At 60.0% G+C, this 57232-nt stretch carries 50 protein-coding genes and 1 pseudogene (1 of these 51 cut by a window edge); 26 read left to right on the top strand and 25 right to left on the bottom strand.

From position 1 onward, the window contains the following. From ACQKPC_RS22370 to ACQKPC_RS22360, 3 genes and pseudogenes are all read left to right on the top strand, one after another. Positions 1-153, top strand: partial view of a glutathione S-transferase family protein gene (locus ACQKPC_RS22370; protein ID WP_427626338.1) — the final stretch only. The gene continues 474 nt to the left of window position 1, outside the view; 153 of the gene's 627 nt are visible here — the last part of the coding sequence; the start codon falls outside the window, past its left edge; it ends in the stop codon at positions 151-153. A 63-nt stretch (positions 154-216) separates the two neighbouring features. Continuing rightward, positions 217-1164 (top strand): annotated as a pseudogene (locus tag ACQKPC_RS22365) (pyridoxamine 5'-phosphate oxidase family protein); the annotation flags it as partial. Between the two features lie 421 nt (positions 1165-1585). Then, on the top strand, positions 1586-1963 hold the full coding sequence (locus ACQKPC_RS22360) for a DUF6124 family protein (protein ID WP_427626336.1): 378 nt from the start codon (positions 1586-1588) through the stop codon (positions 1961-1963). Between the two features lie 149 nt (positions 1964-2112). Here the strand turns inward: ACQKPC_RS22360 and ACQKPC_RS22355 are convergent, their stop codons facing one another. Genes ACQKPC_RS22355 through ACQKPC_RS22320 form a run of 8 tightly spaced genes read right to left on the bottom strand, consistent with a single transcriptional unit; the run spans position 2113 to position 11101 of the window. Then, a complete protein-coding gene (locus ACQKPC_RS22355) occupies positions 2113-3243 on the bottom strand; it encodes a glycosyltransferase family 4 protein (RefSeq protein ID WP_401172891.1) in 1131 nt (376 codons plus the stop codon). Then, positions 3244-4374 carry a glycosyltransferase family 4 protein gene (locus ACQKPC_RS22350; RefSeq protein WP_427626334.1) on the bottom strand — a complete coding sequence of 377 codons (1131 nt, stop codon included), beginning with the start codon at positions 4372-4374 and terminating at the stop codon, positions 3244-3246. It abuts the gene before it with no gap. Next, complete coding sequence (locus ACQKPC_RS22345) at positions 4358-5725, bottom strand: glycosyltransferase family 4 protein (protein ID WP_427626332.1); 1368 nt, start codon at positions 5723-5725, stop codon at positions 4358-4360. The genes ACQKPC_RS22350 and ACQKPC_RS22345 overlap by 17 nt, the downstream gene beginning before the upstream one ends. After that, positions 5722-6975, bottom strand: a complete 1254-nt coding sequence (locus ACQKPC_RS22340; RefSeq protein WP_427626330.1) for an ABC transporter ATP-binding protein — start codon at positions 6973-6975, stop codon at positions 5722-5724. Before ACQKPC_RS22340 ends, ACQKPC_RS22345 begins: the two co-directional genes overlap by 4 nt. Beyond that, on the bottom strand, positions 6975-7772 hold the full coding sequence (locus ACQKPC_RS22335) for an ABC transporter permease (RefSeq protein ID WP_427626328.1): 798 nt from the start codon (positions 7770-7772) through the stop codon (positions 6975-6977). Before ACQKPC_RS22335 ends, ACQKPC_RS22340 begins: the two co-directional genes overlap by 1 nt. Next, positions 7773-9215, bottom strand: coding sequence for a mannose-1-phosphate guanylyltransferase/mannose-6-phosphate isomerase (locus ACQKPC_RS22330; protein WP_427626326.1), 1443 nt, complete (start codon positions 9213-9215; stop codon positions 7773-7775). A gap of 3 nt (positions 9216-9218) precedes the next feature. Continuing rightward, positions 9219-10190 (bottom strand): GDP-mannose 4,6-dehydratase, encoded by a 972-nt coding sequence (gmd, locus tag ACQKPC_RS22325; protein ID WP_030132531.1) that lies wholly within the window; start codon positions 10188-10190, stop codon positions 9219-9221. After that, entirely contained in the window at positions 10187-11101 is a 915-nt protein-coding gene (locus ACQKPC_RS22320; RefSeq protein WP_427626324.1) for a GDP-mannose 4,6-dehydratase, read from the bottom strand. Before ACQKPC_RS22320 ends, gmd begins: the two co-directional genes overlap by 4 nt. Positions 11102-11529: 428 nt before the next feature. Here ACQKPC_RS22320 and ACQKPC_RS22315 point away from each other — a divergent pair, with 428 nt between their 5' ends. The 7 genes from ACQKPC_RS22315 to ACQKPC_RS22285 all read left to right on the top strand — a co-directional run bounded on the left by ACQKPC_RS22315 (position 11530) and on the right by ACQKPC_RS22285 (position 20745). Beyond that, positions 11530-13095, top strand: a complete 1566-nt coding sequence (locus ACQKPC_RS22315) for a glycosyltransferase (protein WP_427626322.1) — start codon at positions 11530-11532, stop codon at positions 13093-13095. After that, positions 13089-14393 (top strand): glycosyltransferase, encoded by a 1305-nt coding sequence (locus tag ACQKPC_RS22310; RefSeq protein WP_427626320.1) that lies wholly within the window; start codon positions 13089-13091, stop codon positions 14391-14393. Before ACQKPC_RS22315 ends, ACQKPC_RS22310 begins: the two co-directional genes overlap by 7 nt. After that, on the top strand, positions 14390-15283 hold the full coding sequence (locus tag ACQKPC_RS22305) for a class I SAM-dependent methyltransferase (RefSeq protein ID WP_427626318.1): 894 nt from the start codon (positions 14390-14392) through the stop codon (positions 15281-15283). The genes ACQKPC_RS22310 and ACQKPC_RS22305 overlap by 4 nt, the downstream gene beginning before the upstream one ends. Then, entirely contained in the window at positions 15280-16434 is a 1155-nt protein-coding gene (locus ACQKPC_RS22300; RefSeq protein WP_427626316.1) for an acyltransferase family protein, read from the top strand. Before ACQKPC_RS22305 ends, ACQKPC_RS22300 begins: the two co-directional genes overlap by 4 nt. Next, positions 16428-17267, top strand: a complete 840-nt coding sequence (locus tag ACQKPC_RS22295) for a class I SAM-dependent methyltransferase (protein ID WP_427626314.1) — start codon at positions 16428-16430, stop codon at positions 17265-17267. Before ACQKPC_RS22300 ends, ACQKPC_RS22295 begins: the two co-directional genes overlap by 7 nt. Positions 17268-17429: 162 nt before the next feature. Further along, positions 17430-18626 (top strand): DUF3142 domain-containing protein, encoded by a 1197-nt coding sequence (locus ACQKPC_RS22290; protein WP_427626361.1) that lies wholly within the window; start codon positions 17430-17432, stop codon positions 18624-18626. Continuing rightward, positions 18613-20745: a hypothetical protein gene (locus tag ACQKPC_RS22285; RefSeq protein ID WP_427626312.1), complete on the top strand. Its 2133-nt coding sequence runs from the start codon at positions 18613-18615 to the stop codon at positions 20743-20745. The genes ACQKPC_RS22290 and ACQKPC_RS22285 overlap by 14 nt, the downstream gene beginning before the upstream one ends. A gap of 3 nt (positions 20746-20748) precedes the next feature. Here the strand turns inward: ACQKPC_RS22285 and ACQKPC_RS22280 are convergent, their stop codons facing one another. After that, entirely contained in the window at positions 20749-21378 is a 630-nt protein-coding gene (locus ACQKPC_RS22280; RefSeq protein ID WP_427626310.1) for a LysE family translocator, read from the bottom strand. 145 nt (positions 21379-21523) lie between these two features. On the opposite strand from ACQKPC_RS22280, the gene ACQKPC_RS22275 reads away from it, so the two are divergent. Beyond that, positions 21524-21997 carry an Lrp/AsnC family transcriptional regulator gene (locus ACQKPC_RS22275; RefSeq protein WP_427626308.1) on the top strand — a complete coding sequence of 158 codons (474 nt, stop codon included), beginning with the start codon at positions 21524-21526 and terminating at the stop codon, positions 21995-21997. Between the two features lie 121 nt (positions 21998-22118). Here ACQKPC_RS22275 and lpdA read toward each other — a convergent pair whose 3' ends face one another. After that, a complete protein-coding gene (gene lpdA, locus ACQKPC_RS22270; protein WP_427626306.1) occupies positions 22119-23519 on the bottom strand; it encodes a dihydrolipoyl dehydrogenase in 1401 nt (466 codons plus the stop codon). Between the two features lie 206 nt (positions 23520-23725). On the opposite strand from lpdA, the gene hflK (ACQKPC_RS22265) reads away from it, so the two are divergent. From hflK (ACQKPC_RS22265) to cfaB, 5 genes are all read left to right on the top strand, one after another. After that, positions 23726-25690: a protease modulator HflK gene (hflK, locus tag ACQKPC_RS22265; protein ID WP_427626359.1), complete on the top strand. Its 1965-nt coding sequence runs from the start codon at positions 23726-23728 to the stop codon at positions 25688-25690. Next, positions 25687-26736 carry a protease modulator HflC gene (hflC, locus tag ACQKPC_RS22260; protein WP_038980476.1) on the top strand — a complete coding sequence of 350 codons (1050 nt, stop codon included), beginning with the start codon at positions 25687-25689 and terminating at the stop codon, positions 26734-26736. Before hflK (ACQKPC_RS22265) ends, hflC begins: the two co-directional genes overlap by 4 nt. Then, entirely contained in the window at positions 26733-27791 is a 1059-nt protein-coding gene (hflK, locus tag ACQKPC_RS22255) for a protease modulator HflK (protein WP_427626304.1), read from the top strand. Before hflC ends, hflK (ACQKPC_RS22255) begins: the two co-directional genes overlap by 4 nt. Then, entirely contained in the window at positions 27788-29698 is a 1911-nt protein-coding gene (locus ACQKPC_RS22250) for a heavy metal translocating P-type ATPase (RefSeq protein ID WP_427626302.1), read from the top strand. Before hflK (ACQKPC_RS22255) ends, ACQKPC_RS22250 begins: the two co-directional genes overlap by 4 nt. Before the next feature lie 199 nt (positions 29699-29897). Further along, on the top strand, positions 29898-31082 hold the full coding sequence (cfaB, locus tag ACQKPC_RS22245) for a C17 cyclopropane fatty acid synthase CfaB (protein WP_427626300.1): 1185 nt from the start codon (positions 29898-29900) through the stop codon (positions 31080-31082). Here the strand turns inward: cfaB and cls are convergent. Continuing rightward, a complete protein-coding gene (gene cls, locus ACQKPC_RS22240; RefSeq protein WP_427626298.1) occupies positions 31079-32518 on the bottom strand; it encodes a cardiolipin synthase in 1440 nt (479 codons plus the stop codon). The genes cfaB and cls overlap by 4 nt on opposite strands. 131 nt (positions 32519-32649) lie before the next feature. Here cls and ACQKPC_RS22235 point away from each other — a divergent pair, with 131 nt between their 5' ends. Beyond that, entirely contained in the window at positions 32650-33171 is a 522-nt protein-coding gene (locus ACQKPC_RS22235; protein WP_008007839.1) for a DUF3617 domain-containing protein, read from the top strand. A gap of 78 nt (positions 33172-33249) precedes the next feature. Here ACQKPC_RS22235 and ACQKPC_RS22230 read toward each other — a convergent pair whose 3' ends face one another. The 7 genes from ACQKPC_RS22230 to folE2 are packed head-to-tail and all read right to left on the bottom strand — an operon-like array spanning position 33250 to position 39397. Beyond that, positions 33250-34152: a His/Gly/Thr/Pro-type tRNA ligase C-terminal domain-containing protein gene (locus tag ACQKPC_RS22230; protein WP_427626296.1), complete on the bottom strand. Its 903-nt coding sequence runs from the start codon at positions 34150-34152 to the stop codon at positions 33250-33252. Between the two features lie 33 nt (positions 34153-34185). Beyond that, positions 34186-35523, bottom strand: a complete 1338-nt coding sequence (locus ACQKPC_RS22225) for a dihydroorotase (RefSeq protein WP_427626294.1) — start codon at positions 35521-35523, stop codon at positions 34186-34188. Between the two features lie 2 nt (positions 35524-35525). Next, positions 35526-36086: a DapH/DapD/GlmU-related protein gene (locus ACQKPC_RS22220; protein ID WP_367373587.1), complete on the bottom strand. Its 561-nt coding sequence runs from the start codon at positions 36084-36086 to the stop codon at positions 35526-35528. Continuing rightward, on the bottom strand, positions 36083-36958 hold the full coding sequence (locus ACQKPC_RS22215) for a metal ABC transporter substrate-binding protein (RefSeq protein WP_427626292.1): 876 nt from the start codon (positions 36956-36958) through the stop codon (positions 36083-36085). Before ACQKPC_RS22215 ends, ACQKPC_RS22220 begins: the two co-directional genes overlap by 4 nt. An 11-nt stretch (positions 36959-36969) precedes the next feature. Beyond that, entirely contained in the window at positions 36970-37836 is an 867-nt protein-coding gene (locus tag ACQKPC_RS22210; RefSeq protein WP_427626290.1) for a metal ABC transporter permease, read from the bottom strand. Beyond that, positions 37836-38504 (bottom strand): metal ABC transporter ATP-binding protein, encoded by a 669-nt coding sequence (locus ACQKPC_RS22205; protein ID WP_427626288.1) that lies wholly within the window; start codon positions 38502-38504, stop codon positions 37836-37838. Before ACQKPC_RS22205 ends, ACQKPC_RS22210 begins: the two co-directional genes overlap by 1 nt. Further along, a complete protein-coding gene (gene folE2 / locus ACQKPC_RS22200; protein ID WP_008073590.1) occupies positions 38501-39397 on the bottom strand; it encodes a GTP cyclohydrolase FolE2 in 897 nt (298 codons plus the stop codon). Before folE2 ends, ACQKPC_RS22205 begins: the two co-directional genes overlap by 4 nt. An 86-nt stretch (positions 39398-39483) precedes the next feature. Here folE2 and ACQKPC_RS22195 point away from each other — a divergent pair, with 86 nt between their 5' ends. Beyond that, on the top strand, positions 39484-40692 hold the full coding sequence (locus ACQKPC_RS22195; protein WP_427626286.1) for an N-acetylmuramoyl-L-alanine amidase: 1209 nt from the start codon (positions 39484-39486) through the stop codon (positions 40690-40692). Here ACQKPC_RS22195 and ACQKPC_RS22190 read toward each other — a convergent pair. Continuing rightward, positions 40689-41066, bottom strand: coding sequence for a hypothetical protein (locus tag ACQKPC_RS22190; RefSeq protein WP_063342061.1), 378 nt, complete (start codon positions 41064-41066; stop codon positions 40689-40691). The two genes, ACQKPC_RS22195 and ACQKPC_RS22190, sit on opposite strands and share 4 nt — an antisense overlap. Before the next feature lie 127 nt (positions 41067-41193). Between ACQKPC_RS22190 and dksA the strand changes: the two genes are divergently transcribed. From dksA to ACQKPC_RS22175, 3 genes are read left to right on the top strand one after another with little or no spacing between them, the layout of a single operon-like run. After that, positions 41194-41598, top strand: a complete 405-nt coding sequence (gene dksA, locus ACQKPC_RS22185; RefSeq protein ID WP_427626284.1) for an RNA polymerase-binding protein DksA — start codon at positions 41194-41196, stop codon at positions 41596-41598. A 28-nt stretch (positions 41599-41626) separates the two neighbouring features. Further along, the gene (gene zigA, locus ACQKPC_RS22180; protein ID WP_427626281.1) at positions 41627-42835 is read left to right on the top strand and encodes a zinc metallochaperone GTPase ZigA; all 1209 of its coding nucleotides are present in this window, start codon (positions 41627-41629) and stop codon (positions 42833-42835) included. Continuing rightward, on the top strand, positions 42835-43485 hold the full coding sequence (locus tag ACQKPC_RS22175; protein ID WP_427626280.1) for a DUF1826 domain-containing protein: 651 nt from the start codon (positions 42835-42837) through the stop codon (positions 43483-43485). Before zigA ends, ACQKPC_RS22175 begins: the two co-directional genes overlap by 1 nt. Positions 43486-43489: 4 nt before the next feature. Here ACQKPC_RS22175 and ACQKPC_RS22170 read toward each other — a convergent pair whose 3' ends face one another. Further along, complete coding sequence (locus ACQKPC_RS22170; RefSeq protein ID WP_008073576.1) at positions 43490-43846, bottom strand: hypothetical protein; 357 nt, start codon at positions 43844-43846, stop codon at positions 43490-43492. 27 nt (positions 43847-43873) lie between these two features. Here ACQKPC_RS22170 and ACQKPC_RS22165 point away from each other — a divergent pair, with 27 nt between their 5' ends. Beyond that, complete coding sequence (locus ACQKPC_RS22165; protein ID WP_427626277.1) at positions 43874-44836, top strand: CobW family GTP-binding protein; 963 nt, start codon at positions 43874-43876, stop codon at positions 44834-44836. Positions 44837-44963: 127 nt separating this feature from the next. Here ACQKPC_RS22165 and ACQKPC_RS22160 read toward each other — a convergent pair whose 3' ends face one another. Continuing rightward, positions 44964-45377 (bottom strand): DUF3301 domain-containing protein, encoded by a 414-nt coding sequence (locus tag ACQKPC_RS22160; RefSeq protein ID WP_427626276.1) that lies wholly within the window; start codon positions 45375-45377, stop codon positions 44964-44966. A gap of 120 nt (positions 45378-45497) precedes the next feature. Between ACQKPC_RS22160 and pdxY the strand changes: the two genes are divergently transcribed. Next, on the top strand, positions 45498-46370 hold the full coding sequence (pdxY, locus tag ACQKPC_RS22155; RefSeq protein WP_427626274.1) for a pyridoxal kinase PdxY: 873 nt from the start codon (positions 45498-45500) through the stop codon (positions 46368-46370). 112 nt (positions 46371-46482) lie between these two features. Here pdxY and ACQKPC_RS22150 read toward each other — a convergent pair whose 3' ends face one another. Then, positions 46483-46965 carry an acyl-CoA thioesterase gene (locus tag ACQKPC_RS22150; RefSeq protein ID WP_007896533.1) on the bottom strand — a complete coding sequence of 161 codons (483 nt, stop codon included), beginning with the start codon at positions 46963-46965 and terminating at the stop codon, positions 46483-46485. A 197-nt stretch (positions 46966-47162) separates the two neighbouring features. On the opposite strand from ACQKPC_RS22150, the gene ACQKPC_RS22145 reads away from it, so the two are divergent. Beyond that, on the top strand, positions 47163-48926 hold the full coding sequence (locus ACQKPC_RS22145) for a cation:proton antiporter (RefSeq protein ID WP_427626273.1): 1764 nt from the start codon (positions 47163-47165) through the stop codon (positions 48924-48926). 22 nt (positions 48927-48948) lie between these two features. Here the strand turns inward: ACQKPC_RS22145 and ACQKPC_RS22140 are convergent, their stop codons facing one another. The 3 genes from ACQKPC_RS22140 to uvrD form a co-directional block, all read right to left on the bottom strand. Then, on the bottom strand, positions 48949-49356 hold the full coding sequence (locus ACQKPC_RS22140; RefSeq protein ID WP_008073570.1) for an SMI1/KNR4 family protein: 408 nt from the start codon (positions 49354-49356) through the stop codon (positions 48949-48951). 136 nt (positions 49357-49492) lie between these two features. After that, positions 49493-50368 (bottom strand): Tim44 domain-containing protein, encoded by an 876-nt coding sequence (locus ACQKPC_RS22135; RefSeq protein ID WP_427626272.1) that lies wholly within the window; start codon positions 50366-50368, stop codon positions 49493-49495. A 312-nt stretch (positions 50369-50680) separates the two neighbouring features. Then, a complete protein-coding gene (gene uvrD / locus ACQKPC_RS22130; RefSeq protein ID WP_427626271.1) occupies positions 50681-52864 on the bottom strand; it encodes a DNA helicase II in 2184 nt (727 codons plus the stop codon). A gap of 257 nt (positions 52865-53121) precedes the next feature. Between uvrD and ACQKPC_RS22125 the strand changes: the two genes are divergently transcribed. Continuing rightward, positions 53122-55995: an EAL domain-containing protein gene (locus tag ACQKPC_RS22125; RefSeq protein WP_427626270.1), complete on the top strand. Its 2874-nt coding sequence runs from the start codon at positions 53122-53124 to the stop codon at positions 55993-55995. Positions 55996-56164: 169 nt separating this feature from the next. After that, positions 56165-57031 carry a transcriptional regulator HexR gene (hexR, locus tag ACQKPC_RS22120; RefSeq protein WP_007896526.1) on the top strand — a complete coding sequence of 289 codons (867 nt, stop codon included), beginning with the start codon at positions 56165-56167 and terminating at the stop codon, positions 57029-57031. Positions 57032-57232: the final 201 nt, after the last annotated feature.

The raw sequence follows: 57232 nt of genomic DNA, 5'->3' as shown, positions 1-57232 counted from the left end.
ATCGCCGCGTACAGCTACATCGCCCATGCACCGGAAGGCAATGTGTCGCTGGACGACTACGCCAACATCCGCGCCTGGCTGGCGCGGATTGAAGCCTTGCCAGGGTTTGTCGGCATGCCACGCACCGTCGCCGGTTTGCAAAAAACTGCCTGATGTTCACAGCCCGCCTCAGTCGGGCTGTTCTTGTTGCGCGATGAGCGCAGGGGAGAAGTCGTTATGGAACGTTCACCTTGGCACGCAGGCGAGACACAGTTGCAGGCTCACGTGGGTGTCGCCGAGCGAATGGAGGAGTTAGGTCGTAGGGTGATTCGCAGCGAGATGCCGGATCAGCACCGCACCTTCTATAAGCAACTGCCGTTCATGCTGTACGGCGCGGTGGATGCTGACGGCAACCCTTGGGCCAGCATTCTGGAAGGGGCGCCAGGTTTTGCCCATTCTCCAGAGCCTGCGCTGTTGCAGTTTGGCAGCCTGCCTGCCCACGACGACCCTGCGCAATTGCAAGAGGGAGCGGCGATCGGTCTGCTCGGTATTGAGCTGCACACGCGACGTCGCAACCGTCTCAATGGCCGAGTTGGCGCTGTGACAGCGAGCGGCTTCGAGGTGACGGTGCAGCAATCTTTCGGCAATTGCCCGAAATACATTCAATTGCGCCAATTTCGCTCGGTGCCCTTGGCGGATCCGGCGACCCGTGTCGCGCAGCACCTCAACGGGCTGGATGACGCGGCCAAAGCCATGATCGCCGGCGCTGATACCTTCTTTGTCGCCAGTTATGTGGACGTCGATGGCCAACGCTCGGTGGACGTTTCTCACCGGGGTGGCCAGGCCGGTTTCGTCCAGGTAGAGGGCAATCGCCTGACCATCCCGGACTTCGCCGGCAACCTTTTCTTCAATACGTTGGGCAACCTGCTAATCAATCCTCGAGCCGGTTTGCTGTTCATCGATTTCGATTCGGGTGACTTGCTGCACCTCAGCGGTCGCACGCAAATCATCCTCGAAGGCCCGCAGGTCGAAGCCTTTCAAGGGGCCGAGCGGTTGTGGACATTCGAGGTGGAGCGCGTGGTGCGACGGCCCGCGACGCTGGCCTTGCGCTGGCGCTTTGACGGCGTGTCACCCACCAGTTTGCTGACCGGGACCTGGGCGCAGGCGAATGCGCGCTTGCAAAGCCCAAGCCGGAGCTGTAACCCAGAAAATCCACTGTAGGAGCGAGGCTTGCCCGCGAAGACTTTCTCACATTCAGCATTGAGGTCGACTGACACGCCGCCATCGCGAGCAGGCTCGCTCCCACATTTGATCGTGGTCGTCCTACAGACCGAGTGATTTTTGGGGATGTTTCCGACAAGTTTTGACGGTTGTCGGTCGGAAATGGGGTGGATAGGCTTTGAAGGTCGCTGCAAATTCAGTGATCGGGTTTGGTCGCCCAGGTTTAGAATGGCGCACTTTTATGCTTGCTTCATGGCGAGCTGTGCGTGGGAGGGCTTAGGCCCTGCCGGGTTCCATTCCCTGGTCGACCAACCCGCGTACGGTTCGCCACCCTTCTGCTTGGTCGCAGTGTTGGCGAGCTCCAGTCCTCGAATGAAGTTTCACCATGTTCAAAGCAACACCAAATCCCCCTGAAACCGACGACGTTTCCCCCTACGAATCCCTCGATTCCAAAAAACTCAACGAAGCCGCTAACCGCGCGCTCGATCACTACCTCAACCCCTCAGCCCTCAAATCCCCCGTGGCCCGCAAGCCGAGCACGATGTTTATCGTTGCGCCGGATATCAAAGACGAAGACCTGTTGGCCCACACCTGCGAATCGTTGGCCCAGGCCAGTGTGATGGCGAGTGATTTTGCGGGGTATCTGGAAGGGCCGCATCGGTATACGGCGATGGCGATTCAACAGATCGTCATGCTGGCAGAACTGGCGGTGAACCGGATGCTGGATAACGTTGCCGTACCAAAACCTGCGCCACACAGCTGACCCCCTGTAGAAGCGATCTGTGGCGAGGGGGCTTGCCCCCGTTGGGCTACGAAGTAGCCCCAAAATCTCTGATATACCAAAGATCTTGTGAGTGCTGCGCACTCAAACGGGGGCAAGCCCCCTCACCACAAAAGCCCGGTCCCGCAGGTTTAGGCGTAGGACAGGGATTTTTCTTCCAGTAGTTCTTCGTACAACGTCGTCCACTTGCGACCCATTTCTTCCGCCGTGAACAACTGCCGATAACGCGCCTCTGCCTTCACGCCCATTTCGGCTGCAAGCGTCGGGTTTTCCCAGAGTGTGCGCATGGCTTCACGGAACGCTTGTGGATGACTCGGCGGTACCACCAGCCCGGTTTCGTTGTGGATGTTGATGTAGCTGGTGCCGGTGCCGATTTCGCTGGAGATCATCGGTTTGCCGTACATCGCACCTTCGAGCAGCGAGATGCCGAACGCTTCGGAGCGCAGGTGCGAAGGAAATACGATCGCGTAACTCAGTTGCAGGAGCGCGACTTTGTCTTCGTCGCCAAGACGCCCCAGAAAGTGAATATTGCGCAAACCCAACGCTGTGGCCTGGGCGTGCAGTTTGGCTTCCAGCGGCCCGGCGCCAACAATCACCACCGGGTAATCCACGTCTTTCAAGGCGTCGAGCAGAATGTGCAGGCCTTTGTAATAGCGCATCACGCCCACAAACAGGAAAAACTTATCCCCAAGCTTTTGCCGCCAATGGTCCATGCGTTCGTTATCGGCCTGTGGATAACCGGCCTTGTTCAAGCCATAGGGGATGACGCGGGTCTTGTCCTGAAACTGCTGCAACACTTCACTGGTGTGCAGATAGTTGGGGGAGGCGGCGACGATTCGGTCAGCGCTGGCGAGGAAGCGGTTCATCAAAGGCCGATAAAGTTTGAGCAGGTGCTTCTGACGAATGATGTCCGAGTGGTAGGTCACTACGCTGGGTTTGTTCATGGCGCTGAAGAAATGCACCAGATCCATGAACGGCCACGGGAAGTGGTAATTGACCACATCCGCCTCAGCGGCCATTTCGCGAAATTGCTTGAAGACGCTGTAAGAAAAGCCTGTGGAAGCGAACTGAATGTCGAGTTTGGCCCGATGGACTTCGTGCTGCCCGAGTTGCACCACCGGCGGTGTCGGATCGGCACTGAGGGTCAACACCTGACTTTCAATGCCATGCTGGGCGCCGCTTTCACATAACTGGAAGATGACTTGTTCGATCCCGCCGACCGAGTCAGGCAGGTACGTCTTGAAAAAATGAAGAACTCGCATTCAACCTCCCATAGCCTGGCGGTAGGCGCGGGCGGTGATCTTCGCGCAGCGCTCCCAGGAAAATAGCCTTGCCTGCTGCAATCCGGCTTTTCGGCATGCCTGCCAATGTGTTTGATCGTCGATCAGCCGGCGCATGGCATCGCGCAAGCCGTCTGGATCGTCAGGTTCAATATAGTTGCCCGCAACGCCTGCGACTTCGGGCATGGCCGAACGTCGGGTCAGGATGACCGGCGTGCCGCTGGCCATGGCCTCCAGCACCGGTAGGCCGAAGCCTTCATAGCGCGACGGGAAAATCAGCGCCCGGGCGCCTGCCAACAGCTGCGCGACCTGCTCGTCGGGCAGATAACCGAGCAAACACACATGACCATTGGCCAATGCCTGGCGCAGCTCATCGCTGAATTGTTCGCGTTGCCAGCCGGCCATGCCCACGATCAACAACGGAAAGCGCTGACGCAATACCTCCGGAAGTTGGGCGTGGGCGCGCAGGGCCAGGGTCAGGTTCTTGCGTGGTTCCAGCGTGCCGACGCAGAGAAAATAATCCCGCATCTCGACCCCGTGGGCCTTGAGCATCGCATCGATGGCCTCGGGCTCGCGTGGGTGGAAACGTGCAGCCACGCCCAGCGGGGCAACTACAAAACGCTCGGCCGGCAGTGCGAACCAGGCTTGAGCCTCGTCGGCAATGTACTGCGAGTCGGTGAGAATCAGCTGCGCCTGTTGCACGCCATCGGCCAGTCGCCTCTCGATTTCTCGCAGGCGTGCCGGGGGTTGTGTCTCGGGATAGTGCAGGTGTGTCAGGTCATGCAGGGTGATGACCGTCGGGCCGTCGAACGACAACGGCCACAAACTGGGTTCGTGATAAAGGTCGATCGCCTGGGCGCGGCCTTGATCAAAGCGTTTCTGCGCCAGCCAGCGTCGAGCCTGATACGCCCCCGGTATCTGCCGCAGCAACGGCGTCAGTCGCGAGTAGCCCGGCATGGCGGCATCGGGTAGCGAAGAACTCCAGCCCCAGCCATGGAACAGCGACAACTCGACATCGGGCTCACCGGCCAGGGCAGTCACCAGTTCGGCGACGTAATGGCCTATACCGGTGCGCGGGGCCTGGAGAATTCGGGCGTTAAGGGCAATTCGCATGTTGCCTCTCTTGCACTACGGGTGTTTCCACAAGGTTGCGCAGGGTTCGCTCGGCCAGTTGCGCACTGGCTTCACGCCAGCCAATCCAGCGCCAGTCCGCCACATCGCGGGCGGCCGGGAATTGTTTGCTGCTCTCGAATCGGGCAACCAGATCCGCCAGGTTTTGTGGTTCGGCCAGATCGAAGTACGCCATGAACTCGCCGCCTATTTCGCGGAAGACCGGGATGTCACTGCCCATGGCCGGTAAACCGCGCTGCATGGCTTCTACCAGTGGCAGGCCGAAGCCTTCGACGTAGGACGGAAACACCAACGCACTGGCGTGGGAATAGGCGTGTTCAAGGCTGGTGTCGCTCAGGTCGTTAAACATGAACAGTCGTGTGTTCAACAGTGGGTGATTGCGCACCCGGGCGAGCAGGGCATCGCACTTCCATCCAATGCGCCCGGCGATGCACAGACGGGCAGTGGAGCCTGCGGCCCAGGCGAGTTCGAAGGCGTCCAGCAAGTAGTCGTGGTTCTTGCGCGGCTCGATGGTGCTGACCATCAGGAACACTGGTTCGGGGGTATCGAACAGCCGGGTCAGGCGTGTTTCGACAGCGGCGGTTTCTTCGCGCAGGTCCAGCTCCGAGCCCAGGTGAAAGTAGTCGAACCACAAGGTGTCGGCTTTGGCAGGACCGACGCGACGATGCAATTCATCGCGCACCTGATCGCGCACCGTGGCGGAAATCGCCACGTAGCCGTCGGCGGTTTTGGCGATCCAGTCGAACCACTCGTTGAAAATCTGCACCAGTCGCGTGTCGTAGAACTGCGGGTGGGTCAGGGGAATCAGGTCGTAGATGACCGAGACAATGCCCACGCCTTCGCGTTTGAGTTGTTCGGCCAATGGGAAGAAATCGGCGTGCCAGGACGAATCCAGCAACACGAGTTGATCACCCGGTTGATGCTGCAGCGGCGAGCAACGTTTGGGCAGTTGATATTGATTGATCTGATCAATCAGGCGCAGCGGTACGCTGAAACCCGCCAGCGCCGTGAGGCGGTAAGCCGCGTACAGCGCGCGCCGGGTCCATCGCGAGGTGCAGCGTTTGTCGAGGCGCTGGTGCAGTTGCCAGAAACGATGGGCCAATCGCTCCAGGCGCCCACCGAACTCCATCAGCCCATTGAAAAGCGGTGTGTCCAAAGGGGCCAGACTCAACACCCGGTAGAGCTTGCCCTTGAGCATCACCACCGGGATGCACTCAACGCCATCGACGCGTTCAGGCAACTGATTGATGACGTTGCGCACCACCCGCTGAATGCCCGAATTGACCTTGGGGTGCTGGAACACGTACGTGCACTCCACCAGTAGACGGGTCATGGCGTGTGCTCCGAAACAATCGATTCGGCCGCGCGAGTGATGGTGGTTTTCGCCGCCAGCCACGAGCAGCCGACGAAGTCTTCGTGTCGGTTGTTGATCACATGGAACACCAGGCCGTAGTCGCGCCACTCGAAATTGCGGTCCAGGTGCGAGTCCAGTCGCGACAGGCTCAGGGCCACGGAATAGTTGCCCTTGCCCAGGCCCATGACGAAGGCAAAGCGGTAGGTCAGCCGCTCGCCGGCCCGCAGATCGGTGAGGGCGAGGTCCTGACGATGGGTATTGATGCCGTACATGGCCTGGCCCAGGCGATCCTTGATCATGAAACCCAGCACCAGGCGTTCGATGTCCTGGCGCACTTCGACTTGCACCTCAAGCACGACCGGCTGGCCGACTTCGGCGGCATCGATGGCACGTTCGCGCTCATCGAGCATGCGCACGCTGAGGATCCCGGCTTCACCGGTGCCGGAAACGGTTTGCACCTGGCCGTCCGCGAGCATTTCCTGACGCACCGTCTGGCCTTCGCGCTCGGCGAGCAGGGCGTTGTAGTAGTCCATGACGGCTTCGGGCTTGCCATGCATGGCCATGCGGCCGTTCTCCAAGAGAATCGCCGAGTCGCAGATCGACTGAATCGCCGAGCGGTCGTGGGACACGATCAGCAATGTGGTGCCGGCCCTGCGAAAGCTGCGGATGCGTTCGAAGCTTTTGTGCTGGAAGTAGGCGTCGCCCACCGACAACGCTTCGTCGACGATCAGGATATCCGGGCGCCGCGCGGTGGCCACGCTGAACGCCAGGCGCATCTGCATGCCGCTGGAGTAGGTGCGCACCGGGTGGTCGATGGCTTCGCCGATTTCCGCGAAATGTTCGATCTGTGGCATCAGGGCTTCGATTTCTTCGACCTGCATGCCCAGCAATTGCCCGGCCATGACCGCGTTTTGCCGACCAGTGAACTCCGGGTGAAAGCCCATGCCCAGTTCCAGCAGGGCGGCGACGCGGCCTTCGAGCTGGATCTGTCCACAGGTGGGTTGGGTGGTGCCGGTGATCATCTTCAGCAAGGTACTTTTGCCGGCACCGTTGACCCCGACGATGCCCACCGCTTCACCGGGAGCGATTTCGAATGCCACGTCTTGCAGCACCCAGTGCTGGCGATGGCGGATCGGCGAAAACGGGATCAGCCATTCGGCCAGTCGGCTCCAGCGCGTGGGGTATTGCTTGTAGGCCTTGCCCAGGCCCGTCACGCGTATATGTCCCATCAGAGTTCATCCACCATTTCGCCGACCCGCTGACGAAACAGTCGCAGCCCGATCACGCAGAACAACACACCGATTACAAAGACCGGCAGCAGCGAACTCCAGACCGGCCATTGGCCGTAGAGGAACAGGTTCTGGTAGCTGCCGATCAGGTTGGTCATGGGGTTGAGTTGCAACAGCCGCTGGACCCACTCGGGCAGGATGCTCAGCGGGTACACGATCGGGGTCAGCCAGAACCAGAATTGCAGGCAGATACCGAAGAATTGCCCTACGTCGCGAAAGAACACGTTCAGCACACCGAGGATCATCCCCAGCCCGGCGCAGAACATCACTTGCAGCGCGATCAGTGGGAGCAACGCCAGCAGGGCCATGCCCGGCAAGCGCCCGGTGATCAGCAGAAAGCCCAGGAACAGCCCGATGATGATCGCGAAGTTGATGCCGGCATTGAACAGCACGATCACCGGCAGACAGATTCTCGGGAAGCTGATTTTCTTCAGCAGGTTGGCGTTTTCCAGAAACATGTTCTGGCTGCGCAGGGTGATTTCCGAGAACAGACCCCAGGTCAGCAACCCGGCGCAGAGGTAGATGCTGTAGGCCATGCCGTCATCCACACCCGGCAAGCGTGCGCGCATGATGTGGGAAAAAATCACCGTGTAGACGACGATCATCGACAGCGGGTTGAGCACGGTCCACAGGGCACCGAACAGCGAATTACGATAACGCGCTTGAAACTCTCGCTTGACGCTACCGAGGATGAAACCTCGATAGCTCCACAGCGAGCGATACAGGGAAAGCAGCATTCAAACCGTCCTGCCGTATTGGTCTTCGAAGCGAACGATATCGTCCTCCCCCAGGTATTCACCGCTTTGCACTTCGATGATGACCAGGTCGATCACGCCGGGGTTTTCCAGACGGTGCCTGTGCCCGGCGGCAATGAACGTCGATTCGTTCTTGGCCACCAGGTGCGAACCGGAACCGTTGTTGGTGACCTTGGCCATGCCTTCGACCACGACCCAGTGTTCGTTGCGGTGATGGTGCATTTGCAGTGACAACTTGGCCCCGGGTTTGACCACGATACGTTTGATCTTGAAGCGCGGACCTTCCTCGAGCACGGTGTAGGTGCCCCAAGGTCGGCTGACTGTGCGGTGCAGGCGATAGGCTTCGTGTTTTTTGTCCTTGAGCTGCCGGGCTACCCGGCGCACATCCTGGGCGCGGTCGGCGTGAGCTACCAGCAGCGCGTCGGCGGTGTCGATGATGATCAGGTTATCCACACCCACTGCGGCGACCAACCGGTCTTCGCTCTGGACGAAGTTGTTGTGGCTGTCGATGAAGATCGCCTCGCCGCTGGCGCGATTGTTCTGCGCATCGGCCGGCACCAGTGCTGCCACGGCGCCCCAGGAACCGATGTCGCTCCAGTCGAAACTGGCCGGAACCACGACCACTTTGTCGGAGCGCTCCATCAGGGCGTAGTCGATGGAGATGTCGGTGATGTCGGCGAAGTGCGTTGGCGACAGTTCCTGTTGCAGGCAACCGCCGGTTTCCACCGGCGCACTGGCCGCCATGCAGGCCCGAGCCTGTTCCAGCAATGCGGGGGCGTGAAGGTGCAACTCGGCCAGCAGCGTGGCGATCGAGAAGCAGAACATCCCCGAATTCCACAGGAAGTTGCCGCTCTCCAGATAATGCGTGGCGGTTTGCAGGTCGGGTTTCTCGACGAAGCGTTGCACCTTGGCGGCGCCTTTGTCGTCCAGCGGGGCACCGGTTTCGATGTAGCCGAAGCCGGTTTCCGGGGCTGTCGGCACGACGCCGAACGTTACCAGATGACCAGATTTGGCCAGCGTCACGGCGTGCTCGACCGCGCTTTTCAAGGCGTCTTCGTTGAGAATCAGATGGTCGGCGGGCATCACCACCATGATCGCTTCGTCGCCGTGCAGGGCTTGTAGCGAAAGGGCTGCCGCCGCGATGGCCGGGGCTGTGTTGCGGCCCGTCGGCTCGAGCAGAAAATGCCCGCGATGGCGCTCCAGGCGCGCATCCTGATAGTGATCCTTGCTCTGGAAGTAATAGTCGCGGTTGGTCACCGTGACGATATCGCCCCAGCCATCGAGCAAGCCTGCCGCACGCCGATAGGTCTTGCTCAGCAGCGACTGACCGTCGGGCAGGTTCATGAACGGCTTGGGATGGCCTTCGCGGGACACCGGCCACAAACGAGTCCCGGCACCGCCGGAGAGAATCACAGGAATCAGCATGGCCTACTCCTTGGCAACGCGTTTCATGTCCGCATCCATCATCATGCGAATCAAGGTGTCCAGATCGGTTTTTGGCTTCCAGCCCAGTACGCGCTGGGCCTTGGCCGGGTTGCCAAGCAGCACTTCTACCTCGGCCGGGCGGAAAAACGCCGGGTCGATCTTCACGTAGTCGCGGTAGTTGAGGCCAATGTGATCAAAGGCGATGCGGCACATTTCGCGCACGGTGGTGGTCACGCCGGTGGCGACCACATAATCGTCAGGCTTGTCCTGTTGCAGCATCAGCCACATGGCTTCGACGTAGTCGCCGGCGAAGCCCCAATCGCGTTTCGCGTCGATGTTGCCCAGGCGCAGTTCCTGCTGTTTGCCCTGTTTGATGCGGGCGGCGGCGTCAGTGACTTTACGGGTCACGAACTCGATGCCGCGCAGCGGTGATTCGTGGTTGAACAGGATCCCGCTGCTGGCGTGCAGGTTGAAGCTTTCGCGATAGTTCACCGTGATCCAGTGGCCATAGAGTTTGGCCACGCCGTAAGGGCTGCGCGGATAAAACGGCGTGTTTTCGTCCTGCTGCTCGGCCTGAATCAAGCCAAACATTTCGCTGGTGGACGCTTGATAGAAACGGGTGTGCGGACTGAACTGACGGATCGCTTCGAGCAGGTGAGTCACGCCCAGGCCGTCGACGATGCCGGTGGTCACCGGTTGATCCCAGGAGGCGGCGACAAAGCTTTGCGCCGCCAGGTTGTAAACCTCATCCGGTGCCGATTTGATTACGGCGCGCTGCACCGAGCAGGCATCGGCCATATCGCCATCCAGATAGACGATATCGCCCTCGATCCCCGTCTCGCGCAGTCGCCAACGTGAATCGCTGCTGCGCCGCGCCACCAGGCCATGGACTTTATAACCTTTGTCGAGCAGCAACTTGGCCAGATAGGCGCCGTCCTGACCGGTGATCCCTGTGATCAATGCACTTTTTGTCATTCTTGTCGTACTCGCTTCTCCCAGTCGGACAGGATCGCCCGCAAGGATTGTTGTGTTGTGATTTCAGGCGTCCATCCTGTGGTCTGGGCAAGCTTGGCATGGCTGCCACAAACGCGACGCTGATCCGCGCGGCGAAGACGCGCCGGATCCTGAATCAGTTGCATATCGACCTGGGCGAGATCCCCCAGCTGTTCGATCAAACTGCGAATGCTCTGCTCGCGCCCCGAGCAAATGTTGTAGACCTGCCCCGACGTGCCTTTTTCCAGCAATGCGAAGTAGGCCGACACCACGTCGCCCACATCGAGGAAATCGCGAGTGACGTCGATGTCACCGACTTCCAGTTGCGGTGTTTGCAGGCCTTGCTTGATTCGACTGATCTGCCGCGCCGCGCTGGCGATGACGAAGCTGTCCTTCTGCCCGGTGCCGATGTGGTTGAACGGGCGAGCGACCAGCACCGGCCAGCCTTCGCTCAGGCCCCATTGCAGGCTCAGGAACTCCGCCGACAGTTTGCTCACGGCATAAGGATTGCGCGGGCAGGGTGGCTGGCGTTCGGTGATGGGCAGATCGGTTTCATTGACCTGGCCATAGACGTCACCGGAGCTGACGTACAGGAACGTACCGGCGAAGCCACGGGCTTTGAGGGCTTGAAGCAGGTTAAGGGTGCCCAGCAGATTGATATTCAGCGTACGTGCCGGATCACGAAAGGCTTCGGGAACGAAGGTCTGGCCGGCCAGATGAATGACCGCATCGGGCATCTCCGGCCACAGGCCTTCAAGGCTTTCTGGCTGTACGAGATCGTAACGGGAAGGGGCAGGCAGTAGTTCCCATTCCGAGGCATCAGCCTTCAGACGAGATTGGATGTGTTGTCCTACGAATCCACTCAGACCCGTTACGAACAGACGCTTTTTCAAGCAGCGGTCCCCTCAATTCTGAACTTCTGCCATTTCCCGCAGGCTTTAGGGAAAGTCTGTCAGACCGAAGAAAAACCTTCGTAGGAAGACAGGCGAAGTCGTTGTTGTAGTTGTTTGGTAGCCAATCTGTGCCAATTGCGCAGCAATTTCAACAGGTCTCACCGTGACCGGTCAGTTCTCGTTTTCGCAGGCCTATTTATTCTCGCCGAGCGGTTCACGAACCCTTAACGGATGTGTTTAGAATGCCCCTCGTCACGATCGCCCAGGGTTCGGCAGGGTTATTTTGAAACTCCGCGAAACTGACCACTAAAACAAGAACGTAGACGGACACGAAGACTATAGACGAGGGCAGGTACTTGCCGACTCAATCTGTGGTTTCGCCGTCATAGAGTGAGGTTGCCGGGATGGCGGCTTCATCGTGGGATGCCATGAATTTTATTCTTTACTCGGACGTCAACGACAGTTCCATCAGCCAGAGCCTCGGTCGTCCCGAATACAGTTACTACTTCGTGCTCAAGGCTTATCGCCCGGTGCTCGAAAGCCTTGGGCGGGTGCATGTGGTGTCCTCCACCGCCGAGGTCGATCCTCTCTACAGGCAACTGCGTACCGCCGGCGAAGACAGCCTGTTCCTGTCTTTCACCCCGCCACAGAAAACCCCGAACGACCTTGAGTGCCCGACAATGTGCGTGGTGGCCTGGGAGTTCGATTCGATTCCCGATGAGCAGTGGGACAACGATCCACGGCAGGACTGGACCCGCATGCTGGCGCGCCAGGGCCGGGTGATTACGCTCTCCAGTCATACTGCCCGGGCGATCCGTCGGGCCATGGGCGAAGACTTTCCGGTGTTGGTCTTGCCGACGCCGTTGTGGGAAAACTTCGCGGCCATCCGTAGCCGTCATACCAGTGTGCCGGTCAATGCCGGTTCGACCCTCGACATCAAGGGCTGCATCCTCGATACCCGTACGCTGGGGCTGTCCGCCGACTCGCTGATTCCACCGCCGCTGACCCCTGAGCAACAGGCGGAACTCGAGGCCTTGCGCCCGCCGCCGCTAACCCTGAAGCGCCGCTTCGTCATCGCCAGGCACTACTTGCGTCTGTGGGCGCTGGACCTGGGCAAGGCGCAACCGGTGCCGGTCCATCGCACTCATTTTCTGAGCCAGTGGTACTGGGAGGGGATTCGCGATCTGTTGTCTGACCCGGCTCACTCCCGGCTCGCAAAATACTTCCCGGCCATTGCCGGTCCACAGTCGGTGCCGGTCCATGTACCAGCACCCGTGGACCTTCCGGACGCTACGGAACAGGTTCAGACCCATGTCGACGGCGTGGTCTACGTCACCGTGTTCAATCCCAAGGACGGGCGCAAGAATTGGCATCAACTGATCAGCGCATTCTGCTGGGCTTTCCGTGACACCGCGGATGCCACACTGGTGCTGAAGATTACCCAGAGCGATCTGTCGTCCTATTACACCGAGTTGATGACCTTGCTGGCGCAACTGTCCCCGTTCGCCTGCCGAGTGGTGGTGATGCACGGTTACCTGGACGATCCGCAATATGCCCGGCTCTATGAGGCGGCGAGTTATTACGTCAACGCCTCGCGCTGCGAAGGCTTGTGTCTGCCGCTGATGGAGTTCATGGCCAGCGGCAAACCGGTGATCGCGCCGGATCACACGGCCATGGAGGATTACATCGATGAGCGCGTGGCGTTTGTGGTCAAGTCCAGCGAAGAGCTGACCATCTGGCCTCAGGACACCCGCATCATCTATCGGACCCTGCGTTATCGACCGGACTGGGGGTCGTTGAAAACGGCCTACGAAAACAGCTACCGGATCGCCAAGGAACAGCCGCTGGAGTATCAGCAGATGTCTCACGCCGCGGTCGAGCGCATGCACGATTACTGCGCCTTCGCTCCAGTGCAACAACGCTTGGCGGACTTTTTCGGGCTGGCGCCACACGGTGTGTCGGCAGCGACCGTCACGGATAACGCCTCATGCTGATCATCATTTATTCAGAAACCAACCAGCGGACCATTGCCCAGAACCTGGGCCGTTCGGAATACAGCTACTACTTCGTGCTCAAAGAGTATCGACCGGTGCTGGAGCGACTGGGGCGGGTAGTGGAGGTCAGCGATCCACAGACCGAAGTCGACGCCCTGTACCTCGACTGTCTGTCCCGTGGCGAAGACTGCGTGTTCCTGTCGTTCTCGCCACCGCATCGCACGCCGGTTCATTTTGCCTGTCCGACCCTGGCAGTGTTTGCATGGGAATTCAGCACCATTCCCAATGAGCCGTTCGCCGGTGAACCGCGTAATGACTGGCGCACGGTATTGCGCGCGAGCGGTGCGGCAATCACCCATTCCAGCTACACCGTCAATGCCGTGCGCGAAGCCATGGGCGCCGACTATCCGATCGTCGCGGTACCGGCACCGGTGTGGGATCGCTTTGCCGCACGCGGTGCGCAATTGCAGCGTCAGCCAAAGGCCTGCCAGGTGCGATTGAAGATCAAAGGCTTGCTGGCGGACAGTCGTCAACTTGATCTGCGGGCCTTTGGTCCTGCGCATTTGCGTGCCGGCAAGGGCATCGACTTTCAGGCGCCCGCTGGTGAACAGGAGCTGGTGCTCGATGGTGTGATCTACACCTCGGTGTTCAATCCCTGCGACGGGCGCAAGAATTGGGAAGACATGCTGAGTGCCTTTTGCGTGACCTTCCGCGAGGTAGAAGACGCCACGCTAGTGCTCAAACTGACGCATCACGATGCCGAAGAAGCGCTGACCGATATCCTTCATCACTTGTACAAAAACCAGTCTTACCGCTGCCGTATCGTGTTGATTTACGGCTACCTCGCGGATGCGGACTACGAACGTCTGGTGCAGGCCACGAGTTACGTGGTGAATACATCCTACGGCGAAGGCCAGTGCCTGCCGCTGATGGAGTTCATGTCATGCGGCAAGCCGGCAGTGGCGCCGCGCACCACGGCGATGATCGATTATCTGGACGCCGACAATGCTTTCCTCATCGACTCCACGGATGAGCTGACGGCCTGGCCTCACGACCCGCGAAAGGCGTTTCGCACCCTGCGTTACATCACCAACTGGGCCTCGTTATGCACGGCCTATCGGGCCAGCTATGACGTGGCCAAAGACGACCCGCAACGCTATGCAAGGATGTCCGCCCACGCGGTCACCAGCCTGCAAAACTTCTGCGGCCAGGCAACCGCTGAACAGCGTCTGAAAGAATTCCTTGCCCGGCTATTCGAAACCCGCGCTGCGGCTGCCGTGGAAACCCCCGAGGCATGATCCGCGCATTGATGAGGCGGCTGCGTCCGGTGGCGCAACCCAAAGCTGTGCCTGCACCGGTTGCGCAAGACAGCGTATCGCCGCGCGATGTCGGCTTGCACGACGCCATCCTCGATGGCTGGTTTTTGAACGACAGCGGCGAATTGCTCAAGGGCTTTGCGATCACCGCGGACGACACTTTGCTGGATGTCGGTTGCGGTGAGGGCGTTGCGACGCTGTTTGCGGTACGTCAGGGCGCGTCGGTGATTTTTACTGACAGTGAACATGACAAGGTCCGAGAGCTGGCCCGGCAAGTGGACACGCAGACGGACAAGCCAAGCCTGGGGCTGGTCAGCAATAGCCTGCCGTTGCCGCTGGCCGATGGCTGCGCGAGCAAAGTCGTGTGCATGGAAGTGCTCGAACACATCGACCAGCCCGAGCCGTTCATGGCCGAGTTGGTGCGCATGGGCCGTCCGGGTGCGCAGTATCTGCTGAGCGTGCCGGCACCGGTGGGCGAGCATTTGCAACAGGGCATCGCCCCGGCCAGCTATTTCCAGTCGCCCAATCACGTACAGATTTTTACCCCGGAACGCTTCGCCGCGCTGGTGGAGGACGCCGGCCTGGTGATCGAGCATCGTCAGGCCACCGGGTTTTTCTGGGTGATGGGCATGATTTTCTTCTGGGCCAGCGAGCGCGCGGCCGGGCGCGACTTGGGCGGCGCGGTACGTGATCGGATTCAAGCGCCCTATCCGCCGCTGATGGAGAGCTGGGCGAAAACCTGGCAAGACCTTCTGGCGCAACCCAATGGGCTGGCGATCAAGCAGATGCTCGATCAGTTCATGCCCAAGAGTCAGGTGATCATTGCACGTAAACCGATGGCGACCGATTCAAAGGCCGGGACTGCGCCATGAGCAGTCGACGGATTCTCGACATCGAGTTGTTGCGCGGGATCGCTGTGCTTGGCGTGCTGGTGCATCACCTGCAAACCATGCCATTTCCGGGAGGGCTGCCGGGTTTCGAATCGGGCACGGCCCACGGGCAATTCTGGTGGGGTGTGGACCTGTTTTTTGTCATCTCCGGGTTTGTCATCGCCCGAGGCTTGATTCCGCTGCTGCGTAGTTGCCAGACACCGCAGGCCTTCTGGCTGGAAACCCGCGATTTCTGGATTCGCCGGGCCTTTCGTCTGTTGCCATCCGCCTGGTTGTGGCTGCTGCTGATGTTATTGGGTGCACTGTTTTTCAATCATTCGGGTGCCTTTGGCACGGTGCAGGCCAATCTGCAGGCGACGCTGGCGGGCTTTCTGCAGTTTGCCAATTTGCGCTTCGCTGAAAGCTTCATGCGCTTCGAATACGGTGCCAGCTTCGTTTACTGGAGCCTGTCCCTTGAAGAGCAGTTCTACCTGCTGCTGCCCTTACTGATCCTCGTCTGCCGCAAGCGGTTGGTGTGGGTGTTGCTGGCCTTGGTTGCCGTGCAACTGTTCACTTGGCGTTCAGCGCTGTTGATGAGTATCAGGACCGATGCCCTGGCATTGGGCGTGTTGCTGGCGATGTGGAGCTCGAGGCCGAGCTATCTGACCTGGGAGCCACGATTGTTGCGCCGTCGTTGGTCAGGCCCGTTGACACTGATCGGCTTGGGGGCTGCATTGAGCGTGCTGGCGAGCACACCTTTCAATCTGGCGAGCTATCGGGTCGCCGCGATTGCGTTGTTGTGCGCGCTGCTGGTCTGGATCGCTTCCTACAATTGCGATTACCTGCTGCCCAAGGGCAAGCTCAAGCAAATACTGGTCTGGTTGGGCGCCCGTTCCTATGGCATTTACCTGATTCACATTCCGGCGTTCTTTGCCGTGCGCGAAGGCTGGTTTCGTTTCGCGCCCGTCGGTTGGCAGGACGTGGCGATGCAGCCGGCACTGGCGCTGTTTTGCGCCATGACCCTGATCGTGCTGCTGAGTGAACTCAACTACCGATTCATCGAGCTGCCCATGCGCAACCGGGGTGCCCATCTGGTGCAACGCTTGCGTATATCCCCATCAGTCCTTCCATCCTCTGGAGCCACCTCATGCTGAGCCTTTTGAAGAAACTCACGGCGGGCACGTCCGCTGCCGCGCAGCCGCTGATGCCAGCACCCTCGGTGTCCGAGAAAGTCGACCCGTACATGCTCGGCCTGCATGACGCGATGCTCAGCGGCTGGTTCAACCAGCAAACCGGTGAGCTATTCACCGGTTTCCCGGTCAGCCCCGAGGACACGCTGCTGGATGTGGGCTGCGGTGACGGGGGCAACGTGCATTTCTGCGGCATGCGCGGGGCGAAGATCATCATTGCCGACATCGACGCAGCCAAGGTCGAAGCGACTCGTCAGCGCTTGAGCGACACGCCGGCGCGGGGCATCGAGTGCCACGTCACGGACTGTAATCCGCTGCCGATTGCCGACGCGACCGCGACCCGGGTGGTGTCCACCGAAGTTATCGAGCACGTCGACGATCCGGCGCAGTTCCTCGCCGAACTGGTGCGGGTCGGCAAGCCCGGGGCGCTGTATTTGCTCAGTGTTCCGCACCCCAGTTCCGAAGACCTGCAAAAAGACATCGCGGCGCCGGAGTATTTCCAGAAGCCCAACCACATTCGCATCATCAGCGAAGAGCAGTTCAAGGCGATGGTCAGCGACGCCGGCCTGGAAGTCATCAGCCACAGCCAGTACGGGTTCTATTGGTCGATGTGGATGCTGTTGTTCTGGGAGGCCAAGGTCGATTTCAGCAACGCCGACCATCCGCTGCTCAACCATTGGGCCGACACCTGGCAAGCCGTTCTGTCGTCGCCACGGGGGGCGCAGATTAAACAGGCGCTGGATGCGGTGGTGGCGAAAAGTCAGGTGATCATTGCCCGCAAGCCAATGGCTGAGTAGGCTGCCGGGAATTCGTATTCGATCAATTGTGGCGAGGGAGCTTGCTCCCGTTGGGCTGCGAAGCAGCCCCTTCATTTCATCAGACACACCCTATGGGCTACATTTGCGACTGCTGCGCAGCCGAGCGGGAGCAAGCTCCCTCGCCACAGAGGATGAGGGCTCATTGTGTTTTTCATTCGTCTGTCGGCCTTGCTTGCCGCATTGCTGTTGCTCAACGGTTGCGAGCAACAGGACGCGCCGCCGCTCGATCAGCAACTCTACGTCTGGCAACGGCAATGGACGCCGGCCCATGACTCCGCGCTACGCGACAGCCGTGCCGATTTCTCGACCTTGCGTGTACTGGTCTTGCAGGCGTTTCCGCAGGCCGGCTGGAGCCGGGCGCGAATCGATCCGGCGCTGCTCAAGCGTGATGGTCGACCGCTGATTGCGGTGATTCGTCTGGACGGCCAGCTCAAGGGGCTGGATCAGGACGAGGTCACGGCGCACATCCAGCAGGTGCTCAGCGATTGGCAAGGGCAGGGGCTGATCCTCTCCGGCGTGGAAATCGACCACGATGCGGGCAACGCCCGGCTACCGGCCTACCGCGAATTCCTCACGCATTTACGCGCGGTTCTGCCCGCTTCCTTGCCACTGAGCATCACGGCATTGCCGGCCTGGCTCGACAGCCCCGAATTGCCGGCGCTGCTGGCGACGGTCGACAGCAGCGTATTGCAGGTGCACGCGGTGAGCGATCCACGGCGTGGGCTGTTCGACCCGGATCAGGCCCGGCAATGGGCCAGGGCCTGGAGCCATATCACGTCGAAACCGTTTTATCTGGCGCTACCGGCTTATGGCGTGGCGTTGTTGCCAGGGGCCAGTGGCGCGCCGGTCGTGGAAAGCGAAGTGCCCATCGAGCGGGGCGGCAAACGCCGGGAGTTACTGGCGGATCCGCTGCAACTGAGCAAACTCGGCGCCGAGTTGCGCGCCGATCCACCGGCTCATCTGGCCGGGCTGATCTGGTTTCGCCTGCCGCTGGCCAATGATCGCAGGGCCTGGAGCCTGACGACGCTAATCGCTGTGGCGCGTGGCGATATGCTCGACAGCCGCGTGGGGCTGAAGCTCTCGGCGCAGGACGGCCTCTACGACATCAGCGTCAGCAACCAAGGCAACCTCGACAGAGCCTGGCCCGAACGCCTGACACTGGCGGTGCAGGGCTGCGATGGCGCCGATGCATTGGCCGGTTATGCATTGCAACAGCGCCCGGATCTGCTTACCTTCACCCGCCTGCGCGAGGGTCGAATCCCGGCCGGCGGGCAGCGCGCCATCGGTTGGGCTCGCTGCACAACTATTGATCAAGGAGGTTCGAATGTTCACCCGTAACTGGCCCCGCCATCTGCTTTGCCTGAGCCTCAGCCTGCCGTTGGGTTCAGCGTTGGCCTGCGGGCCGGACTTCCCCATGCGCCTGCTGGACAACCGTGGCCAGTCGCTGGCGGAACTGCCGGAAGGCAACTTCAACTTTGAGATCAGTCGCCTCGGGCATGCCATCGCGGGACTGAAAAATGTCACGGCTGCCACCAACATTCCGGGGGACGGTTACGGCGATGCGCCGGATTACGCGGGTCAGCGCAACACCGCCGAACAGGCCGGTCTGACGCCTGAGCAGCAAGCGCTGGTGCAACAGCTGCGCAATCTGACCGATGCCCGTCAGGTTGAAGAGCAAGGCGCGAGCCTGCCGGCCGAACACATGTTCTATCTGGCGGGCGCGGTGGCGTTCAACGCGGGTGACCATGGTTTGGCCGCTGAATATTTTCAGAAAGTGCTGGCGCTGCCGGCGGATCAACGCGCGTTGCGCAGTACCTGGGCGGCTTACTCGTTGGGGCGGACACTGTTTGCCATGAGTTCAGAGGCGGGCGCAGGTCCCGACCTGTTGGCTCAATCCCGAAAGGCTTTCGAGCAAACTCGTCAGATGAGTATCGACGGCTTCAGCGACCCGCTGGAACTGGGTGTTGCCAGCCTCGGCGAAGAAGCGCGAGTGGCCCGCACCGCTGGCGATTGGGACAGCGCCATCGAACTCTACGCCACGCAGAACCTCCACGGTTCGGCGGTGGGCTACAGCTCGTTGAAGTTGTTGATGGCCGATCTGATGGTAATGCCCGACGATCAACTGGCCGTGTTGCTCAAGGGCAAAGCGGTGCAGCAACTGGTGACGGCGTCGTTGATCAGTCGACTGGGCTGGTCATTCGGTGATCAGCCGCCAAGCGAACAGAAACTGATCAAGCTGCTGCAAAACAGCACCCGCGGCAGCCTGGATAACGCGGATCGCCTGGCGGCGATGAACTATCAGCAGGGCGATTACGCCAGTGCCGAAGCCTTCCTCGAACAGGCCGGTGACGGCGGCCTCGCGTGGTGGCTGCGGGCGAAACTGGCGTTGCGTGATGGCGACAAAGGCGCTGCCGCTGCGGCTTACGCCAAGGCAGCCCAAGCCTTCCCGCAGAACGAGTCTTGGGGTGAACGACGGACCCCGGACTGGGATTACGAAACGGTGCAGCCCAAGTGCCGGGTCGACGGCGAAAGCGCAATCCTGGCCCTGCAACGCGGCGATTATCTGCAAGCCTTTGACCAGCTCTATCGCAGCCAAAGCATTTACTGGTACGACGCGGCCACCGTTGCCGAGCGGGTGCTGACCCTCGATGAACTCAAGCAGTACGTCGACACTCAGGTGCCTGCACCGCCGGCTCTCAGCCAACAGGATCGCGACAATTATGTGCCGTTGCCGGTAGCCGCGAACCTGCGCAACTTGCTCGGGCGGCGCCTGTTGCGTGAAGGGCGTTATGACGAAGCGCCGGCTTACTTCGACAACGTCGATCTGCAGAACAAGGCCAAGGCGTATGGGCTGTATCGTGAGGAAGCGGATGCTGCCTGGTGGCCGACCAAACGTGCCGCCGCGTTGTTTAACGCCGCTTTGACGGCGCGTCAGTGGGGGATGGAGATTCTCGGCTACGAAATGGCACCGGATTACGCCACATTTGGTGGTAATTACAGCCTTGAGAGCCGTGAGCTAAAGGTCGGCCCGTTAGTGGCTGAAGATGAGGTCGTGCGTCAGCAAGCCAGCGCCGCTCAACCCGATGAGCGCTATCACTATCGTTATGTCGCAACGGCTTTGGCCAGTCGTGCTGCCGATAATCTGCCTCATACCAGCCAGGCTTTTGCGGCGGTGTTGTGTGCGGCGGCGGGGTGGAACACCAGCCTTGAAGAAGAAAGTGCCTTCTACCAACGGTATGTGAAAGAAGGTCCGTACGTGGATTGGGCGGAAAACTTCGGTCACCAATGCCCTGATCCCGACTTTGAAAACGCCAGCAAACGTTATGTAACCCAGGCTACCGATGCTACGCGTTCGATGCTGCGGCCTTACAAGAAGCCAGTGCAAGTAGGCGCTATTGTGGCGATCACGGCGGCGGCTTTGCTGCTGATCAGTCGCCGTCGTCGTAGAGCGCAATAACCCTCAAGCCTGCTGCACAAAGGTCAGCCGCACCGCGAAGCCGATCAGCAGGCTGCCGAACAACCACTGTTGCACCCGCTGGGCCGATGGACTGCGTTGCAGCCAGCGGCCCAGTGCGGCGCCGACCAGTGCGTAGGCACTGTCGAACAACAACCCGACACCGACCAGCATCACGCCCAGCGTTGCAAATTGCGCGAGCACTGGCCCGGCGTGAGGTTCGATGAACTGCGGCAACAGCACCGAGCAGAACAGCAGCGCCTTGGGGTTGAGCAGATTGGTCAGCAAACCGCGCTGGATCGCCTCGCGCCAATGCGATTTTTCAGTCGTGGAACCTGCTCTGTTCAAGCTCGGCAGCATCGTGGTGCGCAGGCACTGAATGCCGATCCACAGCAGGTACGCGGCCCCGACCAGGCGCACCACGTCGAAGGTCCAGGGTGCCGTCTTGAACAGCGCTGCCAAACCCAACGCAGCCAAGGCCACATGACAACCACGCGCTATGCCCAGCCCCAACGCCGTGGCCAGCGCCGCGCCTTTGCCCAGACGCGCGCCGGTCTGCAACAGCAGAATCATGTCCGGGCCGGGCAACAAGTACACCACCGCCAGAGCCATGAAAAACAGCCAGAGTCCTGCCATGTTGCCCCCCATTCGTTGTCGATTTGGTGAGGTCAGTCTATGGCCGAAGAGCAGGGCAGGTGGTTGCGTAGTCAGCTTCTAAAGCTTCGATATTTGGCATAACCTGCCATTTTGTGATGAGCGAACTATCGGGATCTGCCAAACCATGAAACTGGACGCCTACGACCGCAAGATTCTCGCGGCGCTGCAACGGGACGGTCGCCTGAGCAACGTGCAATTGGCCGACGAGATTGGCCTGTCCGCCTCGCCCTGTTTGCGTCGAGTACGAATGCTGGAAGAGGCGGGAGTGATTCGCGGCTATCAGGCCAATCTGGATCGAGATGAAGTGGGCCTTGGGCTGACGGTGTTTGTCGGGGTCAAAGTTGAACGACACAACGATGAACAGGCCGAAGCCTTTCGCCTGGCCGTGACGGCATTGCCTGAGGTGATTTCGGCGTTTCTGGTGTCAGGGGAATCGGATTTTCTGCTGCAAGTAGTGGTGCCGGATTTGCGCGCCTATGACCGTTTTCTCACCGGGCGACTGCTGAAATTGCCGGGTGTGAGCGACATCCGCAGCAACTTTGCGATTCACACGGTGAAGACCCCGGGGGCGTTGCCGTTGGGGCATTTGCCGATTTAGATCGCGTCGACTGCATCGCGAGCAGGCTCGCTCCCACATTGGTTTTGTGAACGCCACAGATCAAATGTGGGAGCGAGCCTGCTCGCGATAGCGGTAGTTCAGTCTCCATCAACCTCCAGGCTTACATCTGCGTCGCCATCCCCTCCACATCCATTGCCGCCTGACGCAATGCCTCGGAGCGAGTCGGGTGTGGATGACAGGTCAGGGCGATGTCTTCGGCCGAGGCGCTGAACTCCATGGCTACGCAATATTCGCCAATCATCTCACTGACGCTGGGGCCCACAAGGTGCACGCCGAGGACTTCGTCGGTGCGCTCATCGGCCAATACTTTGGCGAAGCCTTCGGTTTCGTGATTGATCTTCGCCCGGCTGTTGGCGGTGAAGGGAAATTTGCCGACCTTATAGGCGCGACCTTCGGCTTTCAGCTGTTCTTCGGTCTTGCCGACGCTGGCCAGCTCCGGTTTGGTGTAGATCACGCTGGGGATCAGGTCGTAATTGACCTCGCCAGCCTTGCCGACGATTTGCTCGATGCAGGCCATGGCTTCGTCTTCGGCCTTGTGGGCGAGCATCGGCCCAGACGTGACATCACCGATCACCCAGACGCCAGCGGCCTCGGTGCGATGGCCCTTATTGGCGAGCATGCCGCGTTTGTCCGTGGCGAGACCGACGTTTTCCAGCCCCAGGCCTTGGGTGTAAGGACGACGACCAATAGCCACCAGCACATAGTCGGCTTCAAGCAACTCGGCGGTGCCACCCGCGGCCGGCTCGACGCTGAGCTGAACACCGCTCGCCGATGTCGTGGCGCTGGTGACTTTCGAACTCAACTTGAAGCTGATGCCTTGCTTGCTCAATGAGCGCTGAAGGGTCTTGCCCGCTTCGCCATCCACACCGGGGCAGATCCGATCGAGAAATTCGACCACCGTCACCTGAGCACCCAGGCGGCGCCATACCGAGCCCAGCTCCAGGCCGATCACCCCGGCACCGATCACCACCAAGTGCTTCGGCACTTCGCCCAGCGACAGCGCGCCCGTGGAGTCGAGGATGCGTTTGTTATCGATGTCCACGCCCGGCAGGGGAGTGGGCTCGGAACCGGTGGCGATGACGATGTCCTTGGCGCTTAGCTGGGTCTTGGCACCCTGGCTGTCGGTCACCGTGACTTTGCCCGGCCCGTCGATGTGGCCCCAGCCCTTGATCCAGTCGACTTTGTTTTTGCGAAACAGAAACTCGATGCCTTTGGTCAGCCCGGTAACGCTTTCATCTTTCTGTTTCATCATTTGAGCAAGGTTGAGGACAGGTTTGACCTCAATCCCCAGGTTGGCAAATTCCGCCCCCATGGCCGCGTCGTAGAGTTCGGAGGCATGCAGCAGCGCCTTGGATGGCATGCAGCCGACATTCAGGCACGTCCCGCCAAGAGTGGCGCGGCCTTCCACGCAGGCTGCTTTCAGACCCAGCTGGCCGGCGCGGATCGCTGCGTTATAACCGCCGGGGCCTGCGCCCAGAATCACGACGTCATAGGTGCTCATGGTGGTACTCCTGGTTTGAAGGACGGGATCGATAAAGGAGTCTTCAGTAAAAATTACGAGCGCAATATGTGCGTTTCGAGCCATTTCGGTCAAGGCTTCAGCTTGGCGACAGGTCCGGCGCTTTTAGATAGAGCGATTTACGACGAATATTTCACCACTTTCGTTATATCGTAACGAATTGTGATGTGAGCGATGGCTGGGGTGGTATGCAAGTCGATCTCGATGGCGATGGGGCACAAATAGCAGCGCTGCCGCGCTTTCAGCAGGCGGTCGTTCAAGGGCGTCGATTGCGGCAATTCGCAATTGGTTTGGGAGCCTTGGCGGCGATTGGGCTGGTACTGGCGTTTTTTGTCGGGCTATTTGCACCGCAGTCGCTCTGGCCGGTGTTGTTGGTCAATCAGAGCGCCGGTTTGCTGGTGCTGGTCGCCGGCCTGCAATCGGCCTGGTGGGTAACGCAGTGGCGCGCACGGGCGATGAATCCAGCATTGTCGGTGCCGGTGGTTGTCGCTGAAGAAGTCGTTGCCGCTGAAGGCTGGTACGAGCGGTTGCTGGACCGAATCAGCCAACGTTGGTTGCGCTTGCTAGGGCAGATCGGTGCGCCGACGCTATGGTTGGCTGGTTGGGCGTTATTGACGTTGTATAGCATCGAGCAAGTCTGGAATCTGACCTTGCCGCCCGCTGCGTTGGGGTTGTCGGCCAGTGTCGGCGCCACGCTATCGTTGCTGCTGGCTTTCGGTTTGCTGGTGCTGGAGCGGCAACTGGCGCAGGAAAACGTTGCCCAGTGGCCCGAAGCAGGGCCGTTGGCGCAGCTGACACGAGTTGCGATTATTTGCCTGGTGCTCAGCGCACTGTGTTTGTTGTTCGGCAGCGAAACATCAGTCTGGCCGGCGCGTCTGGCGGTGCTGATCGGCTTGCTGCCGGGGCTGGTCACCGTCGAGTTGCTGCTGCGGGCCGTGTTATCGCTGTTCAGTCCCCGTCGTGAACAGCTGGAACCGGCCTTGCTGGCGCGAAGCTTCGTCGCCGACATGCTGCGCTGGCCGCCGCAACCTTTGCTCGCATTGCAGCACGAGTTGCATAACCGCTTCGGTATCGACCTGCGGCAAATCTGGGCCTTTACCTACATGCGCCGGGCGTTTTTGCCGGTGCTGGCAGTGGTGGCTATCGTCGGTTGGTCGCTCACCGGCATTCACGAAATCCCCCTGCAAGGGCGCGGTATCTACGAGCGTTTCGGCAAACCGGTGGAGGTGTTCGGCCCTGGTTTGCACGCCGGTTTGCCATGGCCGCTGGGCCGCGTGCTGAGCGTCGAGAACGGCGTGGTTCACGAGTTGGCCACCAGCGTGGGCGAAACGTCGGTACCGGTCGAGGCCGAACCAGCCGAAGGCCCGGCACCGGCGATTGCCAATCGATTGTGGGACGCCAGCCATGTGAACGATAAATCCCAGGTCATCGCCAGCAGCCGCGCCGACAAGCAGAGCTTCCAGATCGTCAATATGGACGTGCGCTTCGTCTATCGCATCGGCCTGAGCGATCAGGCGGCGCTGGCAGCAACGTACAACAGCGCCGATGTGCCAACGTTGATCCGCAGCACCGCCAGCCGGATTCTGGTTCACGATTTTGCCTCACGAACCCTCGATGGTTTGCTCGGCGAGGACAGGGTAGGGCTCGCCGAAGAGATCGGCCGTGCCGTGCAGGCTGACCTGCAAAAACTCGATAGCGGTGTGGAGATTCTCGCCACGGTGGTTGAAGCCATCCACCCGCCAGCGGGGGCGGCCAATGCTTATCACGGCGTGCAAGCGGCGCAGATTGCAGCTCAGGCATTGATTTCCCGTGAGCGCGGGGCTGCGGCCGAGGCGACCAACCAGGCGCAATTGCAAGCCAGCATCGCTCACGATCAAGCCACGGCCAGTGCTCATGAAATCAACTCGACCGCCCAGGCCTCCGGCCTGAAATTTGCCGCCGAGCAAAAGGCTTATTCCAGCGCCGGCCAGGCCTTCGTGCTGGAGCAATACCTCAGTCAACTGACCCAAGGTTTGGCCAACGCCAAGCTGCTGGTTCTCGATCATCGTTTGGGCGGCAGCAGCAATGCGCCGACCATCGACCTACGTACCTTCACGCTGCCGGCTGATCCTGCGCCGCCGCGTAATACCGTTCAGCCAGGAGCCGTCCATTGAGCCAGCCGACGCCTACACACAATCGCGATCACGATGACCACGCTGGCCACGATCACGGCCATGGCGGACATCACCACGGCCATCACCATCATCACCACGGTGATCCACACGAAGCGGGTCCTTTCCCGTGGCGGCGAATGGGTTGGGCGGCGCTGCTGGTGGCGTTTGCCATTGCGGCGGCGAGCCTGGTGCAAGTGCGTTCGGGAGAGGCCACGGTCATCACTCGCTTCGGCAATCCATCGCGGGTGTTGCTGGAACCCGGTCTTGGCTGGCGCTGGCCGGCACCGTTCGAGGCGGCGATCCCGGTGGATCTGCGGCTGCGTACCACCTCCAGCGGTTTGCAGGATGTGGGCACGCGCGATGGTCTGCGCATCATCGTGCAAGCCTACGTGGCCTGGCAGGTGCAGGGTGATCCGGACAACGTGCAACGCTTTATGCGCGCCGTACAGAACCAGCCGGACGAAGCCGCGCGGCAGATCCGCACCTTTGTCGGCTCGGCGCTGGAAACCACCGCCAGCAGTTTCGATCTGGCCAACCTGGTGAACACCGATGCCAACCAAGTGCGCATCGCCGATTTTGAAGCGCAGCTGCGTCAGCAGATCGATCAACAGTTGCTCACCACTTATGGCGTGCGAGTGCTGCAAGTCGGCATCGAGCGTTTGACCTTGCCGTCGGTGACGCTCACCGCGACTGTCGATCGTATGCGCGCCGAGCGTGAAACCATCGCCACTGAACGCACGGCCATCGGCAAGCGGGAAGCTGCACAAATTCGCTCTGCGGCTGAGCGTGATGCGCGAATTGTGCAAGCCGATGCGACGGTGAAAGCTGCGGACATCGAAGCCCAATCCCGCGTCGAAGCCGCGCAGATTTACGGCCGTGCCTACGCCGGTTCGCCGCAGCTCTACAACTTGCTGCGCTCTCTCGATACCTTGGGCACTATCGTCACGCCAGGCACCAAACTGATTTTACGTACCGATGCCGCACCGTTCCGGGTGTTGGTTGACGGTCCGCCGACGCTCGATAACAAGTCCGGGTCGCAGCCATGAGTTTAGTTCCACGTGGAACACATGAGTTGAGCAGCCCCTGGATTCAGGCCGGACGCTTGGCTTTTTTGGCGCTGTACGCCGTGACCGTGCTGGCTGCGCTGGCGTGGGCATTCTCAAATGTGCGGCAAATCGACCCGCAAAATCGTGCTGTGGTGCTGCACTTTGGCGCACTGGATCGCATTCAAAATGCCGGTTTGCTGTTGGCATGGCCGCGCCCGTTTGAGCAGGTAATCTTGTTGCCGGCAGCGGATCGGGTGATCGAACGTCGGGTGGAAAGTCTGCTGCGCTCGGATGCTGCATTGCAGGCGGATCGAGTGGCGAGTTTCGCCACGCCCATCAGCGATGCGCTTGCCGGCTCCGGTTATCTGCTGACCGGTGATGCGGGCGTCGTGCAACTGGATGTGCGGGTGTTCTACAAAGTCACCGAGCCCTATGCCTTCGTTCTTCAGGGTGAACATGTGCTGCCGGCACTGGATCGGCTGGTGACCCGCAGTGCCTTGGCACTCACCGCTGCGCGAGACCTGGACACCATCCTGGTGGCTCGACCGGAACTGATCGGCGCCGACAATCAGGCCGCCGAACGTCGCGAACGTCTACGTGGCGATCTGGTGCGGGGCATCAATCAGCGCTTGGCCGAACTGACCGCGACCGGGCAGGGGTTGGGCATTGAAGTGGCGCGGGTCGATGTGCAATCGAGTCTGCCCGGCCCGGCGGTGAACGCATTCAACGCGGTGTTAACCGCCAGCCAGCAGGCCGACAAAGCCGTGGCCAACGCGCGCACCGAAGCCGAGAAGTTGACTCAGAGCGCCAACGAACAAGCCGACCGCACGCTGCAAGTGGCTCACGCCCAAGCCAGCGAACGCCTGGCCAAAGCCTCTGCCGACACCGCCGCAGTGCTGAGTTTGGCCAAGACGCAACAGCAGGGCACTGACCCGCAAATGCTGCTGCGTATTTACCGTGAGCGGATGCCGAAGATTCTCGGGCAGGCCGGCTCGGTGACTACGGTTGATCCGAAAGACGATTCCCGCCTGATTATTCAGGGAGCAGCGCAATGACCGCCCAAACCGCCGCCGCGCCGAGCTTGTTGTCCTCGGCTGAACAACGTAGCGCCGCGCGCCAGTTGACCTTGGCCATGCTTGCGCTTGGGTTGCTTGCGCTGGGCCTGATCTGGCGCTGGTTGTTGCCGGAGCAGACCGGAGTCAGCCAATTGCTATTGGGTTTTGCGTCCTTGCTGGTAGCCGTGCCGGTCATGCGCTCGGCGTGGTACAGCCTGCGTTATCCGAGCCTGCACGGGATCACCGATCAACTGATCGCCCTGGCCATGCTCGGTGCCTGGGCCACAGGCGATCTACTCACTGCGGCGTTGCTGCCGATCATCATGATCTTCGGCCACGTGCTGGAAGAGCGCAGTGTGATCGGTTCCCAGGAAGCGATTCATGCTCTCGGCAAACTGACCCGCAGCCATGCACGCAAGATTCAGGCTGATGGTTCCGTCGTTGAAGTCGACAACGGCACCCTCAAGGCCGGTGACCTTGTGGAGGTGCGTGCCGGTGATCGCGTGCCGGCGGATGGCCGAGTGTTGTCCGGTCAGGCAAGCCTCGACACCGCGTCGATCACCGGTGAGTCGGTGCCAATGGAGGCCGATGTGGGCATGTCGGTGTTCGGCGGGGCGATCAATCTTGATGGCCTGCTGCGCATTGAAGTGACCCGCACCGGTAACGAATCGACCCTGGGTAAAGTCATTGCGCTGATGCAAAGTGCCGAACGTTCCAAGCCTCCAATCACCCGTTTGCTCGAACGCTACGCCGGAAGCTACATGGTGCTGGTGTTGCTGCTGGCCGCCGTGACCTGGTTTGTTACCAACGATGCTCAAGCGATGCTCGCAGTGTTGGTCGCGGCTTGCCCTTGCGCGCTGGTGTTGTCGGCACCGGCCACGGCCATTGCCGGGGTGGCGGTGGCGGCTCGGCACGGGATTCTGATTCGCAGCTCGGCGTTCCTCGAAGAGTTGGCTGACCTGACGTCGTTGGTGGTCGACAAGACCGGAACCCTGACGTTCGGCACCTTGCGCCTGCAGTCCATCGACAGTCCACTGGAGGATCGCAGTCACGTACTGAAGCTCGCCGCCAGCCTTGGTTCCGCCAGCAGTCACCCGGTCAGCCGCGCCTTGGCCGGGTTGGTCACTCAGGAACACTTTCTGCTGCTCTCTGACATTCATGAGCGTCAGGGGCTGGGTGTCGTGGCGATGACCGAGCAGGGCGAAGCGGCCCTCGGTCGTCCGGAGCTGTTCGCGCAACTGTGCATCGCCACATCAGCGGTGCCCGAACACGACGGCCCGATTGCCGGGCTGGCACTCAACGGTGAATTTCTCGCCTGGCTGTTGCTCGCTGACAGTGTCAAACCCGAGGCGCGGTTTGCCCTGAGCGAATTGCGTGAATTGGGTTTGGGTCGTCAGTTGTTGCTCACCGGGGATCGGCAAAGCGTTGCGCACACGCTGGCCCGGGATGTGGGCATCAGCGATGTCGAAGCCCAGGCCTTGCCCGAGGACAAACTCAATCGTGTGCTGAAAGAAATCGGCAGCGGATTCCGGCCGATGGTGGTGGGAGACGGCATCAACGATTCCCTGGCGCTCAAGGCCGGTGTGGTCGGCGTGGCGATGGGCGCAGGCGGTGCGGACATCGCGCTGGCCTCGGCCGATATCGTACTGATTGGTAGCGACCTGCGCCGGCTCGGAACCTGTGTGCGCTTGAGTCGCCAATGCCGCCAGACCTTGCAGGTCAATGTGATTATCGGGTTGGGCTGGACCCTGGCCATCGTCGCGTTCGCCGCATTCGGCTGGCTCGGCGCGGCAGGGGCGATGATTGCCGCGCTGTTGCACAATTTGAGCACGTTATTAGTGCTCGGGAATGCCGGGCGTTTGCTACGCTTTCAGGAACCCCTACTCAAGCTTAAGGATGAGGTGTGAGCGTCTACAACTTTTCAGAACTGTGTGCCGGATTTGTAGTTATCTAGGGTAAGGCGGTCATTTTCAACGATCGCCCGTTGGATGGTTTCAGTGTTGCAGGCAACACCGGGAATAGAAAAAGGCTATTAATTCGATAGCCTGCTATTTTTCAAGGATGGTCTACCCTCAGATTTGACGTCTGAAACAAGGGGGACTTTTCATGCTCGCGCAACTTCCACCGGCCTTACAGAATCTGCAATTACCGCTACGCTTGCGACTCTGGGACGGCCATGAGTTCAATCTGGGGCCGACGCCCAGCGTCACCATTGTGGTCAAGGACCCACACATGGTTACCCAGTTCACCCATCCCAGCCTCGACGCGTTGGGGGCGGCGTTTGTCGAAGGCAAGCTGGAGCTGGAAGGCTCTATCAGCGATGTGATTCGTGTCTGCGATGAATGGAGTCAGGCGCTGATCAACGAGGACGAAGATGAGCAACCGGTGCGCTCGGTTCACGACAAGGAAACCGATGCCAAAGCCATCTCCTACCACTACGACCTCTCCAACGCGTTTTACCAACTGTGGCTCGACAGCGACATGGCGTATTCCTGCGCCTATTTCGAAACCGGCAGTGAAACTCTCGAACAAGCTCAACAAGCCAAGTTTCGTCACCTGTGCCGCAAGCTGCGGTTGCAACCAGGCGAGTATCTGCTGGATGTCGGTTGCGGCTGGGGCGGGTTGGCGCGTTATGCGGCTCGTGAGTTCGGCGCGAAGGTGTTCGGGATCACACTGAGTAAGGAGCAATTGGAGCTGGCCCGTGAACGGGTGAAAGCCGAAGGCCTGGAGGATCAGATCGAATTGCAACTGCTCGACTACCGCGATTTGCCTCAGGACGGGCGCTTCGACAAGGTGGTCAGCGTCGGCATGTTCGAACACGTTGGCCATGCGAATCTTGCCGAGTACTGCAAAACCTTGTTCGGCGCGGTGAAAGAGGGTGGCTTGGTGATGAACCACGGGATCACCGCCAAACACATCGACGGTCGTCCGGTCGGGCGCGGTGCCGGTGAGTTCATCGAGAAGTACGTGTTCCCCAACGGCGAGCTGCCGCACCTGTCGATGATCTCGGCCGAGATCAGCGACGCGGGGTTGGAGATCGTCGACGTCGAGAGTCTGCGCCTGCATTACGCGCGGACCCTGGACCACTGGAGCGAACGCCTGGAAGACAATCTGGAAGCTGCCGGCAAACTGGTGCCAGAACAGGCTTTACGGATCTGGCGGTTGTACCTGGCGGGATGCGCCTATGCCTTCGCCAGAGGCTGGATCAACCTACATCAAATCCTCGCGGTGAAAGCCCATCCCGATGGCAGCCATGAACTGCCGTGGACCCGCGACGACATTTACAATTAGAGAATCGGTGAAATAAGCCGGGCGATCCGCATGCCGACCTGTTGCAGGCGGTGGGTCTCCCGGCTTTCTTCTTTGGCGATCTCGTGAGCCTGGGCGAAGTCATCGTTGAGCATCTGTTCCACTTCGGCCGCAAATACGCTGTCGACCGTCAGTAACATCACTTCGAAATTCAGCCGGAACGAACGGTTGTCCATGTTGGCGCTGCCAATGGCGCTGATTTCGCTGTCGATCAGCACCACTTTCTGATGCATGAACCCCGGCTGGTAACGGAACAAGCGTACGCCAGCACGTACTGCTTCGAAGGCGTAAAGGCTGGACGCGGCGTAGACGATCCGGTGATCCGCCCGCGACGGCAACAAAATCCGTACATCCACACCACGCAATACTGCCAGTCGTAACGCGGCGAACACCGCTTCGTCGGGGATGAAGTAAGGGGTGGTGATCCACACCCGTTCCGTCGCCGCATGGATGGCTTCGACGAAGAATAGCGAACAGGTTTCGTAGGAATCCGCCGGGCCGGTGGCCAGCAATTGGCAGAGCACGCCGTCGTCCGGATAAACCTCCGGCAGGATCAACGGCGGCAGCGAACGGGCCGCCCAGAACCAGTCTTCGGCAAAGGACTCCTGCATGCAGGCCACCACCGGCCCGCGCGCCTGCACGTGGGTGTCGCGCCATGGCGCCAGGGGTGGTTTCTCGCCCATGTATTCGTCGCCGACGTTGAGCCCACCGACAAAACCGACAATCCCGTCGACCACGACGATCTTGCGGTGGTTGCGGAAATTGACCTGAAAGCGGTTGAGCCAGCCGCTGCGGGTGGCGAAGGCTTTGACCTCGATACCGGCATCGCGCAACGGTTGTACATAACCGTGGGGCAGGGAGTGGCTGCCGATGCGGTCGTAGAGCAAGTAAATCGCTACGCCCTCTGCAGCTTTCTTGGTCAGTAAGGTGTGCAGGCGTTGGCCGAGGCGATCGTCGTGGATGATGAAGAACTGGATCAACACCGCTTGCCGGGCGTTACTGATGGCGTCGAAAATCGCATCGAAGGTGGCTTGGCCATCAATCAATAGGTGTACTTCGTTATTCGCCAGGCACGGCATGCGCCCCAGTTTCGGCATGGCCCTCAAAGACGCGTAGGCGCTGGAGGCACGAGCAGTCAGTGCCTCTTCTACCCAGGGGCGCCAGTTCAGCTCGGAGATGGCCTTGCGCATTTCCTCGTTGGCTTGCCGCCGGGCCTTGATATAGCCATCGAAGGTGCTGCGGCCGAAGACCAGATAAGGGATAAGCGTGAGGTAGGGAATGAACAGCAGTGACAGGGCCCAGGCGATCGAGCCCTGAGCGGTTCGAACGGTCAATACGGCATGGATGGCGGCAATCGAGCCCAGCGCGTGCAGCAGAGCGATCAGATAACCGAAAACATGCGGTCCAAAGTAATCCATGGGGCAGCCTTGCTCCTGAAGATTCAATGCTTAACAGACCATGTTCCGGGCAGAATGTCGCTATTTAATTGGCCCATGAACCGAAGCCCGTGGCTGACGTCTAACGGCCACTAATGATCAGGAGTTACTCGATGAACGTTCGTCTGCTGGGTTTGGCCATTGCGTTTGGTTTGACACTTCCTGTGGCTGCTCAGGCGCAGATGTTGCAGCCGGGCTTGTGGGAAATGACTTCAAGCAACATGAAGGTCGATGACCAGAACCTGCCCGATCTGCAACTGATCCTCGGCCAGATACAGAGTCAGATGACCCCTGAACAGCGCGCGCAGCTGGAGAAGCAGGGCATCACTATGGGCGGCAAAGGGATTCGGGCGTGCCTGACGCCCGAGCAGGTGAAGACCGACAACATTCCACTGACGGACCCACAATCGGGCTGCAAGCAGCAAATCACCGAACGTACCGGCAACCAGTGGAAATTCCGTTTCAGCTGTCCGAAAGCGCAAGGTGCGGGTGTCGCCACATTCCTCAGCGATCGTGAGTTCACCACCAAGGTCAATGGCACTTTCAACGCCACCGGCATTCAGCAGAAGGGTAGCCTCGATACTCGCGCTGTGTGGTTGGGCCAGGATTGCGGCACAGTGAAGCCAAGAGCCTAAAAGCATCGCGGGCAAGCCCGCTCCCACAAGGTCATACGCGATCCCTGTGGGAGCGGGCTTGCCCGCGATGACGTCCGTTTAGTCACCTTGAATCTTGGGCGGATTCAACAATTCACACACCGCCTCAATCCCTTTCTCCCCGAAGTTCTCTCCGCTGCCGCTGCGCATACTGACAAACCCGCCTTCCTTTTCCTTCTCTCCCACTACCAACAGATACGGCACTTTCTGGCTGTGCTGGCGAATCTTGTGGCTGATTTTCTCGTTACGCAGATCCGAGTTGGCCCTCAGTTCGCGGCGGCGCAGTGCCTGGGTCACTGAGTGCGCATAAGCGGTCTGACGTTCATCGATGTTCACGACCATCACCTGCGGCGGCGCTCGCCAGGTGTCCAGCTCCTGTTGGCTGGACCAGCACGTGCCGTAGATCCGTTGCTGCGACGTGCCGCTGATATGGTTCAGAGTGAACGCTTGCAATACCTTGGTGGTGGGAACATGCGGGCCTGCTGCGAAACTTTCAAAATCCCCCAAGCGATACAGCGATAACTGTTCGGTTGACGTCGCCTGGGGAGCTGGTTCCCGGCGGATCGAATGGTTGGTCGCCGCCAGTGCATGCATGCGCGCTTCAATAACAGGCAGCTCGGCCAGAGTTAAAGAGCGCTGGAAAGCAAACTCATAAAAGAAACCGTCACCTAGCGACGATCCGGTCCGCAATTGCGCGTGCGGAAAAAGCTGTTTGACGGCCATGGCCAACATCAGCGCGCAGGAACGGCGAAGGATCTCCAGGCCATCGGGCTCCTGGGGCGTGACGATACTGACCCGGGCATCGCCCTCGATCAGGAACCCACAGTCCACCAACACGCCGTCGACCCGACCGGCCACCGCCACGTTGGCCAACCCGAGACTGATACTCGCAGCGACTTCATACACAGTCAGCGGCTGATCGTACTCACGCAATGAACCATCGGGCAGGGTGATGTGGACCATGATCGTGTTCTCGAATGTTTTCGATAACGCGCGCTAGCGCATAAACCGTAGGGCTAAACCCTGGCAGCTGTCATTAAGACGTTGGTCGTGCCAGGCAATTTGCCCCGACACGACCGTAGTGGTGACGCTGTGGCGAAAACAATGGTGGGTGAAGGGCGTCCAGCCACATTGCGAAAGGATCGGCTGCCGGGAAACCGCAACGCCATCGGGCTCGGGTTTAATCAATACCAGATCTGCCCAATAGCCTTCGCGCAGGTAGCCGCGGTCGGGGATGGCAAACAAATCGGCGACCCGATGACTGGTCTTGGCCACGAGGGTGGTGATCGGCAATATCTCATCGGACACCAGCTCCAGCAACGCGGGCAGGGCGTGTTGCACCAACGGCAAACCGGACGGCGCCTGGCTGTAGGGTCGCTGTTTTTCGGCCCAGGTATGAGGCGCGTGATCGCTGCCGATCACATCCAGTCGATTGCTCAACAATGCTTTGCGCAAAGCATCGCGGTCGGCCTGAGTCTTGATCGCCGGGTTGCACTTGATCAGGTTGCCAAGGCTCGGGTAGTCGTGATCATCGAACAGCAAGTGATGCAGGCAGACTTCGGCGGTGATGCGTTTCTGTGCCAGCGGCTGGTCTTCAAACAGCGCCAGCTCACGGGCGGTGCTCAAGTGTAAAACGTGCAGTCGGGTGCCGTGTTGCCTGGCCAGATCAACGGCCATTGAGGAGGAGCGAAAGCACGCTTCGGCGTTGCGGATCAGCGGGTGAGCGGCGGGTGGAAGGTGCTCGCCGAACAGCTCTCGCAGGTTTGCGGCATTGGCTTCGATGCTGGGTGTGTGTTCGCAGTGAGCCAACAAAATGGTCGGCACCTCGGCGAAGAGCCGCTCGAGAATCCGTGGATCGTCCACCAGCATGTTGCCGGTGGAGGCGCCCATGAACACTTTGACTCCGGCCACCTCACAAGGATTGAGCGCGGCGACGGTATCGAGATTGTCGTTGCTCACGCCGAAATGAAAACCGTAATTGGCCACTGAGCTGGTCGCCGCTCGACGCTTCTTGTCGGCCAGCGCGGCGAGGGTCAGGGTGGCCGGGGAGGTGTTGGGCATGTCCATGAAGCTGGTGATGCCGCCGGCAACTGCCGCCCTGGATTCGGTATGGAAGCTGCCCTTGTCCGGCGCTCCGGGATCGCGGAAATGCACCTGGTCATCGATCATGCCCGGCAGCACCCATTGGCCGTTGGCGTCGATTTCCACGGTGGCCGTTTCACCTTCTATGCTGCTGGCGATCTTGACGATGCGACCGTGGCTTACCAGCAAATCACCGTCGAATTCACGACCCTCATTCACCAGCCGGGCGTTGCGAATCAGCACGCTGCTCATGGTCAGAACTCGTTTTGCAGGGCTTTGTAGCCGCGCACCAAATCAACGTTGGTGCGCGCCACGTCCTCGGAAAACTCCGAGGCACTGACGCTCACCGGTGGGAACTGCGACAGGTCAGTGTTGGGGCCGATGCGCGTGGTGGAGGGCACGTAGAAGTCTTCAGGCAAGTCACGACCATCGACCACCGAGTTGTGCCGCACCACGCAACCGTCGCCCACCGCGCAGTTGAACAGTACGCTGTTGAACCCGATGAATACGCGATTACCAACGGTGCAGGGGCCATGCACGATGGAGCGGTGGGCGATAGAGCTGAACTCGCCGATGGTCACCGCCGCCCCCGACTTGGAGTGGATCACCACGCCGTCCTGGATGTTCGAATTGGCGCCGATGGTGATTGGCTCCATCTCGCCCGAATCATCCACTTCATCGGCGCGAATCACCGCGTAGGGACCGACGAACACGTTCTCGCCGATCACCACTTTGCCGCAGATGATGGCGGTTTTATCCACGTACGCCGACTCCGCAATCAATGGAAGATCACCCGAAGGATTCTTGCGGATCATGGCTTGCTCAACGCCTCATACAAGGTGTTGAGGTTGTATTCGAACAACCCGGCGAACGTGCTGGCCGGGCCGGTCGCCGCGAGAGCATCGGAGTACAGCGTGCCGCCGATATGCGCGCCGCTTTCATCGGCGATTTGCTTGAGCAGGCGTGCGTCCTTGATGTTTTCCATGAACACTGCTTTGACCTTGGCCTGACGGATCTGCGTGATCAGCGCAGCGACTTCGGCGGCCGACGGTTCACGTTCGGTGGACAGTCCTTGTGGCGCCATGAAGTCGATGCCGTAAGCCTGACCGAGATAGCCGAAGGCGTCATGGGAGGTCACGATTTTGCGATTACCCGGCGGCAGCGAACCGAGCTTGGCTTTGGCCTCGGCGAGCAAGGCATAGATCTTTTTCAGGTAGGCCTGGCTGTTGTGCTCGTAGTCGGTTTTGTTGGCAGGGTCGGCGGCGATCAGCGCTTTGGTGATGTTGCTGATGTACAGCTCGGTGTTCGCCAGGTTGTGCCAGGCGTGCGGGTCCGGGATGGTTTCGCCGTCTTCATCCAGCGAGCGTGGGATGACACCGTGGCTGGCGCTGATGACCGCAGCTTTGGTCTCGGTGCTGGTCACCAGACGGTCCAGCCATGGCTCGAAACCTAGCCCATTCTTGATGATCAGTCTGGCCTTGAGCAATGCCTTGGCATCGTCCGGAGTTGGCTCGTAGGTGTGGGCATCGGCGTCCGGCCCGACCATGTTGGTGATCTGGATATGGTCGCCGCCGACCTGATGGGTCATGTCGGCGAGGATGCTGAAGCTGGTGACTACCTGGAGTTTTTCTGCTGCAGACAGCGACATCGACAGCATCAGACTGAACAGCACGAGTAAAGCGCGCATCGGGTTACACCTCATTGGGATGTGAGCAAAGGCGGGCGGCGCAGCAAACCGTGCACCGGACCGAACACCACGGACAGCAGATACAAAGCGCCAGCCACCAGCACGATCGCCGGGCCGCTGGGCAGTGAGAAGTAAAACGACAGCAACAATCCGAGCCAGACCGAGAGGCAACCGAGCAGTGCGGCGATGACCATCAGTACCGGCAAGCGACGACTCCAGAAGCGAGAAGCGGCGGCCGGCAACATCATCAAACCGACCACCATCAGGGCGCCGATAGCCTGGAAACCGATCACCAGGTTCAGCACCACCAGGGTCAGAAATACCCCGTGAGCCAGCGGCCCGAGGCGGCTGACGGTTTGCAGAAAGAGCGGGTCGAGGGTGTCCAGCAACAGGGGTTTGTAGATGAGGGCCATGGCGATCAGGCTGAAGCCCGAGACCCAAATCATGCCGGTCAAAGTCGGCCCATCTACCGCGAGCGCCGAGCCAAACAGTAGGTGCAACAGGTCCAGTCGCTTACCGGCAATGCCGAGGATCAGCACGCCGCTGGCCAGCGATATCGGGTAGATCGCGGCCAGGCTCGCGTCTTCCCGCAGGCCGGTGCGGCGGGTGATCCAGGCGGCCAGTCCGGCCATACTCAGGCCAGCGCCGAGGCCACCAATGGTCAACGCGGGCAGACTCAACCCGGCGAACCAGAAGCCCAATGCGGCGCCGGGCAAGATGCCGTGAGCCACCGCGTCACCGATCAGGCTCATGCGTCGCAGAATCAAAAACACCCCAAGCGGTGCCGTGCTGCACGCCAGAACGAGACCACCAAGCAACGCCCGGCGCATGAATACGAATTCGTGGAACGGTTGCCAAAGCTGAGCGGCAGCGATCATCAAGCCACCTGCGTCTGAGGTTGTTGGCGAATCAGGTCGGTACTGGGGCCGAGGACGCAGCCGCTGCTTTTGATCAATAGGGCTTGGGGGATGTGTTGGCGCACGGCGGCCAGGTCATGACACACCACCACCAGCGTTCGACCTTCGGCATGCCAGGCATGGATGTGTTTCCAGAGCAGCGCCTGGCCGAGTTCGTCGAGCGCGGCATGGGGTTCGTCGAGCAACAACAAGGGGGCTTCTGCAAGACTCAACCGGGCGAGCAGGGCACGCTGCAATTCGCCCCCGGAGAGAGCCATCAATGGGCGATGTTCCAGGCCACTCAGGCACCAGTCTTCCAGCGCAGACTTGAGGCGTTGGCTGCGAATTTCCGGAGTTTGCTTGCTGCCCCAGAAACCTGCTGCCACCAACTCTTGCAGGCTGATGGGGAATTGCCGGTCCAGGTGTTGTTGCTGAGGCAGGAACGAAAGGCCGCCTTTGCGTGGAACATCAATGATGACTTTTCCGGTCAGTGGCTTTTGCAGACCGGCAATGACTTTTAGCAGGCTGCTTTTACCCGAACCGTTGGCACCGATGACGGCGGTCAGACTTCCTTTGGGCAATTGGAAATCCACCGACGGAGTGAGCGGTTGACCGGGAGCGCCCCAGCGCAAGGCTTGGCATTGGATCATGCGGCCTCCCAATTCCAGCGACTTTCGGCGACAGCATCGTGGGCATGAAGACTTTCGGCGTGAACGACTCGCACGTGAAAGGCGTTGATTCCGGCGGAGCGTTTCAGGGCCAGGTTCAAGCGTCGAGCGGCGTCTTCGCAGAACATCAGGTTCTGTCCATTGGCGAGGGCGAAGGCTTGTTCATCGGCGCGTTTCACGGCGGTTTGCACTGCGGTGCCGAGGGCTGCTTCCGCATCGTTGATCGCGGCGATCAGCGGCAGGTCATCCAGATAATCGTCCAGACGCAACTGCAATCGCGCATTGCTGCGTTGGCTATGCGGCGTGGCGACGATGCCTTTCGTGGAACCGAGCCAAGCCAGAACGTCGGCGTGTTGCAGCGACTTGTTGGCAAAGTCATCCACGAATTGTTGTTGAATCAACTGCCGCGAAAGTGCCGCTGAGCACGGGCAGGTTGAGGAATAAGGAACATCGATTTTTAGTTCCACGTGGAACATCGCGTTTTTCAAACTGGCTTCGATGCTCACCGGATAAGTTTTCCAACCGGCTAGCGGACTGATGAGCGCGGGTCTTTTGAGCAATAGATCGGTGTGAATTTTTAGGTAAGCGTTGCGGGAAAGTCCTTCATGGGTTTCGAGAAAATTTTGCAAGACTCGCCGCAATAACGCGGGCGAAAGGTTCTCCTGCTCAAGCATTTCCAACGCCAGATACAGCCGCGACATATGGATGCCGCGCGCCTCTCCATCGTCGAGGCTAACGCCAGCGTCGGCCTTTGCGCTCAGTCGCTGGCCATCGAATAAAACAGGAAGAGCAATGCCGCACATGCCCACCCAATCGAGTGGCAGGGCTTGGCGTGAGGCCTGCGCGGCGATATCCGGCAGAGTCAGCGCATTCATGAGCAGGTCCATCGTGGGAGTTGATTTGGCATGTTATATTATAACAATCAAATCGACGATGCCTTTTTCGTGAGCAGGCTTTCACCATGCACAGACGTCACTTGCTCAACCTGATTCTGGCCAGCGCGGCCTTCGCTTTACCCTTTGGTGTGTCGGCCACGCAAATTCGCAATGCACGACTGTGGCGTTCCGATGACAAGTTACGACTGGTGTTCGATCTGAGCGGGCCGGTGCAATACAAGACGTTTTCCCTGAGCGCTCCGCAGCGGCTGATCATTGATCTGAGTGGCGCCAATCTCAGTGGCGATTTCAGTCAGTTAGCACTCGGCAATACGGTGATTCGCTCAATCCGCTCCGGACATTTCGGTCAAGGCGATACGCGGATCGTCCTCGACCTCAGCGGCCCGGTGCAGCTCAACAGTTTCCTGCTGCCGCCCCAGGACGGGCAGGGGCACCGATTGGTGCTCGATCTGAAGACCGCCGCGCCGCTACAGATTGCGGCGGTGCCGTCGGAAAAACCTGAACCCGTCCCCGACAAGGCTCACCCCAAGCGCGACATCATCGTGGTGGTCGACCCGGGTCACGGCGGCAAAGACCCGGGCGCGGTCGGTGCCAAAGGTGAGCGGGAAAAAGACGTGGTGCTGTCGATCGCCCAATTGCTGGCCAAGCGGCTGAAGCGCGAGAAGGGCTTCGACGTGAAACTGGTGCGCAACGACGACTTCTTCGTCCCGCTGCGTAAACGCGTGGAGATCGCCCGCAAGCACAATGCCGACATGTTCATCTCGGTTCATGCGGACGCGGCGCCGCGTCTCACCGCTTCAGGTGCGTCGGTGTACTGCCTGTCCGAAGGCGGCGCGACCTCGGCCACGGCGCGTTTCATGGCGCAACGGGAGAACGGTGCAGACCTGCTGGGTGCCACCAGCCTGCTCAATCTCAAGGATAAGGATCCGATGCTCGCCGGGGTGATTCTCGACATGTCGATGAATGCCACCATCGCCGCCAGTTTGCAACTGGGCAGTACGGTGCTTGGCAGCCTGGCAGGCATCACCACACTGCATCAGAAGCGAGTGGAACAAGCGGGATTCGCTGTATTGAAGTCGCCGGATGTGCCGTCGATTCTGGTGGAAACCGGCTTCATCTCAAACCCCCGCGACAGCCAGCGACTGGTGACTGCCCGTCATCAACAAGCCGTGGCGGATGGTTTGTTCGAAGGTTTGCAGCGCTATTTTCAGAAGAACCCACCGATGAACAGCTACATCGCCTGGCAACAGGAACAGAAAAAGATGCAGGCCTAGCAGCCGGTCATCCGGCTGCACGTGAACTTGCCGCTGCTGCCGCCGGAGCTGGAAAACCGATTAATGGTTGTCCAGCCAACCCGGCGGTTGTAGCCGACCCAGGCTTCGCCATCGGACGCGATGCCCGTGAAGAATGTCAGTTGCCCGTAGCGGCTGTTGGTTTGCGCCCATTGGCGTTTGCCGGCTACTTCGAAGCCGCGCAGATAGATCGTGCTACCGACGGTGTTAACGCTGTAAGCATTGCCATCGGCATCTACGCAGGCCAGCAGATTGGCGCTACGGGTGCAGTTGGCCAGGCTCGGGATTTGTCCCCAGGCATCGACCGCAATCAGCAGCGAAAGGCTCAATAGCGAGAGTTTCAGGGCGTTTCCCATGGCATTTCTCAAAAGGGCAGACGGTTTAAAGCATCGTGCCCTTTGTCGTGAGTAACAAAAGGGGAGTGGCTTATTTGTATTGTTATACTATAACATAAAAATACACCCGTTCTGATGATCCACCGCCATGACTGAACAAGAACTCCTCGCTCAACCCGCCGCCGATTACATGAACGACGCCCAGCAAGGCTTCTTTCGCGAGCTGTTGCTGGCTCAGCGCAGCGAGCTGCAGGAGCGCATTGCCGGCGAGTTCGACGCGTTACGCGAGCAGGAACCCCACAGCGATCCCGCCGATATCGGCAGCGCCGAAGAACAGCGCCAGTGGCAACTGCGCCTGCTGGAGCGGGAAAAGAAGCTCCTGGACAAGATTGCCGAAGCCCTCGAACACCTGGCTCGCGGTGAGTACGGCTGGTGCCGCGAAACCGGTGAGCCGATCGGTCTCAAGCGCCTGCTGCTGCGACCCACCGCCACTTTGTGTATTGAAGCCAAAGAACGTGAAGAGCTGCGCGAACGCCATCAACGGGCGATTTGACCGGCCACATCCTGATGAGGAATACCTGATGCCCAATCGTCTCCCCGTGACCGTCCTGTCGGGCTTTCTCGGTGCTGGAAAAAGTACACTTCTTAATTACGTACTACGTAATCGCGAAAATTTGCGTGTCGCGGTGATCGTCAATGACATGAGTGAGATCAACATTGATGGCAGCGAAGTTCAGCGCGATGTCAGCCTGAACCGTGCCGAAGAAAAACTCGTGGAAATGAGTAACGGCTGCATCTGCTGCACCTTGAGGGAAGATTTGCTCGAAGAAGTCAGCAAACTCGCCAGAGACGGTCGTTTCGATTACCTGCTGATCGAGTCCACGGGGATTTCCGAGCCTTTGCCCGTAGCGGAAACCTTCACGTTTCGCGATGAAGAAGGGCAGAGCCTGGCCGACATCGCGCGGCTAGACACCATGGTTACCGTGGTCGACGGCATGAACTTCCTGCTCGACTATCAGGCCGCCGAAAGCCTCGCTTCCCGTGGCGAAACCCTGGGCGAGGAGGACGAACGCTCGATCACTGACCTGTTGATCGAGCAGATCGAATTCGCCGACGTGATCCTGATCAGCAAGATCGATTTGATCAGCAGCCGCGAACGCCAGGAGTTGATCGCGATCCTTGAACGGCTCAATTCCCAGGCGGAAATCATTCCAATGGTCATGGGCGAAGTGCCGCTCAAGAAAATCCTCAACACCGGGCGCTTTGACTTCGAAAAAGCCGCTCAGGCGCCGGGATGGTTGCAGGAATTGCGCGGTGAACACGTGCCGGAAACCAAGGAATACGGTATCGCCTCCACGGCCTATCGGGCGCGGCGACCGTTTCATCCACAACGCTTCTTCAGCTTCATCGACCGTCCGTGGGTGAACGGCAAATTGCTGCGCTCCAAGGGCTATTTCTGGCTGGCCAGCAAACACAGGGATGCTGGTAGCTGGTCCCAGGCCGGCGGTTTGATGCGCCACGGTTTTGCCGGGCGCTGGTGGCGTTTCGTGCCGAAAAACCAGTGGCCGCAAGACGAAGAAAGCACCGCAGGGATCATGGAAAACTGGACGGCTGCCACCGGTGATTGCCGTCAGGAACTGGTGTTTATCGGCCAGAACATCGACTTTGCGCAACTCGCCGCCGAACTCGATAACTGCCTGCTGACGGATGCTGAAATGGCCTTGGGTGTCGAGGGGTGGCAGTTACTGCCCGATCCGTTCGGTCCTTGGCACGAAGAGGCGGCCGCCTGATGTTGGCGCCCAGTCTTAAGCTGCGACCGGTCATTCGTCAGGTTCAAGGTGATACGCCAAAAGCGCTGACCGGAATTCTGGACGACGGCATAAACCTGGCCCTCTGGCAACGCCAACTCCCAGCGCACATTGCCGATTTCGGTCGTTTGTTGTTGTCCCTGAACGAGCCGCTGGCTGAGTCGCTGTCCCTGGAAATGCCCGGCGATGACGCCGAACCCAATCTCCACGGTTTAGCCTCAGGCTTCAGCGATCTGGAAGGTTACGAAGGCTTTATCGCTGATGTTTCCTGGCTGGTCAGCGCCTTCGCCTGCCTGTTGGGCGCCCAGCGTATCGGCCTGCGCCTGCGGGTTCTGGACACAGCCATGTGCCCGCGTTTCCACGTCGATCACGTGCCAGTGCGGTTGATCACCACCTACGCAGGTATCGGCAGCCAGTGGCTGAAAGAAGGGGCGATGGATCGCCAGCAATTAGGCAAACCTGAGGCCGAACCGCCGGATGAGTCGCTGATACAGCAGATCACCAGTGGCGAAGTGGCGCTGCTTAAAGGGGAGAAGTGGCACGGCAACGAAGGCTTCGGTTTGATCCACCGTTCGCCGCAACCAGCGCCGGGCGAGCGTCGTTTGATCCTGACCCTTGACTGGCTGAGCTAGCCGCTCAAGGTTTGAGCCAGGTTCCCTGGCTCTGGGCTTCGCAAAACGGCTTCAGATACGCCGCATCGGTGGCCACGCCGTAATAGTGAATATCCTGCCGGTAAGGCATATTGGCGACTTGAGCGTTGCTGCACACCCCGAACGCGCCGGTAGGGCATTGGTCGACGTACTGCACCTCGACTTTCTGCCCGGGCAAATTCGGCTGGCAGAATCCGTCGGCGAACAGTTTTTCCGGGATGTTGCGGTTTTGCTGGCAGACCTTCACGTCGAGCCGCTCAGCCGTGCTGTGCACCACGCAGGCCTGAGCCAGCGCTTCGCCCGACGTGAGCGCCAGAAGCAACGACCATCCCATCAACCGCATTCTTTACCTCCTCAGAAAACCTCGACCATGTTGCAGAACATTCCCACCCACGTCATTGCCGGCCCGTTGGGGGCCGGCAAGACCAGCCTGATCAAGCACCTGCTGGCACAGCGGCCCGCGGGTGAGCGCTGGGCAGTGTTGATCAACGAGTTCGGCCAGATCGGCCTTGATGCCGCGCTGTTGACCCAGGACGCCGATGGTATCGCACTGGGGGAAGTGGCCGGGGGCTGTTTGTGTTGCGTCAATGGTGCGCCGTTTCAGATCGGCCTCGGGCGGTTGCTGCGCAAGGCACGACCGGATCGACTGTTCATCGAACCCTCCGGGCTAGGGCATCCGGCGCAGTTACTCCGGCAATTGAGTGAGGTTCCGTGGCAAGGCGTCCTGGCGGTGCAGCCGTGCGTGCTGGTGCTGGATGCTCAGGCGCTCGCGGCCGGGAAACCGTTGCCTGCGGCGCAACAGCAAGCCATGGACAGTGCCGGGTTGCTGTTGCTGAACAAGGCGGAAGGCCTCGACGATAGTGATCGCCAGCGAATCGCCGCGCGGTTGCCGAAACATCCCTTGTACTGGACGCAGCAAGCCGTCTTGCCATTGAGTGAGTTACCGGGGCTCGGGGCTCGGGCTGTCGGGGGTGTGGATAACTTTGTCGTGCCCAAGGGATTGGCGAAGATGCCGGCCATCTGGACCGACCCCACGCTGCCGATTTGCTTGAGTCAGGCGCAGGAAGGTGGCTGGAGTGTTGGATGGCGGTGGCATCCGAGTCAGGTATTCGATGCCGTATTGATCGGGAAATGGCTTGAGCGCCTTGAATGGCGGCGGGCGAAGCTGGTTATCCACAGCGCCGAGGGGTGGGTGTCGGCGAATGCGGTGGATAACTCGTTACTGGATTGGCAGATCAGTGAATGGCGTCGGGATTCGCGCATGGAGTTGATTTTCAGTGAGCAGCAGGCTGTCCCAGAACTGCAGGAAGGTTTGGCGGGGTGCCGCACTTAGGCAAATTAGCGAGTTTTTGTGCCGTTTTTGAAGGCCTCATCGCGGGCAAGCCCGCTCCCACAGGTACAGTGTGAACCTTGTGGGAGCGGGTTTGCCCGCGATTGGTTTTAACTGACTGACATCCGACTCATGGACGCCACTTCGTGTGTTCTTGCCGCCACTGGCTCAGTTCAATCACCTCGGCTCTGGGCTTCGCGATATCGATCACCGGCGGAGTGTCGTCGAACGGCATCGGGTAGGGCGCGAGCTCGATCTGTGCGCTGTGGGCGCCGAACTGGGTGATGATGCCGGTGTGGCGGGTTTCGCCGGTCACGGTGAATTCGAAGTTATACACACGGGCCAGGCGCCGACGGCCGTTGGCGTCTTTAATGAAAGCGATCTTCTTCAAGGCTACGTTGCCGTCCAGCAGCTCGATCCGAAGCTTGGCGCAATGCTGCATGACCCGCTCCAGCGCACGTTCGCGCAAGCCGTGGTTGTGCCACAACCACGCGCCACCGGTGGCGAGCAGCATCAACACGAGGATATTTCCGAGGGTCAGCATCAACAGGGTGCTCCAACAAGATAGTGCCAGCTTAACTGCGTCGCCGGTCTGTCGTACAGGCTGTGTTTAGTCGCATACTGCGCGGCTCGAATTTCAATCGTTTGACGGAAAACTCACCGCATGAAACGTACGCCCCATGTGCTCGCCATCCAGTCCCACGTGGTGTTCGGCCACGCAGGCAACAGCGCCGCGGTTTTCCCGATGCAGCGGGTCGGGGTGAACGTGTGGCCGCTCAATACCGTGCAGTTCTCCAACCACACGCAATATGGCCAGTGGGCCGGGGAAGTGCTGGCCCCGCATCAGATTCCGGAATTGGTGGAAGGCATCGCGGCGATCGGTGAGCTGGGCAATTGCGATGCCGTGTTGTCCGGCTACCTCGGCAGCGCGGCCCAGGGCCGGGCGATTCTCGCGGGCGTGGAACGAATCAAATCGATCAATCCAAAAGCGGTATACCTCTGCGACCCGGTGATGGGCCATCCGGAGAAGGGCTGCACCGTTCCAGCCGAGGTCAGCGATTTTCTGCTGGAAGAGGCGGCAGCGGTGGCCGACTTCATGTGCCCGAACCAGTTGGAGCTGAACAGCTTCTCGGGGCGCAAGGCGCAGTCATTGTTCGATTGCCTGGCCATGGCACGCGCGCTGCTGGCGCGCGGTCCGAAGGCGGTGCTGGTCAAGCATCTGGACTATCCCGGCAAATTGGCGGATGGCTTCGAGATGTTGCTGGTGACCACTGAAGGCAGCTGGCACCTGCGTCGGCCGCTGCTGGCGTTTCCGCGTCAGCCGGTGGGCGTTGGCGATCTGACTGCCGGGTTGTTCCTGGCGCGCGTGCTGCAGGGTGACAATCTGGTGAGTGCCTTCGAATTCACTGCGGCGGCGGTGCATGAAGTGCTGCTGGAAACCCAGGCTTGCGCCAGCTATGAGCTGGAACTGGTGCGGGCGCAGGACCGGATCGCCCATCCGCGGGTGCGGTTCGAAGCGACCTCAATCAGCCTGTAATCGGGTGGTTGTCCCAATCGCGAGCAGGCTCGCTCCCACAAGGTTATCGCTGTACCTGTGGGAGCGAGCCTGCTCGCGATAGCGATCTGAAGAGCGCTGGATAACTGTCTGCTCAGGCGTCGCCCTTGATGTCCTGATAACGCTTTTCCAGTTCCTGACGAATCTGCCGACGCTGCTGGGCCTGCATGTACCGACGCTTGTCTTCACTGTTCTGCGGTTGCAGCGGCGGGACCGCGGCCGGTTTGCGCTGGTCATCCACCGCGACCATGGTGAAGAAGCAGCTGTTGGTGTGGCGCACCGAGCGCTCGCGGATGTTCTCGGTCACGACCTTGATGCCCACCTCCATCGAGGTGTTGCCGGTGTAGTTGACCGACGCCAGAAAGGTCACCAGTTCGCCGACGTGAATCGGCTCGCGGAAGATCACCTGATCCACCGACAGGGTTACCACATAGCGGCCGGCATAGCGGCTGGCGCAGGCGTAGGCCACTTCATCGAGGTATTTGAGCAGGGTGCCACCGTGGACATTGCCAGAGAAATTGGCCATGTCGGGGGTCATCAATACCGTCATCGACAGCTGGGCGTTTCCGGGTTCCATAACGTACTCACGGGTTCAAGGCAGGATTCGGGGTTACACCTCTGCGGGTGCTTGGTTTTTCAAACCAACAGTTATCGGGACGCCGGGCGGATGGTCGCCGTCACGCCCGGATCGATCTGTTTCCATATATTGCACCGCCTTTCTGCCAGAAGTCGCGGTGTTACCCTTCAAAAGCCCACCCCAAGGAGCCACATGCCATGCATGCCATCAGTTTCATTCAGGATCTGGCAGTGATCATGTTGATCGCGGGTGTGGTGAGCGTGCTCTTTCATCGTCTCAAACAACCGGTGGTGCTCGGCTATATCGTCGCCGGCTTCATCATCGGCCCGCACACGCCACCGTTCAGCCTGATCCACGATGAAGCAACCATCAAGATCCTCGCCGAACTCGGGGTGATTTTCCTGATGTTCTGCCTGGGGCTGGAGTTCAGCCTGCGCAAGCTGTTCAAGGTCGGCGCCACGGCGTTCATCGCGGCCTTCCTGGAAATCGTCCTGATGATCTGGATCGGCTATGAAATCGGCCGCTGGTTCGATTGGAATACCATGGACTCGCTGTTCCTCGGCGCGATCCTGGCAATTTCCTCGACCACCATCATCGTCAAGGCGCTCAACGACCTGAAGATGAAGAACGAACGTTTTGCCCAATTGATCTTCGGCGTGCTGATCGTCGAAGACATCCTCGGCATTGGCATCATCGCGTTACTGTCGAGCATCGCGGTCAGCGGAACCGTCAGTTCCGGCGAAGTGTTTTCCACGGTCGGCAAGCTGTCACTGTTCATGATTGTCGCACTGGTTATTGGCATTCTGCTGGTGCCCCGACTGCTGGCCTATGTGGCCAAATTCGACAGCAACGAGATGCTGCTCATCACCGTACTGGGCCTGTGTTTCGGCTTCTGCCTGTTGGTGGTCAAACTTGAATACAGCATGGTCCTCGGCGCGTTCCTGATCGGCGCGATCATGGCTGAATCGCGGCAACTGCTGAAGATCGAGCAGTTGATCGAGCCGGTTCGCGACCTGTTCAGTGCCATCTTCTTCGTCGCCATCGGCCTGATGCTCGACCCGATGATCCTGCTGCAATACGCCTGGCCGATCGCGGTGATCACCGTGGCTGTGGTGCTGGGTAAGATGCTTTCCTGCGGCCTCGGTGCCTTTATCGCCGGCAATGACGGACGCACCTCACTGCGAGTGGGGATGGGGCTTTCACAGATTGGCGAATTCTCTTTCATCATCGCGGCGTTGGGCATGACGCTGCAGGTCACCAGCAACTTTCTCTACCCTGTGGCGGTGGCCGTCTCGGTGATCACCACGCTGTTGACGCCGTATCTGATTCGCGCGGCCGATCCGCTGTCGATCAAGCTTGCTGCGGTGATGCCACAGCGTCTGGGCCGTGTGCTCGGGATGTATGGCGAATGGCTGCGCAGCATTCAGCCTCAGGGCGAGGGTGCACTGTTGGCGTCGATGATCCGGCGGATTCTGTTGCAGGTAGGGGTCAATCTGGCGTTGGTGATTGCGATCTTTTTCTCGGGCGCGTTCTTCGCCGAGCGCATGTCCGTTTACCTGCAAGGCTGGATCAGCGACCCGAGCTGGCAGAAAGCGTTGATCTGGGGTGGGGCGTTGCTGTTGTCACTGCCGTTCCTGATCGCCGCCTATCGCAAGCTCAAGGCGCTGTCGATGCTGCTGGCAGAGATGGGTGTGAAGCCGGAAATGGCCGGCCGCCACACACAGCGAGTGCGTCGGGTAATCGCCGAAGTGATTCCGATCCTCTCGCTGTTAGTGATTTTCCTGCTGCTGGCAGCCTTGTCGGCCAGTATTCTGCCGACCAACAAGTTGCTGGTGCTGATCGTCATAGTCGCGGCCGCGGTGGCGGCGCTGCTCTGGCGCTGGTTCATCCGTGTGCATACGCGAATGCAGGTGGCCTTGCTGGAAACGCTGGACAATCACAAGGAATCGTCCGGGCATTGAACACGCGATGCATCAGGGTAAATCAGCTTTCCAGCCAGACGTCCCGCGCCCAGTGCCATACCGATTCCCAGGTTTCTTCGGCGAGCAACTCTTCTTCAGCCAGCCACAGCACCACGGTGCCGTCTTCTTCGACCAGGTAGTAATTGTCACCGTCCTGGCAGATCGGAATCATGCTGCGATCGACGCCTGCGTCCCAGGCGTTGGCGGCAACGTCCGGCAGGTAGGTGTGGGACTGCGGATCGGTGACAGTCACTGGCTCCAGGCTGCCGTAGACCACGTCGCTGACGGTCAGCAAAAATTCTCTGAAGACGAATGGGATATCGATGAACAGTTGCTCTTCGATTTCCACAATCTGATCTTCGTCAGGCAATTCCAAGGGGACCGGTACCGGTTCGTTGGCTTCACGCAGTTGTTCGATGATTTCTTCCACGTCCGGGATCCTCTTGCTTGATGGCGCGGTTTAGTTGGGGCGGTTTATACAGTAGCTCGCTATAGATGCAACCGTGAAATAGAAAACCCCGGCCGAGGCCGGGGTTTTATTACAACAGGTGAAACGCGGGAATTGATCAGCCGTTCTGGCGGATACCGGCCACCAGCCAAGGCTGGTTTTCGCCCTGTGGACGTTCCATGTTCCAGCTTTCGCTGAACACTTCGCCCTGATCAAAGCGCGAGGACTTCGATACACCGCTGAAGGTCAGGGTGGCGATAGTCTTGTCCGCACGGTCATCAACGCCATCCAGTTGTACCTGGAGGTTATCGATGTAGGTCGACTGGAAGCCGTCGCCCAGATCGGCACGTTCGCGCTTGAGGAACTCCAGCAGTTGCGGAGTCACGAACTCGGCGATCTTGTCCATTTCGTTGGCATCCCAGTGTTGCTGCAGGGACTGGAAGTGGTTGCGGGCCGCTTCAACGAAGTTGTTTTCATTGAACCAGGCTGGCGCGTTGATCACCGGACGAGCAGCAGCAGGTGCAGCCGAACCGCCGAAGATCGAACCCATGGCTGTTGGTTTCTGTTCGAACACTTCACGCTGCATCGGCGCGCCGGCTGGAGCCATGTGCTCCTGCTGCTTGCGACGACGGGCGGCGATGAAACGGAAGACCAGGAAGGCGATGACCGCCATGATCAGGATGTCGAAGATCTGCATGCCCTGGAAGCCGTCGCCCATGAACATGGAGGCCAGCAGGCCACCGGCGGCGATACCGGCCAGAGGGCCGAGCCAGCGCGAAGCACCGCTGGCCTTGGTGGCGGCGCCAGCAGCACCGGCCGCGCCCGCAGTGGCAGCAGCGCCGCCTGCAGCAGAAGAAGGAGCCATTTGGCTGGTCTGGTGAGTCGGCGCAGCGCCGGAGCTCTTGCCGCCACCAAAGCGCTTGGCGGCATTGGCGTCGAGGCTCATCGTCAGGCCAATGCACAACGCCATGGCGATGCTAAGAAAACGTTTCATAAAGGGAATTCCCAATTTGTGGAAGGCACGCGCGCCATGTTGCACAGCTGAAGTGTTGCTGGCTAGCGGCAGAGTGTTTCGGGCTTTTGCCTGACAGGTTGTGTTCAGCTTCCGGTCACGCAATAAGACTTGTTAACTTTGGTCTGTAGGACGAGTGGATTAGTTCTGTAGGAATGACCGCAGCGGGCTGAACGCAGATAGATCGTTCCCACGCTCTGCGTGGTAACGCCGCCATGGACGCTCTGCGTCCACTGTGACGCGGAGCGTCACGGGATGCATTCCCACGCAGAGCGTGGGAACGATCAGGCCTGATTAGATCGCTTCCAGCTTGGCGTAACCCAGCATCAACCACTTGCTGCCTTCGCTGAAGTTCACCTGTACCCGCGCCTGAGCGCCGGCGCCTTCGAAATTCAGGATCACACCATCGCCGAACACCGAATGCCGCACGGTCTGACCGAGGCTGAACCCGGTGTCCGGGATCTCGCTGCCGCCGAACAGACTGCTGGAGCTCTGCTGCTGGCCACCGCCGAACGGACGGCTGACGCTGTTGGACAGCCGCACTTCCTGAATCAGGCCTTTCGGCACTTCACGTACGAAACGCGACACCTTGTTGTAGGTCTCGCTGCCGTACAGGCGGCGGGTTTCAGCATAGGTCAGCACCAGATTCTGCATCGCCCGGGTGATACCGACGTAGGCCAGGCGGCGTTCCTCTTCAAGACGGCCGGGTTCTTCCAGGCTCATCTTGTGCGGAAACAGGCCTTCTTCCATGCCCACCAGGAACACGTAAGGGAATTCCAGGCCCTTGGCGCTGTGCAGGGTCATCAACTGAATGCTGTCTTCGTGTTCGTCGGCCTGGGTGTCTCCGGCCTCCAGCGAGGCGTGACCGAGGAACGCTGACAGTGGCGACTGCTCTTCATCCTCTTCCGGGTTTTCGAAGTTACGTGCGGCGCTGACCAGTTCCTCAAGGTTTTCTACCCGGGCCTGGCCTTTCTCGCCTTTCTCCGCCTGGTGGTAGGCAATCAGCCCCGATTGCTCAATGACGGTCTGAGTCATCAAGTGCAGCGGCATTTCCAGGCACTTGGCGGCGAGGTTCTCGATCAGCTCCATAAATGCCCCAAGGGCACCGGCCGCGCGACCGGTCAGGCCTTTGTTCGCCACCAGCTGACGCATGGCTTCCCACATTGACACATGGCTGTGGCGTGCATGATCGCGGATCGCTTCGACGGTTTTTTCGCCAATGCCACGGGCCGGAACGTTGATTACCCGCTCCAGGGCCGCATCGTTGCCACGGCCTTCCAGCAAACGCAGGTACGCCATGGCATTCTTGATTTCTGCCCGTTCGAAGAAGCGCTGACCGCCATAAATGCGATACGGAATGCGCTCACGCAGCAAGGCTTCTTCCAAAACGCGCGATTGGGCGTTGGAGCGGTACAAAATCGCGATATCGCTACGAGCCAAGCCGGTTTTCAGCGCGCTTTCGATGGTTTCAACCACGTAGCGTGCTTCATCGTGTTCGTTGAACGCCGCGTACAGATTGATTGCTTCGCCTTCGCCGCCATCAGTCCACAACTCTTTGCCCATGCGCCCGGTATTGTTGGCGATCAGGGCGTTGGCGGCTTTGAGGATCCCGGCGGTGGAGCGGTAGTTTTGCTCCAGACGAATGATCTGGGCATCGGGGAAATCGTCGGAATACTGATAAATGTTCTCGATTTTCGCGCCGCGCCAGCCATAGATCGACTGATCGTCGTCGCCGACCACCATCAGACTGTCGCCACCCTTGGCCAGCAGACGCAACCAGGCGTACTGCACGGCGTTGGTGTCCTGGAATTCGTCCACCAGAATGTGCCGGAAGCGCTTCTGATAATGGGCGAGCAGGCCCGGGTTATCGCGCCACAGATCGAGGGCGCGCAACAGCAGTTCAGAGAAATCGATGACACCGGCGCGCAGGCACGCGGCCTCATAGGCTTCATAAATGCTGCGCATGGTCGCCAGGAACAGATCGCCGCTGGCTTGAATATGTTGTGGGCGCAGACCTTCGTCTTTCTGCCCGTTGATGAACCACTGGGCCTGTCGGACCGGCCAGCGTTGCTCGTCCAGGCCCAGCTCGCGGATCACCCGCTTGACCAGCCGTTGCTGGTCGTCGCTGTCGAGAATCTGGAAAGTCTGGCTCAGGCCGGCTTCCTGCCAGTGCGCCCGCAGCAGGCGGTGCGCCAGGCCGTGGAAGGTGCCGACCCACATGCCGGCCGGGTTGATACCCATCAGCTGCTCGATGCGATGACGCATCTCGGCAGCGGCCTTGTTGGTGAAGGTCACCGACAGAATGGAGTGGGGCGAGGCGTTTTCGACCTGGATCAACCAGGCGATACGGTGCACCAGCACTCGGGTTTTACCGGAGCCAGCACCGGCCAGGACCAACTGACGACCCACGGAGGCGGCTACGGCCTGACGTTGGGCATCGTTGAGGGAGTTCAGCAGAAGGGAGAGATCATCGCGCATCGGGGCATTCTAGGGTGCGCCGTCACACCGGGCAAACCGAGCTTTGCATTAGCCGATGAAAGAAGCACCGATGACGACCGGTCGGTCACCGGCTGCAAGCGTTGGCGGGGCTCGTCTGGCTGCTTTTGGACCAGGGCGAGCGGCTCGAACTTTCGTCTATTTTATGAGCTTGGGCTGTTTGGTACGGGCATTTGCTTGTGTATGCTCCGTCCACAATTCGGGCTCGCATGCTCACTATAAGAACAAGAACATTGCCTATGACCCTCAGCTCCGACCTGTCGGGCCCCTCTGTGGAGCCCCGGGTTATCCGCAAACAGTACGCCATGGAAATGGCGGTCGAACGCACGCGCCTGCTGTACCAAGGCTCACTGTTGCCTACGCTGTTCATGCTGATCAACGGTCTCGTGTGCGCCGGCCTGCTCTGGAGCCCGCAGCGTTACTTCGTGGTGAGCGTCTGGCTGATCTGGTTATTGTCGCTGGTGGCATTGCGGGTGATTCAAGTCGCGGCTTTCGATTCGGCGATTCCCGACCGTCAGGCCCATCCGGTCTGGCGTCGCATGTTCATGCTCGGCTCTGCGATGACTGGCCTGACCCTGGCCGGTGCCGGCATCGCGTTGGTGCCCGCTGATAATTTCATGCAGCAAGCCTGGGTGTTCGGCCTGATCGGCGCCGCGGCGCTCTCGGCCAGCGTCGCCTATGCCGTCAGCCTGCCGGCTTTTCTGTCCTTTACCTTGCCCTGTCTGTTACCGGCCATCGGCTATCTGCTCTGGGGCGGGGATGAACAGGAACAGGGCTGGGGCTGGTTCGGGCTGATTTTGCTGGGCTCGTTGAGCGTGGTCGCCTGGCAGGTCAATCGGCTGATCAACCAGGGGTTGTTGCGGCGCTTTCAAAATCAGGCCCTGATCGAGCACTTGCAGCAGGCGCAACGTCGCAGCGATCAGCTCAACCACGAACTGGCCAAGGAAATCGACCAGCGCCGCCGCGCCGAAGACGAATTACGTGAAACCCAGGTCGATCTCGAAAACCGGGTCGTCCAACGCAGTCTGGAGCTGGACGCGGCCAACCAGGCCTTGAGCAAGAGCGAAGCGCGGCTGGCGCTGGCGTTGAAGGCGAGCGAACTCGGTTTGTGGGACTGGAACCTGCAGACGGACGAAGTCCATCACACTCAGCTCCAGGAGTTGTTCGGGCTGGAGCCGGAATATGTGACGGCGATGCTCCGCCACCTCAAGCCGAGGCTGCACCCCGACGACTTGCCAGCGCTGAAGAGGGCGCTGGTCGAGCATTTGAAGGGCCGTACCGAGGATTATCAGATCGAGTACCGGGTTCGGCATGGTGATGGCCATTGGGTCTGGATCGAGGACCGTGGGCGAGCAGTTGAGCGCAGCGAAAACGGCCGGGTGATCCGAATGGTCGGCACCCGCCGCGATATCAGTGCCAGCAAGCACCTGGAAGAACAGCGTCAACTGGCGGCGACGGTGTTCGAGGCCGCCAGCGAGGGCATCGTCATTCTTGACCCTAATTACGCGCTGATTGCTGCCAATCAGGCCTTCAGTCGGGTGACTGGCTATGACATCGACGACATGCTCGGGCGCAATGTGGTCGAGTTACCCTGCAGTCGCGACGCGCGCCGGCACTACGCAGCGATTCGTCAGGCGCTGGAGCAGCACGGTAGCTGGCAGGGCGAGCTGGTCGAAACGCGCAAGAATGGCGAGTTGTATCCGCAATGGCTGCAACTGAATGCGGTGCGCGATTCACGGGGAAAAGTTAGTCATATTGTCGGCTTCTTCGCCGATTTGTCTGCTCGGCGTGAGTCCGAAGAGCGCATGCGTTACCTCGCCCATTACGACGAACTTACGGGATTGGCCAACCGATCGTTGTTTCGCGAACGGCTGCACAAGGCTCATCAGCGGGGGCGTCAGGGCGGTCGGCGCAGCCTGGCGTTGCTGCACATCAATCTGGATCGATTCAAGCTGCTCAACGACAGCCTCGGCCACGAAATCGCTGATCAGCTGTTGCAGAAAATGTCCCGGCGCCTGGTCAATGCGCTGCCGGAAGCGGACACCATCGCCCGGTTGTCCGGTGATGAATTTGCGGTGCTGTTCGATGCCTATGGCAACTTGTCGAGCCTGGCGCGCGTAGCGACCCGATTGTCGGCCAAGCTGCGTTTGCCAATCACCGTCGAGGGTCATGAATTGGTGGTGAGCGCGTCCATGGGCATCAGCCTGTTGCCGGACACCGCGCGGGAGATTTCCACGCTGGTCAGCCAGTCGAACATGGCCATGCAGCATGCCAAACACTTGGGCGGCAACAATTTCCAGTTTTATACCGACAGCCTGCAAGCCAGCACGCTCGAGCGTTTGCAACTCGAGAACCAGCTGCGCAAAGCCATCGAAGAAAAGCAGTTGAAAGTGTTTTATCAACCGAAACTCTGCCTCGCCACCGGCCGGCTGAATGCCGCCGAGGCATTGGTACGCTGGCATCACCCGACCCTGGGCCAAGTGCCGCCGGGGGATTTCATCGGCTTGGCCGAGGAAACCGGGTTGATCGGCGCTATTGGCGAGTTCGTTTTACGCCAGGCCTGTTGGCAAGCCTGCGAGTGGCAGCGTCAGGGACTGGAGCCGATTCGGGTGTCGGTCAATCTGTCGGTGCATCAGTTGCGTCAGGGGAAACTGGTGAGCCTGGTGCGCCAGGTGCTGGAGGAAACCGGTCTGGCGCCGCACTACCTGGAACTGGAGCTCACCGAAAGCCAGTTGCTGGACAGCGTCGAGCACATCATTGCGACCTTCCAGCAGTTGCGCGACCTTGGGGTGAAACTGGCCATCGACGATTTTGGCACTGGCTATTCGTCGCTGAGCTATCTCAAGCGCATCCCTGTGGACTACGTGAAAATCGATCAGGCGTTTATCCGCGGTTTGGGGGAGGGCAGCGAGGACGCGGCGATCACCCGGGCGATCATTGCCATGGCTCACGGGTTGTCGTTGAAGGTGGTGGCTGAAGGGGTGGAGCGGCCGGAGCAGCTGGAGTTTCTGAAAGTCGAGCGCTGCGATGAAGTGCAGGGGTATTTGATCAGTCGTCCGGTCGAGGCCGCCAACCTGGCCGAGCTTTTACGTCGCGACGTCAACCCTTTGTAGCCGCTGGCTTCGCCAGCTGCTACAAGGACCGAGAGGGCTACATGGAGCGCATGGCGCATGAAATGGGGACATTGAGTTACGCATTGAGCAGGCAAAAAGCCGATTCATGTAGTATAACTACAAGCGTGCTACATCCCCGGCACCTGCCAATAACAAAGAGTCCATCCCCTTGAATCTGCTGCAACACATCGCCCAGTCCCGCCACCTGTTACGCAAGTCGGAGCTCAAAGTCGCCGACCACGTGCTGCTTGACCCTGCGGCGGTGATGCACAGCTCCATGGCCGACCTGGCCCACAGCGTGGGCATCAGCGAGCCGACCATCGTGCGGTTTTGCCGCGCCATTGGTTGCTCCGGGTTCCAGGATTTGAAATTGAAACTGGCGCAGAGCCTGGCGGCCGGCGCGAGCTTCGGGCAGTTCGCGATCCATGAAGACGATTCAGTCGCCGATTACAGCCTGAAAATCTTCGACACCACCCTGCATACGCTGATGGAGGTTCGCGAGAAACTCGATCCGGTGGAGTTGCAGAGGGCTGTGTCGCTCATGTCTCAGGCCCAGCGTGTCGAGTTCTATGGCTTCGGTGCGTCGGGCGCAGTGGCGGCGGATGCTCAGCACAAGTTCTTCCGTTTACTGCTGACTGCAGCGGCGTATTCCGACCCGCACATGCAGGCGATGTCGGCGGTCACTTTGAAGCCGAGCGACGTGGCGATTTGTATTTCCCAATCCGGGCGTTCCAAGGACCTGTTGATCACGGCCAATCTGGTGCGCGAGAGCGGCGCTTCGTTGATCACGTTGTGCCCGAGCCAGACACCGTTGGCCGAGTTGTCGACCGTCAATCTGGCGATTGATGTGCATGAAGACACCGAAATCTATACGCCGCTGACGTCGCGCATTGCGCACCTGGTAGTGATCGATGTGCTGGCGATGGGTGTGGCCATGGCCCGCGGTCCGAGCCTGGTCAATCACCTGAAGAGCGTCAAACGCAGCCTTCGCAGCTTGCGGCTGTCGCCCAAATCGGTGAAAGCGCTGGACGATTGATTCTGATCTGAGATTGCTGGAAGGTCGTACCGACCTTCATTCGCGGGCAAGCCCGCTCCCACAAGGAACGGCGGTGTTGCGCAAAAGGCGTGAACACCACCGAACCCTGTGGGAGATTCTATGGTTGAGGGGAAGCCCTCAACCCGTTTTCGCTTGGTATTCACTCTGCCCTTTCAGCAGTGCAAATACGACCCGTGCAAG

The organism is Pseudomonas sp. NPDC089918 (assembly GCF_050280605.1).
In the GTDB taxonomy this organism is placed as follows: domain Bacteria; phylum Pseudomonadota; class Gammaproteobacteria; order Pseudomonadales; family Pseudomonadaceae; genus Aquipseudomonas.
Note: the sequence above shows the minus strand (reverse complement) of the source record. Positions and strands in the feature narration are given on the sequence as shown.

Excerpts from the sequence above, each read along its gene's own strand:
- ACQKPC_RS22305 (WP_427626318.1), top strand. The coding sequence starts at position 14,390 with ATGATCCGCGCATTGATGAGGCGGCTGCGTCCGGTGGCGCAACCCAAA.
- hflK (WP_427626304.1), top strand. The coding sequence starts at position 26,733 with ATGAGTTTAGTTCCACGTGGAACACATGAGTTGAGCAGCCCCTGGATT.
- ACQKPC_RS22230 (WP_427626296.1), bottom strand. The coding sequence starts at position 34,152 with ATGGTCCACATCACCCTGCCCGATGGTTCATTGCGTGAGTACGATCAG.
- ACQKPC_RS22295 (WP_427626314.1), top strand. The coding sequence starts at position 16,428 with ATGCTGAGCCTTTTGAAGAAACTCACGGCGGGCACGTCCGCTGCCGCG.
- ACQKPC_RS22195 (WP_427626286.1), top strand. The coding sequence starts at position 39,484 with ATGCACAGACGTCACTTGCTCAACCTGATTCTGGCCAGCGCGGCCTTC.
- ACQKPC_RS22190 (WP_063342061.1), bottom strand. The coding sequence starts at position 41,066 with ATGGGAAACGCCCTGAAACTCTCGCTATTGAGCCTTTCGCTGCTGATT.
- ACQKPC_RS22215 (WP_427626292.1), bottom strand. The coding sequence starts at position 36,958 with ATGCGCGCTTTACTCGTGCTGTTCAGTCTGATGCTGTCGATGTCGCTG.
- ACQKPC_RS22235 (WP_008007839.1), top strand. The coding sequence starts at position 32,650 with ATGAACGTTCGTCTGCTGGGTTTGGCCATTGCGTTTGGTTTGACACTT.
- ACQKPC_RS22275 (WP_427626308.1), top strand. The coding sequence starts at position 21,524 with ATGAAACTGGACGCCTACGACCGCAAGATTCTCGCGGCGCTGCAACGG.
- pdxY (WP_427626274.1), top strand. The coding sequence starts at position 45,498 with ATGAAACGTACGCCCCATGTGCTCGCCATCCAGTCCCACGTGGTGTTC.
- ACQKPC_RS22300 (WP_427626316.1), top strand. The coding sequence starts at position 15,280 with ATGAGCAGTCGACGGATTCTCGACATCGAGTTGTTGCGCGGGATCGCT.
- ACQKPC_RS22160 (WP_427626276.1), bottom strand. The coding sequence starts at position 45,377 with ATGCTGACCCTCGGAAATATCCTCGTGTTGATGCTGCTCGCCACCGGT.
- ACQKPC_RS22355 (WP_401172891.1), bottom strand. The coding sequence starts at position 3,243 with ATGCGAGTTCTTCATTTTTTCAAGACGTACCTGCCTGACTCGGTCGGC.
- ACQKPC_RS22330 (WP_427626326.1), bottom strand. The coding sequence starts at position 9,215 with ATGCTGATTCCTGTGATTCTCTCCGGCGGTGCCGGGACTCGTTTGTGG.
- folE2 (WP_008073590.1), bottom strand. The coding sequence starts at position 39,397 with ATGAATGCGCTGACTCTGCCGGATATCGCCGCGCAGGCCTCACGCCAA.
- ACQKPC_RS22280 (WP_427626310.1), bottom strand. The coding sequence starts at position 21,378 with ATGGCAGGACTCTGGCTGTTTTTCATGGCTCTGGCGGTGGTGTACTTG.
- ACQKPC_RS22345 (WP_427626332.1), bottom strand. The coding sequence starts at position 5,725 with ATGACCCGTCTACTGGTGGAGTGCACGTACGTGTTCCAGCACCCCAAG.
- ACQKPC_RS22335 (WP_427626328.1), bottom strand. The coding sequence starts at position 7,772 with ATGCTGCTTTCCCTGTATCGCTCGCTGTGGAGCTATCGAGGTTTCATC.
- ACQKPC_RS22145 (WP_427626273.1), top strand. The coding sequence starts at position 47,163 with ATGCATGCCATCAGTTTCATTCAGGATCTGGCAGTGATCATGTTGATC.
- cls (WP_427626298.1), bottom strand. The coding sequence starts at position 32,518 with ATGGATTACTTTGGACCGCATGTTTTCGGTTATCTGATCGCTCTGCTG.
- ACQKPC_RS22225 (WP_427626294.1), bottom strand. The coding sequence starts at position 35,523 with ATGAGCAGCGTGCTGATTCGCAACGCCCGGCTGGTGAATGAGGGTCGT.
- cfaB (WP_427626300.1), top strand. The coding sequence starts at position 29,898 with ATGCTCGCGCAACTTCCACCGGCCTTACAGAATCTGCAATTACCGCTA.
- ACQKPC_RS22205 (WP_427626288.1), bottom strand. The coding sequence starts at position 38,504 with ATGATCCAATGCCAAGCCTTGCGCTGGGGCGCTCCCGGTCAACCGCTC.
- hflK (WP_427626359.1), top strand. The coding sequence starts at position 23,726 with ATGCAAGTCGATCTCGATGGCGATGGGGCACAAATAGCAGCGCTGCCG.
- lpdA (WP_427626306.1), bottom strand. The coding sequence starts at position 23,519 with ATGAGCACCTATGACGTCGTGATTCTGGGCGCAGGCCCCGGCGGTTAT.
- uvrD (WP_427626271.1), bottom strand. The coding sequence starts at position 52,864 with ATGCGCGATGATCTCTCCCTTCTGCTGAACTCCCTCAACGATGCCCAA.
- ACQKPC_RS22250 (WP_427626302.1), top strand. The coding sequence starts at position 27,788 with ATGACCGCCCAAACCGCCGCCGCGCCGAGCTTGTTGTCCTCGGCTGAA.
- ACQKPC_RS22175 (WP_427626280.1), top strand. The coding sequence starts at position 42,835 with ATGTTGGCGCCCAGTCTTAAGCTGCGACCGGTCATTCGTCAGGTTCAA.
- ACQKPC_RS22360 (WP_427626336.1), top strand. The coding sequence starts at position 1,586 with ATGTTCAAAGCAACACCAAATCCCCCTGAAACCGACGACGTTTCCCCC.
- ACQKPC_RS22350 (WP_427626334.1), bottom strand. The coding sequence starts at position 4,374 with ATGCGAATTGCCCTTAACGCCCGAATTCTCCAGGCCCCGCGCACCGGT.
- ACQKPC_RS22340 (WP_427626330.1), bottom strand. The coding sequence starts at position 6,975 with ATGGGACATATACGCGTGACGGGCCTGGGCAAGGCCTACAAGCAATAC.
- gmd (WP_030132531.1), bottom strand. The coding sequence starts at position 10,190 with ATGACAAAAAGTGCATTGATCACAGGGATCACCGGTCAGGACGGCGCC.
- ACQKPC_RS22170 (WP_008073576.1), bottom strand. The coding sequence starts at position 43,846 with ATGCGGTTGATGGGATGGTCGTTGCTTCTGGCGCTCACGTCGGGCGAA.
- zigA (WP_427626281.1), top strand. The coding sequence starts at position 41,627 with ATGCCCAATCGTCTCCCCGTGACCGTCCTGTCGGGCTTTCTCGGTGCT.
- ACQKPC_RS22315 (WP_427626322.1), top strand. The coding sequence starts at position 11,530 with ATGAATTTTATTCTTTACTCGGACGTCAACGACAGTTCCATCAGCCAG.
- ACQKPC_RS22310 (WP_427626320.1), top strand. The coding sequence starts at position 13,089 with ATGCTGATCATCATTTATTCAGAAACCAACCAGCGGACCATTGCCCAG.
- ACQKPC_RS22220 (WP_367373587.1), bottom strand. The coding sequence starts at position 36,086 with ATGATCCGCAAGAATCCTTCGGGTGATCTTCCATTGATTGCGGAGTCG.
- ACQKPC_RS22135 (WP_427626272.1), bottom strand. The coding sequence starts at position 50,368 with ATGAAACGTTTTCTTAGCATCGCCATGGCGTTGTGCATTGGCCTGACG.
- ACQKPC_RS22125 (WP_427626270.1), top strand. The coding sequence starts at position 53,122 with ATGACCCTCAGCTCCGACCTGTCGGGCCCCTCTGTGGAGCCCCGGGTT.
- dksA (WP_427626284.1), top strand. The coding sequence starts at position 41,194 with ATGACTGAACAAGAACTCCTCGCTCAACCCGCCGCCGATTACATGAAC.
- ACQKPC_RS22210 (WP_427626290.1), bottom strand. The coding sequence starts at position 37,836 with ATGATCGCTGCCGCTCAGCTTTGGCAACCGTTCCACGAATTCGTATTC.
- ACQKPC_RS22285 (WP_427626312.1), top strand. The coding sequence starts at position 18,613 with ATGTTCACCCGTAACTGGCCCCGCCATCTGCTTTGCCTGAGCCTCAGC.
- ACQKPC_RS22165 (WP_427626277.1), top strand. The coding sequence starts at position 43,874 with ATGTTGCAGAACATTCCCACCCACGTCATTGCCGGCCCGTTGGGGGCC.
- ACQKPC_RS22150 (WP_007896533.1), bottom strand. The coding sequence starts at position 46,965 with ATGGAACCCGGAAACGCCCAGCTGTCGATGACGGTATTGATGACCCCC.